This is a genomic window from Methylobacterium sp. B4 (assembly GCF_003201865.1).
Lineage (GTDB): Bacteria > Pseudomonadota > Alphaproteobacteria > Rhizobiales > Beijerinckiaceae > Methylobacterium.
The window spans coordinates 1-56,245 of record NZ_QJJJ01000026.1; the positions used below are offsets into that span (position 1 = coordinate 1).

The 56,245-nt window shown below is 69.7% G+C and carries 57 protein-coding genes and 2 riboswitches; of the genes, 37 read left to right on the forward strand and 20 right to left on the reverse strand.

Translation table 11 applies throughout. The annotated features are described in order from the left end of the window. Positions 1-544: 544 nt before the first annotated feature. The 5 genes from nikR (at position 545) to BY998_RS20750 (ending at position 4,906) form a co-directional block, all read left to right on the forward strand. Positions 545-1,018: a nickel-responsive transcriptional regulator NikR gene (gene nikR / locus BY998_RS20730; protein WP_110353594.1), complete on the forward strand. Its 474-nt coding sequence runs from the start codon at positions 545-547 to the stop codon at positions 1,016-1,018. A 170-nt stretch (positions 1,019-1,188) separates the two neighbouring features. Further along, the gene (locus BY998_RS20735) at positions 1,189-1,671 is read left to right on the forward strand and encodes a MarR family transcriptional regulator (protein ID WP_110353595.1); all 483 of its coding nucleotides are present in this window, start codon (positions 1,189-1,191) and stop codon (positions 1,669-1,671) included. Continuing rightward, a complete protein-coding gene (locus tag BY998_RS20740) occupies positions 1,668-3,707 on the forward strand; it encodes an FUSC family protein (protein ID WP_110353596.1) in 2,040 nt (679 codons plus the stop codon). The genes BY998_RS20735 and BY998_RS20740 overlap by 4 nt, the downstream gene beginning before the upstream one ends. Further along, positions 3,704-3,913, forward strand: a complete 210-nt coding sequence (locus BY998_RS20745) for a DUF1656 domain-containing protein (protein ID WP_110353597.1) — start codon at positions 3,704-3,706, stop codon at positions 3,911-3,913. The genes BY998_RS20740 and BY998_RS20745 overlap by 4 nt, the downstream gene beginning before the upstream one ends. A 48-nt stretch (positions 3,914-3,961) precedes the next feature. Continuing rightward, positions 3,962-4,906 carry an HlyD family secretion protein gene (locus BY998_RS20750; RefSeq protein WP_110353598.1) on the forward strand — a complete coding sequence of 315 codons (945 nt, stop codon included), beginning with the start codon at positions 3,962-3,964 and terminating at the stop codon, positions 4,904-4,906. Between the two features lie 152 nt (positions 4,907-5,058). Here the strand turns inward: BY998_RS20750 and BY998_RS20755 are convergent, their stop codons facing one another. From BY998_RS20755 to BY998_RS20765, 3 genes are all read right to left on the reverse strand, one after another. After that, positions 5,059-5,688 (reverse strand): trimeric intracellular cation channel family protein, encoded by a 630-nt coding sequence (locus tag BY998_RS20755; protein WP_110353599.1) that lies wholly within the window; start codon positions 5,686-5,688, stop codon positions 5,059-5,061. 12 nt (positions 5,689-5,700) lie between these two features. Continuing rightward, positions 5,701-6,435 carry a L,D-transpeptidase gene (locus tag BY998_RS20760; RefSeq protein ID WP_110353600.1) on the reverse strand — a complete coding sequence of 245 codons (735 nt, stop codon included), beginning with the start codon at positions 6,433-6,435 and terminating at the stop codon, positions 5,701-5,703. Positions 6,436-6,763: 328 nt separating this feature from the next. Next, a riboswitch (glycine riboswitch) is annotated at positions 6,764-6,853 on the reverse strand. Positions 6,854-7,128: 275 nt separating this feature from the next. Beyond that, positions 7,129-7,338: a hypothetical protein gene (locus BY998_RS20765; RefSeq protein ID WP_110353601.1), complete on the reverse strand. Its 210-nt coding sequence runs from the start codon at positions 7,336-7,338 to the stop codon at positions 7,129-7,131. Between the two features lie 214 nt (positions 7,339-7,552). On the opposite strand from BY998_RS20765, the gene BY998_RS20770 reads away from it, so the two are divergent. The 9 genes from BY998_RS20770 to BY998_RS20810 all read left to right on the forward strand — a co-directional run bounded on the left by BY998_RS20770 (position 7,553) and on the right by BY998_RS20810 (position 16,225). Then, complete coding sequence (locus BY998_RS20770; RefSeq protein ID WP_110353602.1) at positions 7,553-9,028, forward strand: helix-turn-helix transcriptional regulator; 1,476 nt, start codon at positions 7,553-7,555, stop codon at positions 9,026-9,028. A gap of 83 nt (positions 9,029-9,111) precedes the next feature. After that, positions 9,112-9,276, forward strand: coding sequence for a CsbD family protein (locus BY998_RS20775; RefSeq protein ID WP_110353603.1), 165 nt, complete (start codon positions 9,112-9,114; stop codon positions 9,274-9,276). Between the two features lie 64 nt (positions 9,277-9,340). Then, positions 9,341-9,688 (forward strand): CsbD family protein, encoded by a 348-nt coding sequence (locus tag BY998_RS20780; protein ID WP_110353604.1) that lies wholly within the window; start codon positions 9,341-9,343, stop codon positions 9,686-9,688. Between the two features lie 47 nt (positions 9,689-9,735). After that, a complete protein-coding gene (locus BY998_RS20785; RefSeq protein ID WP_110353605.1) occupies positions 9,736-10,656 on the forward strand; it encodes a PhnA-like protein in 921 nt (306 codons plus the stop codon). 101 nt (positions 10,657-10,757) lie between these two features. Continuing rightward, a complete protein-coding gene (locus tag BY998_RS20790; protein ID WP_110353606.1) occupies positions 10,758-10,961 on the forward strand; it encodes a CsbD family protein in 204 nt (67 codons plus the stop codon). 91 nt (positions 10,962-11,052) lie between these two features. Further along, positions 11,053-11,436 carry a CsbD family protein gene (locus BY998_RS20795; protein ID WP_110353607.1) on the forward strand — a complete coding sequence of 128 codons (384 nt, stop codon included), beginning with the start codon at positions 11,053-11,055 and terminating at the stop codon, positions 11,434-11,436. Between the two features lie 334 nt (positions 11,437-11,770). After that, a complete protein-coding gene (locus tag BY998_RS20800) occupies positions 11,771-14,041 on the forward strand; it encodes an ATP-binding protein (RefSeq protein WP_110353608.1) in 2,271 nt (756 codons plus the stop codon). Between the two features lies 1 nt (position 14,042). Next, positions 14,043-14,504, forward strand: a complete 462-nt coding sequence (locus tag BY998_RS20805) for a response regulator (protein WP_110353609.1) — start codon at positions 14,043-14,045, stop codon at positions 14,502-14,504. Further along, the gene (locus BY998_RS20810) at positions 14,501-16,225 is read left to right on the forward strand and encodes a hybrid sensor histidine kinase/response regulator (RefSeq protein WP_245421685.1); all 1,725 of its coding nucleotides are present in this window, start codon (positions 14,501-14,503) and stop codon (positions 16,223-16,225) included. Before BY998_RS20805 ends, BY998_RS20810 begins: the two co-directional genes overlap by 4 nt. A 24-nt stretch (positions 16,226-16,249) precedes the next feature. On the opposite strand, the gene BY998_RS20815 is transcribed toward BY998_RS20810, so the two are convergent. From BY998_RS20815 to BY998_RS20840, 6 genes are all read right to left on the reverse strand, one after another. Continuing rightward, positions 16,250-16,507, reverse strand: coding sequence for a hypothetical protein (locus BY998_RS20815; RefSeq protein ID WP_110353611.1), 258 nt, complete (start codon positions 16,505-16,507; stop codon positions 16,250-16,252). Between the two features lie 141 nt (positions 16,508-16,648). Beyond that, positions 16,649-17,125: a VOC family protein gene (locus BY998_RS20820; protein ID WP_110353612.1), complete on the reverse strand. Its 477-nt coding sequence runs from the start codon at positions 17,123-17,125 to the stop codon at positions 16,649-16,651. A gap of 42 nt (positions 17,126-17,167) precedes the next feature. After that, positions 17,168-17,632 carry an SRPBCC family protein gene (locus BY998_RS20825; protein ID WP_110353613.1) on the reverse strand — a complete coding sequence of 155 codons (465 nt, stop codon included), beginning with the start codon at positions 17,630-17,632 and terminating at the stop codon, positions 17,168-17,170. Positions 17,633-17,709: 77 nt separating this feature from the next. Then, the gene (locus tag BY998_RS20830) at positions 17,710-18,126 is read right to left on the reverse strand and encodes a glyoxalase/bleomycin resistance/extradiol dioxygenase family protein (protein WP_110353614.1); all 417 of its coding nucleotides are present in this window, start codon (positions 18,124-18,126) and stop codon (positions 17,710-17,712) included. Between the two features lie 84 nt (positions 18,127-18,210). Then, positions 18,211-19,473, reverse strand: a complete 1,263-nt coding sequence (locus BY998_RS20835) for an RNA polymerase sigma factor (protein WP_110353615.1) — start codon at positions 19,471-19,473, stop codon at positions 18,211-18,213. Continuing rightward, the gene (locus BY998_RS20840) at positions 19,470-19,844 is read right to left on the reverse strand and encodes a YciI family protein (RefSeq protein ID WP_110353616.1); all 375 of its coding nucleotides are present in this window, start codon (positions 19,842-19,844) and stop codon (positions 19,470-19,472) included. The genes BY998_RS20835 and BY998_RS20840 overlap by 4 nt, the downstream gene beginning before the upstream one ends. A 297-nt stretch (positions 19,845-20,141) precedes the next feature. On the opposite strand from BY998_RS20840, the gene BY998_RS20845 reads away from it, so the two are divergent. The 3 genes from BY998_RS20845 (at position 20,142) to BY998_RS20855 (ending at position 22,334) form a co-directional block, all read left to right on the forward strand. After that, a complete protein-coding gene (locus BY998_RS20845; RefSeq protein WP_110353617.1) occupies positions 20,142-21,263 on the forward strand; it encodes an NAD(P)-dependent alcohol dehydrogenase in 1,122 nt (373 codons plus the stop codon). Between the two features lie 124 nt (positions 21,264-21,387). Then, positions 21,388-22,098 carry a Crp/Fnr family transcriptional regulator gene (locus BY998_RS20850; protein WP_110353618.1) on the forward strand — a complete coding sequence of 237 codons (711 nt, stop codon included), beginning with the start codon at positions 21,388-21,390 and terminating at the stop codon, positions 22,096-22,098. Between the two features lie 38 nt (positions 22,099-22,136). Continuing rightward, the gene (locus BY998_RS20855; protein ID WP_110353619.1) at positions 22,137-22,334 is read left to right on the forward strand and encodes a hypothetical protein; all 198 of its coding nucleotides are present in this window, start codon (positions 22,137-22,139) and stop codon (positions 22,332-22,334) included. Between the two features lie 7 nt (positions 22,335-22,341). Here BY998_RS20855 and BY998_RS20860 read toward each other — a convergent pair whose 3' ends face one another. Continuing rightward, positions 22,342-23,058 (reverse strand): Crp/Fnr family transcriptional regulator, encoded by a 717-nt coding sequence (locus BY998_RS20860; protein ID WP_245421686.1) that lies wholly within the window; start codon positions 23,056-23,058, stop codon positions 22,342-22,344. Between the two features lie 538 nt (positions 23,059-23,596). Here BY998_RS20860 and BY998_RS20865 point away from each other — a divergent pair. From BY998_RS20865 to urtA, 8 genes are all read left to right on the forward strand, one after another. Beyond that, positions 23,597-24,643, forward strand: a complete 1,047-nt coding sequence (locus BY998_RS20865; RefSeq protein ID WP_110353620.1) for a DUF2778 domain-containing protein — start codon at positions 23,597-23,599, stop codon at positions 24,641-24,643. 204 nt (positions 24,644-24,847) lie between these two features. Beyond that, complete coding sequence (gene ureE / locus BY998_RS20870; protein WP_110353621.1) at positions 24,848-25,312, forward strand: urease accessory protein UreE; 465 nt, start codon at positions 24,848-24,850, stop codon at positions 25,310-25,312. Between the two features lie 4 nt (positions 25,313-25,316). Continuing rightward, positions 25,317-25,997: an urease accessory UreF family protein gene (locus BY998_RS20875; protein WP_110353622.1), complete on the forward strand. Its 681-nt coding sequence runs from the start codon at positions 25,317-25,319 to the stop codon at positions 25,995-25,997. A 13-nt stretch (positions 25,998-26,010) separates the two neighbouring features. Beyond that, positions 26,011-26,706 (forward strand): urease subunit gamma, encoded by a 696-nt coding sequence (locus tag BY998_RS20880; protein WP_110353623.1) that lies wholly within the window; start codon positions 26,011-26,013, stop codon positions 26,704-26,706. Between the two features lie 16 nt (positions 26,707-26,722). Beyond that, on the forward strand, positions 26,723-28,435 hold the full coding sequence (ureC, locus tag BY998_RS20885) for an urease subunit alpha (RefSeq protein WP_110353624.1): 1,713 nt from the start codon (positions 26,723-26,725) through the stop codon (positions 28,433-28,435). Beyond that, positions 28,432-29,076 (forward strand): urease accessory protein UreG, encoded by a 645-nt coding sequence (gene ureG / locus BY998_RS20890; RefSeq protein WP_110353625.1) that lies wholly within the window; start codon positions 28,432-28,434, stop codon positions 29,074-29,076. The genes ureC and ureG overlap by 4 nt, the downstream gene beginning before the upstream one ends. Further along, on the forward strand, positions 29,076-29,948 hold the full coding sequence (locus BY998_RS20895; RefSeq protein ID WP_110353626.1) for an urease accessory protein UreD: 873 nt from the start codon (positions 29,076-29,078) through the stop codon (positions 29,946-29,948). Before ureG ends, BY998_RS20895 begins: the two co-directional genes overlap by 1 nt. Positions 29,949-30,137: 189 nt before the next feature. Then, entirely contained in the window at positions 30,138-31,379 is a 1,242-nt protein-coding gene (gene urtA, locus BY998_RS20900; protein WP_110353627.1) for an urea ABC transporter substrate-binding protein, read from the forward strand. 15 nt (positions 31,380-31,394) lie between these two features. On the opposite strand, the gene BY998_RS20905 is transcribed toward urtA, so the two are convergent. After that, on the reverse strand, positions 31,395-32,549 hold the full coding sequence (locus BY998_RS20905; RefSeq protein WP_110353628.1) for a heparan-alpha-glucosaminide N-acetyltransferase domain-containing protein: 1,155 nt from the start codon (positions 32,547-32,549) through the stop codon (positions 31,395-31,397). A 2-nt stretch (positions 32,550-32,551) separates the two neighbouring features. Continuing rightward, positions 32,552-34,711: a TonB-dependent siderophore receptor gene (locus tag BY998_RS20910; protein WP_245421688.1), complete on the reverse strand. Its 2,160-nt coding sequence runs from the start codon at positions 34,709-34,711 to the stop codon at positions 32,552-32,554. A gap of 186 nt (positions 34,712-34,897) precedes the next feature. Then, positions 34,898-35,108, reverse strand: a riboswitch (cobalamin riboswitch). Positions 35,109-35,409: 301 nt separating this feature from the next. Here BY998_RS20910 and BY998_RS20915 point away from each other — a divergent pair. Further along, positions 35,410-36,552 carry a DUF2778 domain-containing protein gene (locus BY998_RS20915; protein WP_110353629.1) on the forward strand — a complete coding sequence of 381 codons (1,143 nt, stop codon included), beginning with the start codon at positions 35,410-35,412 and terminating at the stop codon, positions 36,550-36,552. A 134-nt stretch (positions 36,553-36,686) separates the two neighbouring features. On the opposite strand, the gene BY998_RS20920 is transcribed toward BY998_RS20915, so the two are convergent. Both BY998_RS20920 and BY998_RS20925 read right to left on the reverse strand, forming a co-directional pair. Then, positions 36,687-37,049 (reverse strand): nuclear transport factor 2 family protein, encoded by a 363-nt coding sequence (locus BY998_RS20920; protein WP_110353630.1) that lies wholly within the window; start codon positions 37,047-37,049, stop codon positions 36,687-36,689. A 42-nt stretch (positions 37,050-37,091) separates the two neighbouring features. Further along, complete coding sequence (locus BY998_RS20925; RefSeq protein ID WP_110353631.1) at positions 37,092-37,535, reverse strand: OsmC family protein; 444 nt, start codon at positions 37,533-37,535, stop codon at positions 37,092-37,094. Positions 37,536-37,694: 159 nt separating this feature from the next. Between BY998_RS20925 and BY998_RS20930 the strand changes: the two genes are divergently transcribed. Beyond that, positions 37,695-38,144, forward strand: a complete 450-nt coding sequence (locus BY998_RS20930; RefSeq protein WP_110353632.1) for a PAS domain S-box protein — start codon at positions 37,695-37,697, stop codon at positions 38,142-38,144. Positions 38,145-38,252: 108 nt separating this feature from the next. Beyond that, complete coding sequence (gene frc, locus BY998_RS20935) at positions 38,253-39,503, forward strand: formyl-CoA transferase (protein ID WP_110353633.1); 1,251 nt, start codon at positions 38,253-38,255, stop codon at positions 39,501-39,503. Positions 39,504-39,853: 350 nt separating this feature from the next. Here the strand turns inward: frc and BY998_RS20940 are convergent, their stop codons facing one another. Together BY998_RS20940 and oxc are read right to left on the reverse strand one after the other, a co-directional pair. Further along, positions 39,854-40,573, reverse strand: a complete 720-nt coding sequence (locus BY998_RS20940) for an esterase (protein WP_110353634.1) — start codon at positions 40,571-40,573, stop codon at positions 39,854-39,856. Positions 40,574-40,838: 265 nt separating this feature from the next. Then, positions 40,839-42,590 carry an oxalyl-CoA decarboxylase gene (gene oxc / locus BY998_RS20945; protein WP_110353635.1) on the reverse strand — a complete coding sequence of 584 codons (1,752 nt, stop codon included), beginning with the start codon at positions 42,588-42,590 and terminating at the stop codon, positions 40,839-40,841. A 1,054-nt stretch (positions 42,591-43,644) separates the two neighbouring features. Here oxc and BY998_RS20950 point away from each other — a divergent pair. Continuing rightward, the gene (locus BY998_RS20950; protein WP_110353636.1) at positions 43,645-44,685 is read left to right on the forward strand and encodes a P63C domain-containing protein; all 1,041 of its coding nucleotides are present in this window, start codon (positions 43,645-43,647) and stop codon (positions 44,683-44,685) included. Between the two features lie 104 nt (positions 44,686-44,789). Here the strand turns inward: BY998_RS20950 and BY998_RS20955 are convergent, their stop codons facing one another. Then, entirely contained in the window at positions 44,790-45,350 is a 561-nt protein-coding gene (locus BY998_RS20955) for an SCO family protein (protein WP_181425582.1), read from the reverse strand. Between the two features lie 55 nt (positions 45,351-45,405). Then, positions 45,406-46,524: an MBL fold metallo-hydrolase gene (locus tag BY998_RS20960; protein ID WP_110353637.1), complete on the reverse strand. Its 1,119-nt coding sequence runs from the start codon at positions 46,522-46,524 to the stop codon at positions 45,406-45,408. Between the two features lie 504 nt (positions 46,525-47,028). Between BY998_RS20960 and mdcA the strand changes: the two genes are divergently transcribed. From mdcA to BY998_RS20995, 7 genes are all read left to right on the forward strand, one after another. Beyond that, a complete protein-coding gene (mdcA, locus tag BY998_RS20965) occupies positions 47,029-48,675 on the forward strand; it encodes a malonate decarboxylase subunit alpha (RefSeq protein ID WP_110353638.1) in 1,647 nt (548 codons plus the stop codon). A 153-nt stretch (positions 48,676-48,828) separates the two neighbouring features. Further along, entirely contained in the window at positions 48,829-49,137 is a 309-nt protein-coding gene (mdcC, locus tag BY998_RS20970) for a malonate decarboxylase acyl carrier protein (protein ID WP_110353639.1), read from the forward strand. Position 49,138: 1 nt separating this feature from the next. Next, positions 49,139-50,071: a biotin-independent malonate decarboxylase subunit beta gene (locus tag BY998_RS20975; RefSeq protein ID WP_110353640.1), complete on the forward strand. Its 933-nt coding sequence runs from the start codon at positions 49,139-49,141 to the stop codon at positions 50,069-50,071. Beyond that, positions 50,058-50,789: a biotin-independent malonate decarboxylase subunit gamma gene (gene mdcE / locus BY998_RS20980; protein WP_110353641.1), complete on the forward strand. Its 732-nt coding sequence runs from the start codon at positions 50,058-50,060 to the stop codon at positions 50,787-50,789. Before BY998_RS20975 ends, mdcE begins: the two co-directional genes overlap by 14 nt. Beyond that, positions 50,782-51,453 carry a malonate decarboxylase holo-[acyl-carrier-protein] synthase gene (gene mdcG, locus BY998_RS20985; protein ID WP_110353642.1) on the forward strand — a complete coding sequence of 224 codons (672 nt, stop codon included), beginning with the start codon at positions 50,782-50,784 and terminating at the stop codon, positions 51,451-51,453. Before mdcE ends, mdcG begins: the two co-directional genes overlap by 8 nt. Further along, positions 51,450-52,325, forward strand: a complete 876-nt coding sequence (gene mdcB, locus BY998_RS20990) for a triphosphoribosyl-dephospho-CoA synthase MdcB (RefSeq protein WP_110353643.1) — start codon at positions 51,450-51,452, stop codon at positions 52,323-52,325. The genes mdcG and mdcB overlap by 4 nt, the downstream gene beginning before the upstream one ends. After that, positions 52,322-53,245 carry an acyltransferase domain-containing protein gene (locus BY998_RS20995; RefSeq protein WP_110353644.1) on the forward strand — a complete coding sequence of 308 codons (924 nt, stop codon included), beginning with the start codon at positions 52,322-52,324 and terminating at the stop codon, positions 53,243-53,245. Before mdcB ends, BY998_RS20995 begins: the two co-directional genes overlap by 4 nt. 252 nt (positions 53,246-53,497) lie before the next feature. Here BY998_RS20995 and BY998_RS21000 read toward each other — a convergent pair whose 3' ends face one another. Together BY998_RS21000 and BY998_RS21005 are read right to left on the reverse strand one after the other, a co-directional pair. Next, entirely contained in the window at positions 53,498-53,734 is a 237-nt protein-coding gene (locus tag BY998_RS21000) for a hypothetical protein (protein WP_110353645.1), read from the reverse strand. A 205-nt stretch (positions 53,735-53,939) separates the two neighbouring features. Next, positions 53,940-55,322: an SLC13 family permease gene (locus tag BY998_RS21005; RefSeq protein WP_110353646.1), complete on the reverse strand. Its 1,383-nt coding sequence runs from the start codon at positions 55,320-55,322 to the stop codon at positions 53,940-53,942. A 205-nt stretch (positions 55,323-55,527) separates the two neighbouring features. Between BY998_RS21005 and BY998_RS21010 the strand changes: the two genes are divergently transcribed. Next, positions 55,528-56,175, forward strand: coding sequence for a GntR family transcriptional regulator (locus BY998_RS21010; RefSeq protein WP_110353647.1), 648 nt, complete (start codon positions 55,528-55,530; stop codon positions 56,173-56,175). Positions 56,176-56,245: the final 70 nt, after the last annotated feature.

Sequence of the window (56,245 nt, forward strand, 5' to 3'; positions counted from 1 at the left end):
GTGGGCGGCGGCCGGCGCGGTCAGCGCGAGCAGGGCGGTGAGGAGGGCGGTCCGTCTCATCGAAAAGGTGCTCCTGTTGCAAAGCCGTAGGTGAGGCCGGCCTGCAGCGTCAGGCGCGGCTGCGGGCTGGTGAAGATCGCCGCGGCCGCGGCGGAGACCGACGAGCCGATGCCGGGAAGCAGGCCCTGGCAAGCCGCATCCGGCGCCGATGGAGGCGGGATCGGCCGGCAGGGTGGGCATGACGCCCGACGGCGCCCTGGGGCTCATCCGGACCTTCGAACAAGGAGTAGGCACAAGCTGCGCATTTTTCATACTCCTCGACGCCCCGACGCCGGCCGCCTGTCCCGTTTCACTGCAGATCCTCTCTCGGCCCGCGATGCCCGCGCGCCCGACCGATCGCGGCGTGTTCAAGATCCGTGCCGGTCAAGGACGGAGACCGGACTTGCAGCGGCGCCGGGCCGGACCGAGACTATCCGCAGGGATGCCGAGCGAAACCCCGGGACCACGCGCCCCGGCCGGAGCGCCGGCAGGGCCGGAGTTCTCCATGCAGCGCATCACCATCGCCATCGATGACGACTTGGCCGCCGCGCTGGACGCCTACATCGACGGAACGGGAGCGGCGAGTCGCTCCGAGGCCATCCGCGACCTGATGCGGCGCGGCCTGTCCGCCCGGCCCGAGGCGCCGGTCGAGGCGCCGTGCTTCGGCATCGTCAGTTATACGATCGACCAATCCGTGCGGACGCTTGCCACCCGGGTGCCGCAGGGCCGGCTCGACCGGCACGATCAGGCGGTCGCCTCCCTGTCCGTCCCGCTCGACCACACGACCTCGGTCGACGTGACCGTGATGCGCGGCCCTGCGGGCGATGTCTCGGCCTATGCCGAGAGGCTGTTCCTTGAACGCGGGGTCATGCACGGCACGCTCAACCTGATCCCCGTCGCCCACGACACGCATGTGCATGCGCACGAGGACGGCGCGGCCGGAACCCATACCCATCTGCGCGTCCGCAGCGGCTTCTGACGGCTCGCGCCCGACGGCCTTCCCAGCTCGAGTTATCGGCCGCGTCCCCCGCGGGTGCCGACAGGTTGCGGGCCCAGGCTTGTCCGACCATGTCAAAATAGATAGCATACTATCTTTATGGCCGTGTCGCCGTCGGAAACGTTCCTCATCATCGCTGCGGGAAGAATGCGTTGGCCGCCAAGGACCGGACCCGGCTGCATCGGGACTTCACCCAGACCCTCCTTCTCACGGGGCGTCAGTGGCGCCGCCTCGCCGACACGGCAACGGATGCGCACGGCATCTCCGACGCCGCCGCCCTGCCGCTGGTGATGATCCGGCGCATGGCGGGCGAGCCCCGCCAGAACGCCCTGGCCGAGGCGATCGGCATCGAGGGGCCGTCGCTGGTGCGCCTGCTCGACGGGCTTTGCGCGGCGGGGCTGGTCCAGCGGCAGGCGGATGCGACCGACCGGCGGGCCAAGGTGCTGAGCCTGACGCCGGCCGGAGAGGCGGTCGTCGCGAAGATCGAGGCCGATCTCGACCGGTTGCGGGAGCGCGTCTTCGCGGGGGTGAGCGAGGCCGACCTGGAGGCCGGCCTGCGGGTTTTCCAGGCCGTGCAGGATTTCGGCCGCGACGCGCCCGCGGCCGAGCCCTCGAACGGGGAGGCCCACGCGTGACGCTTCCCGGCTGGCGCGACTGGGTCTTCTCGATCAAGACCTTCGGGGCCGGGATGCTGGCCCTGTACCTCGCCTTCTGGATCGACCTACCCAAGCCCTATTGGGCGCTCGGCACCGTCTACATCACCAGCCAGGTGCTGGCGGGCGCCACCCGCTCCAAGGCGCTCTACCGGGTTCTCGGCACCCTGCTCGGCGCGGTGGTAACGGTCGTCCTCGTGCCCAACCTCGCGAATGCGCCGGAACTGCTGACCGTCGCCATCGCGCTCTGGGTCGCCGTCTGCCTGTACTTCTCGCTGCTCGACCGCACGCCGCGCAGCTACCTGATGATGCTCGGCGGCTACACGGCCGCGCTGATCGGCTTCCCGAGCGTCGGCGACCCCTCGGCGATGTTCGACACCGCCATGGCGCGGGCGGAGGAGATCACCCTCGGCATCCTCTGCGCCGGCCTCGTCAACACGATCGTACTGCCCCGCTCCGTCGCGCCGGTGATCGTGGGCCGGCTGGACGCTTGGCTGCGCGATGCGCGCGGCTGGGTCGTGGACGTCCTCGGCCGCGCCCGCACCACCGAGGACAGTCAGGCCAAGCGCCTGCGGCTGGCGTCGGATGCCGTCGCCTTCGACGCCCTGGCGACGCCCCTGCGCTACGACATGACCGGGGCGGAGCGCTCGGTCGAGGCCATGGCGACTTTGCGCCAGCACATGCTGATGTTCCTGCCCATCGCCTCGGCGATCGCCGACCGCATCGGCATGCTGGAGCGGACGGGAGCGCTGCCGCAGCGGCTGCGCAGCCTCCTCGACGACATGGCGGCGTGGCTCACCTCCGGCACCACCGATCCGGTCGAGGCCGCGCGCCTGAAGGCGCGGGCGAGCGAGACCGAGCCGGGCCTCGGAGAGCGGGCCTCCTGGGACGATCTCGTGCGCGCGAGCCTCCTGGCGCGCCTGCGCGACTTCATCGACCTGCGCCAGGACGCCCGCCTGCTCCAGCGCCACATCGCCGACGGTACGCCCGTCACCGAGACGCTCGCCTTCCGCTACACCGCGGCGGCGCGCACGATCCGCCATCGCGACCACGGCATGGCACTCCTGTCCGGGATCGGCGCGTTCCTTTCCATCCTGCTCACCTGCGCGATCTGGATCGCGACCGGCTGGCCCGACGGGGCCGGCGCGCCGATGATGGCGGCGGTCGGGTGCAGCTTCTTCGCCGCACAGGACGACCCGGCGCCTTTCATCGTCGGCTTCGCCAATTCGGCCATCGTCGGTGCGCTGGGCGCGGGCGCCTACCTGTTCGCGGTTCTGCCGCTCGCCACCACCTTCGAGATGCTGACCCTGGCGCTGGCACCCGGCCTGCTGCTCTGCGGGGTGTTCATGACCCAGTCGCGCACGGCGCCGATGGCCATGGGCGCGGCGGTCAACGGCTCGGCGATGATCGCGCTGCAGGGCAGCTACACGGGCGACTTCGCCGCCTTCACCAACTCCTCCATTGCCGTCATCCTCGGGATGTGGTCGGCCGCCCTGGTCACGCGCCTCGTCCGCTCGGTCGGGGCCGGCTGGTCGGCCCGGCGCCTGCGCGCCGTCAACCGCCGCAGCCTCGCCGAGGCCGCGGAGCGGCGCGGCGCGCAAGACGGTCTCGAGCTCGCCGCGCTCATGCTCGACCGCCTGGGCCTGATCGCGCCGCGCCTCACGGCCCTGCCGCCGGACGACGCGGAATGGACCGCCGACCTCCTCGCCGAGGTCCGCGTCGGCATCAATCTGGTCGAACTGCGCCGCGACCGGCGGCAGCTCTCAGGCCCGGCAAGGGCGGCGGTCGAGGCACTGCTGGCCGCCCTGGCGCGCCATTTCAGGAGCGCCGCCGCCCCGCCGCCCGACCTTCTGGACACCATCGATGCGAGCCTCGACGCGGTCTCGGCCGATGCCCGGGAGGCGCCCGGCCGAGCCGCGCTCATGGGCCTCGTCGGCATCCGCCGGGGCCTGTTCCCGGACGCCGCTCCCTACCGGGCCTCCACGCCCTCGATCCCCAACGCGGAGCTCGCGGCATGACGGGCGAGTTCGATCTCTACGGCGTCTTCGTGCCGAGCCTCGCGGCCTGGATGCTGCTCGCCCTCCTGATCAGCCTTCCCCTGCGGCGGCTCCTGGCCTGGAGCGGCTTCTACCGCTTGGTCTGGCACCGACCGCTCTTCGATCTCGCCCTCTACGTGGTGCTTCTCGGAGCCGTGGTTTCGGTCGCGGTTCCCCTCACCTCGTGAAGACCCGGCCCTTCCGCGCCCGCCGTCCCGTCGTTCGGACCTCTTCCCATGCCCCGGTTCCTCGCCCCCTCGTTCCGCCTTCTCGTCACGCTCGGGATGGTCGCGGCCGCCGTCGTCGTCGGCCTCGCGCTGTGGGACTACTACATGGACGCCCCCTGGACCCGGGACGGGCGCGTGCGGGCCGACGTGGTGCCGGTGGCCCCCGACGTCTCGGGCCTCGTCACGGAAGTCCTCGTCTCAGACAACCAAGTGGTGACGCGCGGCGACGTGCTGTTCCGGATCGACCCGGAGCGCTTCGCCCTGGCCCTGCGGCAGGCCGAGGCGATGCTGGAGGGCAAGCGGGCGAGCGCCGAGCAGGCCTCGGCCGATTACGCCCGCTATTCGAAGCTGAGCGACGCCGCCGTGTCGCAGCAGCGGGTCGAGGCGGCCCGGGCCACCGATCTGGAGGCCAAGGCGGCCTACGATCAGGCGGCGGCCGACCGGGATCTGGCGAGGCTCAACCTCGAACGCTCGGCGGTGAAGGCCTCGGTCAACGGGCGCATCACCAACATGGAGCTTCGGCCCGGCGCCTACGTCACCACCGGCCGCGGCGTGATGGCGCTCATCGACAGCGACACGCTCCGGGTCGAGGGCTATTTCGAGGAGACGAAGCTGCCGCGCATCCATGTCGGCGACCGGGCGCGCATCCGGCTGATGGGCGAGGACGCCACGCTGGAGGGCCATGTCGAGAGCATCGCCGGCGGCATCGAGGATCGGGAGCGCAGCGCCGGCTCCAACCTGCTGGCCAGCGTGAACCCGACCTTCGCCTGGGTGCGGCTGGCGCAGCGCATCCCCGTCCGGATCAAGCTGACGGCGGTCCCCGATCGCCTGCGGCTGGTCTCGGGCCGCACCGCGACGGTTGCGGTCGAGCCCGAGGGCGAGACGCCGCATTTCGACCTGTTCCGGTTCTGGCGCGGGGGCCCGTCCGCCGCTCCGAGCGGCAACGGGCGCTGAGGGTCGGGCGTCCTCGCGACGCCCGCGGCCGCCCGTCGATTTCGCGCGATCCTCGGCCGGGAGACCCACCCTGAGCCCCTCGACCAAGAACCCAACGACGGCCCGGGCAGCGTCCTCGCCCGCGGGCCGAGCGGGCACCGCCCTGCCGCCCGTCAGCCTTGCGGGAGACCGGACCGGGGGCGGTAGCGCGGCAGCGCCCAGCCGAAGCGGAGCGAGGCGGCACGCACGGCGAGGCACACCAGGAAGCCGAGACCGAGCGCGAGGTCCCGCTCCGCGCCCAGGGCCGTCAGCGCCACGAAGCTGCCCGCGCCGGCCCCTGCGGCCGAGGCGTAGATCTCGCGGCTGAGGATCACCGGGCTCTCGCCGCCGAGCAGGTCGCGGACCACGCCCCCGAAGGTGGCGGTGACGACGCCCATGACGACGGCCACCGTGGCGCTCGCCCCCGCCTGCAGCGCCCGCTCCGCGCCCGCCACCGCGAACAGCGCGAGGCCCAGGGCGTCGAGCCAGATCAAGAATCGGTAGCGGGATTGCGGGATGTGCGCCGCGAAGAAGACGAGGCACGAGACGAGCAGGCAGGCCAGCAGGTAGCTCGGCTCGCGGGTCCAGAACACCGGCGCGCCGAGCAGCAGGTCGCGGATCGTTCCGCCACCGATGCCCGTCGCCGTGCCCAGAACGGCAAAGCCGACGAAGTCCATCTCCTTGCGGGAAGCGACGAGGGCTCCCGTGACCGTGAAAACGATCACGCCGAGCCAGTCCAGGGTCGCTGTTGCGGTCTCGAACATCGCACGGATTCTTTATTGGAAGAGCAGGACTTGATTGTCGGCGCGGGGGCGCTCGTCCCACTCGCGCTGCACCATCACCTCGGGCTGGGAGGTCTTCACGACGACCGTCGTGCCGAGGGGCACACGCCCGTGGAGATCGAGGATATCCTCGTTGAGGAGCCGGATGCAGCCCGAGGAGTCCGTTCCGCCCACGGTCCAGGGCTCGTTGGTGCCGTGGATGCGATAGAGGGTGTCGCGCTCGCCCTGGTAGAGATAGAGGGCCCGGCAACCGAGCGGGTTGTTCACTCCCGGCTCGACGTAGCGGGGGAGATCGGGCCGGCGCTTCAGCATGGCCGGCGTGGGCCGCCAGCCCGGCCATTTCGCCTTGCGCCGAACCACCGCGATGCCCGACCATGTGAAGCCGGCCCGCCCGACCCCGATGCCGTAGCGGATCGCGGTCCTGCCCTCCCGCACGAGGTAGAGGAAGCGCTCGTGCGTATCGATGACCACGACCCCGGCTCGCTCCGGCCCGTCGTAATCGACGCGTTGCTTGCGGAACTCCGGCGGCACGAGCGCCAGATCGACCTTGGGGATGTTGAAGGGCTCGTCCGGGATCTCGCCGATATACCAATCCTCGCGGTTCGAAGCCGGAGCGACGGGCTCAGGCGCCTTCGGCGCTGCGGGCTCGGTGTCCCAGAAGAACGCCTGCGCGCGGCCGGGGGCCAGGACGGCCGCGGCGAGGAGAAGGGATCGACGGGTGGGCAACATCGGATGACATCCAGGCTGGTTTTGGGGGCAGGCTGCGTTCGTGGGGACGGCGCGCGCCGCCGCGCCGCGGCACGCCAAGGGCACGCATCGACGGGTCGGCTCGCGGCACGGGCCGGCGTTCGGGCAAGGTGAGGCGGACGCGAGCCGAGCGAGGCTCGCGGCGGGGCGGACGTTAAGAGGGTGTCATCGTGCAGACCTCCGAGGACGCATCGCGTGCGGCGTGCACGCAGAGCCCCCTCTGTCATCGGCCTGAGAGTTTCGCCTGAGCCTCGAAGGCTTGCGGCTTACACCATCGGCGGGAGCGCGCGCTCCGCTTTCCAGAGTGTCGAACGAACGAGCGGTCCGGGTGCCTGAGAGTTTCCGGGGCGGTTGCTCCTTCGGCGGCCGGTTCGCACCGGCTCTCTCCCGCTCGTCGATACCCCCAACTTGGCCGCTCGTTTGAGGCCGAATTGTGGGAACGGCCGTATTATTCGTTAGCTTGCGATCAAATAAGTGCGCCATCGCACGATGGCGCCCGACAGCCGGGCTTCGAACGCTTGTGCTCTGTCTTTCAGATCGCTTCCATCGGCACGGTCCGTTGGATCGAAGACTGACGGTCGGCCTTGGTAGGGGTCGGGAAGACCCGCCCTCGCACTGCCGCCCTCCCCAAGCGATCAGGGCCCTCTGCTCGCCGCCTCGCTCGACCTCGCGACCCTATGGGTGGCCGTCCCCGGCCATCTCGCCGGCAACGCGGTGGTCGCGGCGCTCGCCACTGCCGACGCGGGCGACGATGGCCGGCTGGGTCGATCCCGGCAGCGGCCCTCCCACCGAGCGCCACATCGCGCGCGGGCTGGTCGTGGTCTCGATGGTGGCCCTGAGTCTCGGGGGCGATGCGCGCAGCGTCGCGCGGACTAGATCCCGCATCGTCCTCGCGGTCGTGTCCTCGGAAGGTGTTCTAGGAGGCGCCGCGGAACCCCAAAACACCGCCCCTTCCGCTCGAAGCTGGTCGATAACGATCGCGTGTGTGGTGCAAGTATACCAGCGAAACTCGCACTTTGCCTGGAACTCGCTTGCGCACAGCCCGTTAGTGGCCCGCTGTCGCACCGGCAGTAACAAAGATTAAGGGCCGTTCCGAGCCGTGACCGCGGATGTCGACAGACATGAACTCCGGCAGATCATCGCCGGGTTGAGTGAGGGAGTGATCCTGGTCGAGCCCGACCAGACCATCGCCTACGCCAACGCGGCGGCCCTGGCGATGCACGGCGCCGAGAGCCTCGACGAGATCGGCGCGACCGTCGATGCCTATCGCGAGCGGTTCGCCCTGCGCTACCGCAACAACCGCCAGCCCGAGACCTACCCGATCGAGCGCGTCGTGGCCGGCGAACAGTTCCACGACGTCGTCGTCGAGGTCCGGCGCGCGGACAGGCCGGACATGGACTTCGTGCATTCGCTGCGAAGCCTCGTCGCCACCGACCGCCAGGGCAATCCGAGCTGCCTCGCGCTCATCCTCAAGGACGTGTCCGACCAGTTCGAGGCCGAGGAACGCTTCGAGCGCACCTTCAATGCCAACCCGGCCCCCGCGATCATCACGCGGCTGTCCGACCTGCGCCACGTCAAGGTGAATGCCGGCTTCCTGGAGATGAGCGGCTTCACCCGCGACGACGTAATCGGCCGCAGCGTCTACGAGGTCGACGTGCTGGCCAATGCCCGCAACCGCGACCTCGCCGTGGCCCGCCTGCACGAGGGCGGCACCATCCCGCAGATGGAGGCCTGCCTCGCCCTGCCCGGCGGGGGTAGCCGCTTCGTGATCGTAGCCGGGCAGCCCATCGAGATGGGCGACGAGCCCTGCATGCTCTTCACCTTCGCCGACCTCGAACTGCGCAAGAAGGCCGAGACGGCCCTGCGCCAGAGCGAGGAGCGCTTCGCCAAGGCGTTCCGCCTCACGCCGGTGCCGACCGTGCTGGTGCGGGCAGGCGACATGCACGTCACCGGCATCAACGAGGCCTTCAGCCGCGTCTTCGGCTTCGGCGAGGATGGGATCGTCGGACGCAGCGTCGCCGAGGCCGGCCTCTGGGTGACCGAGGCGCAGCGGGTCGCCTTCGACGCGGCCCTGGCCCGTCAGGGCCACGTGCTGGGGATCGAGGCCTGCCTGCGGCACGAGAGCGGGACCAACCTCGACTGCCTGATCTCCGCCGAGCGGGTCGCCATCAACGATACCGACTTCGTCCTCCTCGTCCTCCAGGACATCACCGACCGCAAGCACACGGAGCGCGAGCTGTTCGACGCCATCGAGACGGTGATGGCCGACACCTCGTGGTTCAGCCGCGGCCTGATCGAGAAGCTGGCCACCTTGCGCCGGCCCGGCCAGGAGAGCGCGGATGCCTCCGCGCCCAATCTGACGGTGCGGGAGCGCCAGATCCTGAACCTGATCTGCTCGGGGCTCGACGACGACGCCATCGCGCGCAAGCTCGGCCTGTCGCGCAACACCGTGCGCAATCACGGGGCCGCGCTCTACCGCAAGCTCGGCGTCCACCGACGCACCGAAGCCCTGGTCTGGGGCCGGGAGAACGGCTTCCCTTACTCGATATCTGGTAGTTATCACCTGCTCTACTAGTATTTTATTACCATTGATCTCGCGCGAAGTCCTCACATCTGAGGATCAGCCCCGGTTTCTCCTCGCACAGGACGCGGTGCCCCATGAGCGAACGAGAGACCGGGCGCGAGAACGAGACCTCCGCCGAGCGCCTGAAGACTTCGGTGAAGGACGCCATCGGCAAGCTGACCGGCGTGAGCCGGAACGAGGCCGAAGGCCGGCGCAGGGACCGCGCGCCGCCGGCAACGGCGAAGCCGCGCGGGCGCTGAGCGAACCCCATCCGCAGCTCCCTTCCGGGGCGCGGTCATCATCCACCAACGACAGGAGAACGACATGGTCGATATCGACAGGATCACGGGCGCGGCCAAGGAATTCGGCGGCAAGCTCCAGGGCGCGGCCGGCGACGCGGCCGGCTCCCGGAGCGACTCCCTCGAGGGCCGCGCCCGCGAGGCGGCCGGTCAGGCCGAGAACCTCTACGGCCAAGCCAAGGACGCGGTCCGGAACGCGGCGGACGAGGCCTACGACTACGCCGAGGACGCCTATGAGCGCGGCGGCCACTACCTGAGCCGGGGCCGGCGCGAAGTCAGCCATGGGGTCGCCGAATACCCGCTCACCTCGCTCCTGATCGCCGGCTTCGTCGGCTTCGGCTTGGGCCTGCTGCTCAACGCGAACCGCGACTGAGCCCCTCTTCAGACTTTCCGACGATCCGAACTGCCCGGAGTCAAAGCGTGACCATTCAAACCACCGTTCCCCCGCTCGCGGCCGACGCGCAAGCCGACACGCGCGCCGTCCTGCTCAACCAAGTGTCGTGGGGCGCCGTCTTCGCCGGCAGCGTCACCGCCCTGGTGACACAAGTCATCGTCAACCTCGTCGGCGTGGGGGTCGGCCTCGCTTCGGTCGGCACCACCGCCGCCGACAATCCGGAGGCCTCGACCGTCTCGCTCGGCGCCGGGCTGTGGTTCGTGGCCTCGGGCATCGTGGCCTCGCTCGCGGGCGGCGTCATCGCCGGCCGTCTCTCGGGCAAGCCCCTGCCCGGCACGGCCGCGCTGCACGGCCTCGTCTCCTGGGCCGTGACCACGCTCGTCGTGCTCTACCTGCTGACCTCGGCGGCCACCGGCCTCGTCGGCGGCACCCTGAGCACCGTCTCCGGTGCGCTGGGCGGCGCGGGCAACCTCGTCGGCGGCACGGTGCAGACGGCCGCGCAGGCCGCCGCCCCCTCGCTCTCGAAGATTTCGAACCCGCTCGACGGCATCGAGCAGCGGGTGAAGGAGCAGACGGCCGGCCAGGATCCGCAGGCCGCCCGCGACGCGGCGGTCGCCGCAATCCGCGCTCTCCTCTCGGGCGATGCGGCCGACAAGCAGCAGGCCGAGACGCGCGCGGCCGATGCGCTGGCCCGGGCGCAGAACATCCCGGTCGATCAGGCCCGCCAGCAGGTGCAGGACTACAAGAAGCAGTACGAGCAGGCCGTCGCCACGGCCAAGCAGAAGGCCGAGGCCGCCGCTCTGGCCACGAAGTCGGCCGCGACCCAGGGCGCCTTCTACGCCGCCCTCGCCCTGCTCCTCGGTGCGCTCGCCGCCTATTTCGGCGGCCGCCTCGGCGCCCCGAAGCCGGCGACCCTGGTCGGCGCCTACGACGCCCGCCGCGTCTGACGCCCCCGAACCCGTCTCCCGCCGCGCCGTCCCGGCCGGCGGGAGCCTCCACCGACCGGCCGCGCCGGTGACGATCACCCCTCGATGAAGCAGAGAATCCGATGAGCAGCACCACCGACAAGATCAAAGGTCTGGCCAACGAGGCCGCCGGCAACGTCAAGCAGGGCATCGGCCGGGCGACCGGCAACGACAAGCTGACGGCCGAGGGCAAGGCGCAGGAGTTGAAGGGCGAGGCGCAGCAGACCGTCGGCAAGGTCAAGGACGGCGCCAAGGGCCTCGCCGACAAGATCACCGGCAAGAACTGAGAAGACAAGAATTGAGCGGAACTGAGCCTGCACCGGCGGAGCCGGCCCGTCGGGCCCCTGCCGCTCCGAACCACAGCCGAAGGAGAACCGCATGAACCGCGACCAGATCCGTGGCGCCTCCCGCCACCTCAAGGGCCGTGCCCAGACCGCGCTCGGCGGCCTCGCGGGCGATCCCGTCCGCCAAGTGCGCGGCGCCGTGAACCAAGTGGCCGGCGGGGCGCAGTACACCTACGGTCGGGCCCGTGACCGCGCCGAGGATCTCGCCGAGGACGGCCGCCATCTCGCCCACGCCGCGCGCGAGCGCGCCGACGACCTGATCGACGACGGCCGTCATCTTGCCCGTGAGGCCCGCCGCCGCGGCGAGGCCTACGGCCGCCGGGCGGTCCGCTACGCCGACGATCATCGCACCAACACGCTCGTCGGCCTCGCGGCACTGGCTTTCGCCGCCGGCTGGCTCGCCCGCCGCACCCGCTGACGGAGATGTGAACCGTGTTCCGCAAGCTTCTGACGGTCTTCGTCCTGCCGAAGGTCATCGCCTATATCGGCCGCCGCTACGGCCGCCGCGGCAGACCCCACTGAAGCCCGCGATCCCATCGCGGCCGCCATGGTCGGCGCTCCGGGACGGCGCGAGCGTCCGAGCACTTCCCTCGCGCCCGGTCCGGCGCGAGGGCGCATCCGTCCCCCGCGAGCGAGGCTCGAACCGCCTCTTGCGGACACTCCGCCCGATCCTCCGGACCGCGCCCCGGGTCGCCTTGGCCGCATCGGCGCTGTATGATCGTCGTGCACGGAGGTGGAACGGGAGATCGGGATTGGGTTCTGGCGCACCGTCGCTGGCAGCGGCACATTTGACGGCCTGCGACCGGGAGCCGATCCACATCCTGGGGACCCTGCAACCGCACGGTTTCCTCGTGGCGCTCGACGGCCCGGACCTGCGCGTCGTCCAGGCGAGCGCCAACGTTCCCGGACGCCCGGCCGCCGAGATCCACGGCAGATCGCTCGCAAGCGCGTTTCCCGAGGCCGTCGAGGCGGTCGAGGCTTTCCGTCTCGCTCCGGCGGAGCGCGAGGGTGCGCGCTACCTCGCGAGCCTGACGCTCGACACGCCGGAGGGAGCCCGCTCCTACGATCTGGCGGCGCACCGCTCCGCCGATCTCATCGTCCTCGAATTCGAGGAGATCGCCAGCGAGGCGGCCTCCTACCAGAGCCTCGATGCGCTCTACCCTCGCTTGAGCGCGTTCGTGGAGGGCCTTCACGCCGCGGGCTCGGTCGCGGACCTGTGCCGTTTGCTCGCGGCCGACATCCGCCACATCACCGGCTTCGACCGCGCCCTCGTCTACCGGTTCGACCGGGACTGGCACGGCACCGTCGTAGCCGAGGCCGGCAACGGCGTGCTGCCCTCCTATCTCGACCTGCGCTTTCCCGCCTCCGACATCCCGGCCCAGGCGCGCGAACTCTACCGGCGCAACCGCCTGCGCATCATTCCCGATGCCGCCTACGAGCCCGTCCCGATCCTGCCGACGCTCACCCCCGGGACCGGCGCGCCGCTCGACCTCAGCCAGTCGGTCCTGCGCAGCGTCTCGCCCGTCCATGTCGAGTACATGCGCAACATGGGCACGCAGGCCTCGATGTCGGTCTCGATCGTCGTGGACGGCGCGCTCTGGGGCCTGATCTCCTGCCACAACAAGGCCGCCCACCGCGTGCCGCTCCAGGCCCGCAACGCCTGCGACTTCCTCACCCGTATCTTCGCCCTGCAACTCGCCGCCAAGGAGCGCGGATCGCTGGCCGAGCAGCGCATCCGCCTCGGCGCGATCCAGGCGCGCCTTCTCGGCTACATGGCTGAGGAGGAGCAGTTCATCGACGGCCTGCTGAACCACCCCGCGGACGTCCTCGCCCTGGCCGATGCCGCGGGTGCGGCCGTCGTCACGGCCGACAGCTGCCGCCTGCTCGGCGCCACGCCGTCCGTCGGCGAGGTGCGCGCCCTTCACGACTGGCTCTCGGGGCAGTCCATGGGCGACCAGGTCTACGTCACCGACGCCCTCGGCGAGGCGTACGCGCCGGGCCGCGCCTTCGCGGACCGGGCCAGCGGCCTCCTGGCGATCTCGATCTCGCAGAAATACGCGAGCTACGTCCTCTGGTTCAGGCCCGAGGTGGTGCAGACGGTGAAGTGGGGCGGCGACCCGACCAAGGCGGCGACTTCCGACCCGGCCGGCGGCCCCGAGCGCCTTCATCCGCGCAAGTCCTTCGAGACCTGGAAGGAGACCGTTCAGGGGCACTCGCTGCCCTGGTCGGCCCCCGAGATCGACGCCGCCAAGGATCTGCGCGCGGCCGTGCTCGGCATCGTGCTGCGCCGGGCCGAGGAGCTCGCGGCGCTGAGCGAGGAATTGCAGCGCTCGAACAAGGAGCTGGAAGCCTTCTCCTACTCGGTGAGCCACGACCTGCGGGCGCCCTTCCGCCACATCGTCGGCTATTCGGAGCTTCTGCGGGCGCGCGAGGCCGAGCGCCTCAGCGAGAAGGGGCGCCACTACGTCGACACCATCGCCGAGGCGGCCCTGTCCGCGGGCCGGCTCGTCGACAACCTGCTCAACTTCTCCCAGATGGGCCGCAACGCGCTGAACCGCGTCTCCGGCGACATGGGCCAGCTCGTCGAGGAGGTCCGCCGCCGCATCGCGCAGGACGTGCCCCCGGAGCGGGTCGTCCACTGGCGGATCGGCCCGCTGGGACGGGTCTACGCCGACCCGGTGATGCTGCGGCTCGTGGTCGAGAACCTTCTCTCGAACGCCGTGAAGTACACCCGCGACGTGCCCGAGGCGGTGATCGAGTTCGGCCGCGAGCCCGATCAGGACGGCGAGGCCGTGTTCTACGTGCGCGACAACGGCATCGGCTTCGACATGGCCTATGTCGGCAAGCTGTTCGGCGTGTTCCAGCGCCTGCACCGGGTCGAGGACTTCGAGGGCACCGGCATCGGGCTCGCCAACGTGCGCCGCATCGTCGAGCGCCACGGCGGCCGGACCTGGGCGAACGGCGCCCTCGGCCGCGGCGCGACCTTCCACTTCACACTCCCCTCGCGTGATGGGGCACGCTGACATGGCCGACCTGAAACCGATCCTTCTCGTCGAGGACAATCCCAACGACATCGAGTTGACGCTGGCCGCCCTGGAGCAGAGCCAGCTCGCGAACCAGATCGTGATCTGCCGCGACGGCGCCGAGGCGCTCGACTACCTGTACCGGCGCGGCGCCTACGACCGGCCCGACGTTCAGGACCCGGCCGTGGTCCTGCTCGACCTGAAGCTGCCGAAGGTCGACGGGCTCGAGGTTCTCGCCGCGGTCAAGCGCGATCCGGGCACGCGGGCGATTCCCGTGGTGATGCTGACCTCCTCGCGCGAGGAGAGCGACCTCGTCCGCTCCTACGAACTCGGGGTGAACGCTTTCGTGGTCAAACCCGTTGGCTTCAAGGAATTCTTCGACGCCATTCAGGATCTGGGTGTGTTCTGGGCCGTACTGAACGAACCGCCGCCGCACCGGGGAGGCTGGCCATCCAACGCGTGAGCGACGCTCTCCCCGACGGCGCCGAGGCGACGCTGCACATCCTGCTCCTCGAAGACAGCGACCTCGATGCGGAGCTGCTCGCAGTCGTTCTCGACGGTATCGGCAGGCCCTACCGGCTCGACCGGGTCATGACCCGCGAAGCGTTCATGGCCGGGATGAGCGGCTGCCACCACGACCTGATCCTGGCCGACTACGTCCTGCCGACCTTCGACGGCTTGAGCGCTCTCGCCATCGCGCGGACGCACTGCCCGGCGGTTCCCTTCGTCTTCGTCTCCGGGACGCTCGGCGAGGACGTCGCCGTCGAGGCGCTGAAGAACGGGGCGACCGACTACGTCACCAAGCAGCGGCTCGACCGGCTGCCGCGGGTCATCGTCCGCGCCCTCGGCGAGGCGCGCGCCCATGCCGAACGGCGGGCCGCCGAGCAGGCGCTGCGCGCCCTCAACGAGACGCTGGAGGCGCGGGTGGCCGAGCGCACCCGGGAGCTCGCCGAGGCCAACGTGGCGCTGCAGAGCCAGATCAGCGAGCGCGAGCGCGTCGAGGAAGCCCTGCGGCAGGCCCAGCGCCTCGAAGCGGTCGGCCAGCTCACCAGCGGCGTGGCCCACGATTTCAACAACCTGCTCACCGTCATCGCCGGCAACATCGAGTTCCTGGAGCGCTCGGTCTCGGACGAGCGCAACCGGCGCCGGCTCGACATGATGCGCGGCGCGGCCGAGCGCGGCGCCCGGCTGACGGCACAGCTGCTGGCCTTCTCCCGGCGCCAGCGGCTCGATCCGGTGCCGGTGCGGCTCAACGAGACGGTCGCCTCGATGCGCGACCTGCTCCAGAGCTCCATCGGCGGCGGCGTGCGAATCGAGATGACCCTGCAGCCGGACCTGTGGTCCGCCCTCGTCGACGCGACCCAGATCGAGCTGATCATCCTCAACCTCGCGATCAACGCCCGCGATGCCATGGCGGTGGGCGGCTGCCTCACCATCGAGACCGCGAACGTGCGCCTGACCGCCGAGCCGGCCCACCCGCACGAGCCGGTCCCGGGCGAGTACGCCATGGTGGCGGTCAGCGACACCGGGACGGGCATCGCCCCGGAGGTAATCGCGCGGGTGTTCGAGCCGTTCTTCACCACGAAGGAGATCGGCAAGGGCTCCGGCCTCGGTCTCGCGCAGGTCTACGGCTTTGCCAAGCAATCGGGCGGCGGGGTCCGCATCGACACCCGGCTCGGCGAGGGCACCACGGTGCGGGTCTACCTGCCGCGCGTCGCCGCCGCCTCGCCCGCCGACGCGGCCGAGCCCGTCGCGATCGATTGCGCCAGCGCGCGCGCACCCGGCGACCGGCCCGTGCTGCTCGTGGTGGACGACGACAGCGCCGTGCGGGAGATCACGGTCACCAAGCTGGCCGAGGGCGACTACGTCGTCCGCGAGGCCGGCTCCGGCCTCGCCGCCCTCAACATCCTCGAACACGATCCCTGCTTCGACCTCGTCGTCATGGACTTCGCCATGCCCGGCATGAACGGCGTGGAGGTCGCGGCCGAGATCCGGCGCCGCTGGCCGGCGATCCCGGTGCTGTTCGTGACGGGCTATGCCGACCAGAGCGCCCTCACCCGGGAGGGTGTCGGCCAGGATCGGATCGTGCAGAAGCCGTTCCTCGATGGCGAACTCGAACGCAAGGCCGCGGCCGTGCTGGCTGCGCGCCCAGCCCCGAACCTGAAGCTCGTGTCGAGCCGCTGAGGCGCGGCCGGGGCGATCCGCCGTTCAGCACTCCACCACGAAGCCGAGGCGCACCGTCGCGAGGACACTGTCGGGGGCATCGCGGATGGCGATGACGACCGCACCCCCTTCGTCGGCATGGCTCGGACGGCAGACGAAGCCGGCCGCGATCCGCATGGCCTCAACTTTTGCCGTCGCGATATCGGGAAAAGGCTGCCCGACATCGTCCAAGATCTGCACGCCGTCATGAACGTCGAAGAAGTAGTGAGGCATGGCGCACTCCATCACGAGGCGGAAGCGCACGCTTCATGCGGACATCGCTACCCGGAAACGTCGGCCCATGATGATGGAGGCTAACAGACCGTACGATACGGTACAATCTTACGGTTCAACTCTCAGCGAATATTTCGGACGACGCGCGATGCGCTCCGTCGGTCCGAACCGTCAGCCGGCAGCGGCGCGCTCCAGGGCGGCGACGTCGAGCCGGATCATCGCCTGCATGGCGGCGAAGATCCGGGCGGCGACGGCGGGGTCCGGATCGGCGAGAAGGCGCGGCAGGATCTCGGGCACGATCTGCCAGGGCACGCCCCAACGATCGCGCAGCCAGCCGCACATGATCTCCGTGCCGCCGTTGCCCGTCAGCGCCTCCCAGAGCCGGTCGACCTCGCCCTGATCCGCGCAGGAGACGGAGATCGAGGCCGCCGTGCCGTAATCGGCCGGCACGCCGCCGTTCAGGGCCTGGAAGCTCTGCCCGCCGAGGGTGAAGGTCATCAGGATGACCTCGCCCGCCGACCCGCCCGGCCAGGAACCGGGGGCGCGCTGGGTGATCCCCAGGCTGGAGCCGGGCACGAGCGAAACGTAGAAGCGAACCGCCTCCTCGGGACTTTGCGCGAACCACAGGCACGTGCTGACGGTCGACATCGGATCCTCTCCATCCTCGTTCCGGGCGGTGTCCTCGGCGGGCTACAGGCCGGCGGCCAGTTCCGCGAGCTGGTCGGCGCAGCGGCCCCAGCCCTCGTGAAAGCCCATCGCCTCGTGCGCGGCGCAATCCTCAGCCGACCAGTGCCGCGCGCGGGCCGTGTAGCGCGTGCCGCTCCCCTCCGGCTCGAAGGTGATGATGCCGGTGAAGAAGGGTTTGGCCGAGGGCTCCCAGGCGCGGGTATAGGCGTTCGTGAAGACGATGCGGGCGTTCGGGACGAGTTCGAGATAGACGCCGGAACTCGGGAATTCCGTGCCGTCCGGCCCGCGCATGACGATGCAGGTGCTGCCGCCCGGGCGCAGGTCCGTCTCGGCCCGGGCGACGCTGAAGGGCGCCGGAGCGAACCAGCGCATGATGAGGTCCGGTTCGGTCCAGGCCCGGTAGAGCGCGGCGGGCGAGGCCGGGATCAGGCGCGTCAGGACGAGTTCGTGCAGGTTCGTCTCGGTCATCGTCGCACTCGCGGTCGGGTGTCGGGGCGGGGGAGCGGCGCGGCGGCGCGCCGTTCGGGATGGCGGATCGGGCAGGATCAGCCCTTGGGCTGGTTCATCGCCCAGGTCACGCCGAAGGGATCGCGGAGCTGGCCGTAGCGGTCGCCCCAGAACATGTCGGAGGGCGGCATGAGTGCGGTCGCGCCCGCCTCGACGGCACGGGCGTAGCGGGCATCGATGTCATCGACCATCAGGGTCAGGCTGAAGGCCTGCGGCGCCTGGAACGGGTGGCCGTGCTCGGGATAGGCATCGCTCAGCATCAGCGACGAGCCGTTCACGTGGAGATGCACGTGGCAGGTCCGGCCCTGCTCGTCGACCGGCAGGGAGGCGACGGTCTCGGCGCCGAAAGCGCGGGCGTAGAACGCGGCCGCCTTCAGGGCGCCCTCAACCGTCAGATAGGTGACCAGACCGCCCTTCACCGGCGCGGCGGAGGTCTCGGGATTCGTCAGGCTCATGCAGGTGCTCCCCTCTCCGGCCGCCTCCCAGGCTCGGCGGCCTCGTCCCAAGGACGTGCAAGCTGAGCGGCATCCGACAGCCGTTCAGAGATTTTCTTTCATCCCCTCGCTCAGCCGGTCGAGCTGCATCCGGATATGCGCCGCCTCGGCCGGCGTGCCGGCCAGGGCGATGGCCCGCCCCATCGCCTCTCGCGCCTCCGCGCGCCGGCCGAGCTGCATCAGGAAGGCGCCGCGCAGGCCGTGGAAGTGAAAGTATCCGTCGAGCCGGTCGCCGAGCGGCTCGACGAGGGCGAGCCCGGCCTCGGCGCCCCCCACCTTCCCGACCGCCACCGCCCGGTTGAGACTCACCACCGGCGAGGGCTGCAGACGTTCCAGGGCGGCGTAGAGCGCCGCGATCCCCGCCCAGTCCGTCTCCGCGGGGCGCGCGGCGCGGGCATGGAGCGCGGCGATCGCCGCCTGGATCTGGTAGGGCCCGGGGGCGCGGTGGCGCATCGCCTTGTCCACCAGGGCCAAGCCCTCGGCGATCATGGACGCGCGCCAGAGCGCCCGGTCCTGATCGTCGAGCAGGACGATCGCACCCTCCGCATCGAACCGGGCCGGGGAGCGGGCGTGCTGGAGGAGCATGAGGGCCAGGAGCCCCATCACCTCCGCGTCGCTGCCGAACAGGCGCAGCAGCAGGCGCGCCAGACGGATCGCCTCGTCGCAGAGCTCCGCCCGCTCCGAGCCGGTCCCGGCCGAGTAGCCGGCGTTGAAGACGAGGTAGAGCATGGCCGAGACCGCCGCGAGGCGTGCGGCGCGCTCGGCCGGCCCCGGCGTCTCGTAGGGCACCTCGCTGCGGGCGATGCGCGCCTTGGCCCGGGTGATGCGCTGCTCCATGGCCGTGTCCGTGACGAGGAAGGCGCGGGCGATGCGCGCCGTGCTGAGACCCGAGACGATGCGCAGCGCCAGGGCGACCTGCTGCGTTTCCGGCAGATCGGGATGACAGCAGATGAACAGCAGCCGCAGGATGTCGTCGCGGTAGGACGCGTCGTCGAGATGTTCGGCCAGCGGCGCCTCGGCGTCGTCGCGGTCCGACAGGGCCTCCTCCGGCGGCAGCGGCGTCAGCCGGGCGAGGCGGCGCCGACCGTCGAGGGCGGCGTTGCGGCCGACCAGGATCAGCCAGGCCGCGACGGTGCGCGGCGGCCCCGTGCGCGGCCAAGTCCGCAGCGCCCGCAGGCACGCCTCCTGGAAGGCCTCCTCGGCCGTATCGAGATCGCGGAAGACCCGCAGCAGGGCGGCCAGAACCTGCGGCCGGGCCGCCGTGAGGGCGGCTGCGATCCAGGCGGCGTCGGGCTCGGCCTCGCTCATCCCGCGCGCCTCGGATCGGGATTGTAGAGCAGGACCGGACGCAGCTCGTAGGCGCCGCCGGGATTGGCCGTGGCAAGATCGCGGGCGATTTCCAGCGCCTCGTCGAGATCGGCCACGTCCACGACGTAGAAGCCGAGCAATTGCTCCTTGGTCTCGGCGAAGGGCCCGTCGATGATCAGCGGCGGCTCGCTCGACTTGCGCAGGGTCGTGGCGGCGGTCGTCGGCAGGAGCCGCAGCGAGGGCCCGAGCTTGCCCTGCGCCTCCAGCCGCTCGTGCACGCGGCCGAGCCGGGCCATGACCGCGGCGTCGTCCGCCTCGCTCCAGGCGGTCACGACGTCCTCGTCCTTGTAGCAGAGGATGGTGTAGAGCATGGCGTCTCCTTCTCGGGCCGAACGGTCTTCCCAGAGCGCTCTTGCCAATGGGATCTTGCCAAGGCGCTCTTGCCCAGGCGCTCTTGTCAGGACGCGCGGCGGCGCCCGAATCCGACAGCGCGGGGCAGAGATTATCCGCACCCGGTCGATCCGGCGCCCCGCATCGCCTGCCGGAGGCCGGCGGAGAGGCGGAAGATTTGCCCGCACGCACAATCAATCGTGGCATGCTAAGACGCTCGAACAACTTTTCGTCGTCTCGCGAGTTGAGGTTCGGGGGGCCCTGAATGGAGACAGGGCATGAACGGTCAGGCCGAAACCCGTATCACCGAGCGCAACCGAGCCCGCGCGGCGCGCATGAAGGCGGCGATCTTCGTCGAGCCGGGGCGCATCGTGCTGGATGAGAAGCCGGTCCCCGAGATCGGGCCGCTCGATGCCCTCATCCGCATCACCACGACGACGATCTGCGGCACCGACATCCATATCCTCAAGGGCGAGTACCCGGTGGCGCGCGGCCTGACGATCGGCCACGAGCCGGTCGGGATCATCGAGCGGCTCGGGAGCGCGGTCCGAGGGTTCCGAGAGGGCCGGCGGGTGGTGGCCGGCGCGATCACGCCGTCCGGGCACAGCGCCGCCTGCCTCTGCGGCTGCCTCTCGCAGGACGGTCCGGACACGAAGTACGGCTTCAAGCCCATGGGCGGCTGGCGCTTCGGCAACACCATCGATGGCTCCCAGGCCGAATACCTCCTCGTGCCCGATGCCATGACGAACCTCGCCCCCGTTCCGGACGGTTTGAGCGACGAGCAGGTCCTCATGTGTCCCGACATCATGTCGACGGGCTTCTCGGGGGCGGAGAGCGGCGGCGTGCGGATCGGCGACACGGTGGCGGTCTTCGCCCAGGGGCCGATCGGTCTTTGCGCCACGGCCGGCGCGCGGCTGATGGGCGCCACGCGGATCATCGCCGTGGAATGCGTGCCCGAGCGCCAGCAGGTCGCCCGCAGCATGGGTGCGGACGAGATCGTGGATTTCTCCAAGGAAGATCCGGTCGATGCGATCATGCGGATCACCGACGGCCGGGGCGTTGATGTCGCGATCGAGGCATTGGGGCGGCAATCGACCTTCGAGGCCGCCCTGCGGGTGCTGCGTCCGGGCGGAACGCTCGCCTCCCTCGGTGTCTATTCGGAGGATCTGCGCATCCCGCTCGGCCCCTTCGTGGCGGGGCTCGGCAACCACACCATCGTCACCACGCTCTGCCCCGGCGGGAAGGAGCGCATGCGCCGCCTGATGTCGGTCGTCGCCTCCGGGCGGATCGATGCCCGCGCGCTGGTCACGCACCGCTTCGGCCTGGAGGCGATCGAGGAGGCCTACGACCTCTTCGCGCATCAGCGCGACGGCGTGCTGAAGATCGCGATCACGCCCTGACTCGCTTTCGCGGCGGGCCGGTACAGGTCCGCGCGCGAGAACATGACAGGCAGGAGATCGGTTGCCGAGGGTTCGGGTGCACAGTCGAGAGACCGCGCGCCCTCACCCAGGCAGGAGCCGCATCGTGTCTGATCTTCAGCAATCCAGCGTCCGCAATCGCCTCCTGGCTGCGCTGAGACCGGACGATTTCGCCCGGCTCAGCCCGCATCTGGAGAGCGTGCCGGGCCATGTGCGGCAGATCCTGATCGCGGCCGACCAGCCGATCACCCACGCCTATTTCGCGCAGGACGGGTTCGTCTCCCTCGTCGCCGATACCCGGGAAGGCCGCGTCGAGATCGGGCTGGTCGGCTACGAGGGGATCATCGGAGTCTCGCTGGTCCTCGGCACCGATCGCACGCCGCACAACGCGATGGTGCAGGCGGAGGGCCCGATGCTGCGCATCGCGGCGTCGGAACTGCGTGCGGCACTCGATGACAGCCCGGCACTGCGGGGCATTCTCGGGCGTTACGTCCAGAGCTTGATCGTGCAGGTCGGGCAAACCGTCTACGCGACGGCCGACTACAACATCGAGGCGCGGCTGGCTCGCTGGATTCTGATGATACAGGACCGCCTGTGCAGGGACGAATTGCCGATCACGCACGACTTCATGGCGATGATGCTCGGCGTGCGCCGGCCCGGCGTGACCACGGCGATGCACATCCTTGAGGGCGCCCGGATGATCCGGGCCAAGCGCGGGCGCATCACCGTGCTCGACCGGGAGCGATTGATGGAGTTCGCCGGCGACACCGACGGGCCGGCGGAGACGGAATACGAACGCTCGCTGGCGGAGGCCTGATCCTGCCGCGCTATTTCCTCAACATCCGCCGCAACGGCGTGCTCATCCGCGACGGGGAAGGCGACGCGCTGCCCGACCTTGCGGCCGCCCGCGCCCTCGTCCTCGACACGCTGCGCGAGATGCGGCGCCTGCCCCACATCTACGGCCCGCCGCGTGCGTGGCAGCGCGACGTCTTCGTCATCACCGACGAGGCGGGCGGGGTGCTGACCGAGATTCCCTGCGACACGCCGGCCTGACGCGCGGCTACGCGGTTCGGCGCAGGACCCCGATCAGGCGCTCGTACTCCGCCTCGGCCGGCCCGTAGGCCTCGCCCGCGGCCGCGACGAGGCCGGCGCGGTCGAGAACGAGGACGCGCCCGCGGCGCGCCTTGATCAGGCCGGCCCCCTCCAGCATCTGCAGGGCGACCGTGACGGTCGGACGGCGCACGCCGAGCATGATGGACAGGAACTCGTGGGTGACCGAAAGGTCGTCGCCGTCCTGGCGGTCGTGATACATGACGAGCCAGCGGGCGAGCCGCTCCTCGGCCGGAGCCCGGGCATTGGCCAGGGCCGTCTGGCTGACCTGAAGCAGGAAGGCCTGCACGTAGAGCAGGAGCAGCCGGCGCAGCGAGGCACTGGCCTCGATCGCCCGCGTGAGCGCGTCGGCACGGATGCGGTGGCCACGCCCGCTCACCTGCATGAAGATCTGGTGCGGAATGCGGTCGACCCCGAGGGCCAGGACGACGCCGGCGAGTCCGTCGCGGCCGAACAGGCCGATCTCGATGTGGTTCTCACCCTGCGAGGCGACGACGGAGCAGAGCCCGACCTCCGGAAAGTAGGCGTAGGCGATCGGCTCGGAGGGTGCGACGAGCACCATGCCCAGCGGCATGTCGACCGGTTCGAGATCCGGCCGCAGCAGCGCGAGATCCCCCTCCCCGAGGCGGGCCAGCAGATGATTCTTGTAGGTTGGGGAAGCAGACAAGGCCGCGGATCAGGAGTGGAGCAAGAGAAGGCTCCTGTCGCATACCGGATTACCTGTCGAAGGCGACTAGATTGTGCATGCGTGCGGGGTAGGGTCTGGAATCAGACATTTCGCGGCGGATGAGAAATGTGCATATGTTGTCGCCGCAGCTCTTGGTCCACGGCCCGCGCGGCGCAACGAGTACGACGCCGCGCAGATTGAACACATTTCATTACTTCAGGTCGGGCGTGCAGCTTCCTACCGTCCTTCTTCCAACGCGGCGAAGGACGGGATTTCGCCCATCGAGGCGGCGGTCGGGGCTGCGGGCGAACCCTTGCGGATACGCTGCGCGGGCGCCGCGAAAGCTTGAATTGCGGCATCGCTGAGCCCGCGGCCCGAAGGTCGCTCAAGTTTTACCCCGACCCGACCATGATCTCGCCCCGAAATCGCCGAGCGCCCCCGGCCACTCTGCCGCCGATCGGCGAGTCGGCCCTCGAGGCCCGTCTCGCATCGCATCCGCAGCGGCCGGCAAGGCCGCGCGGGACCGGGGCGGCGCGACATGGCACATCCACTTCTCTCGCGGGCTCTTCCCGCCGCCGGCTTCCTGGCCGCGGCGCTGACCCTGCACGCCTCCGCGCCGCTCGCGCCCCCGATCGCACGGCCAGACGACACGGCCGAGGTGAAACCCGCGGCTTCGCCCGAGCCCACCACCTTCGCTGCCATCACCGAGCGGGACATCGATCCTGCGAAGGAGGAGGCTCGTCCTTCCCCCGACGAGGCAACCGAGCCCCCGGCCGCGCCGCTGGCGGAGTGGACGCCGCGGACCCTGTCCGCCCCGGCCGAGGCCCGGTTCGGCCTGGCGGACCCGTTCTGGCTGCCGGACGCCGCGCAGGAGACGGTGCTCCTCGCCCAGATCGTGCCTCTGCCCCTACGGCGCCCGCCGGAGCTGACGAGCCTCGGGGCGGCGACGGCCCTGCGGCGGGCGGAGCGGCTGGCCGCGCGCCGGGTGCCGGCGGTGGTCACGCCGGCCGAGGTGGAGGACACGCGCACCTTCTTCGAGAAGTTGCTCGGCGTGGAGAAGCCCGCCACCCCGGCCCCCGCCCTCGCCTACGCCGCCCTGGAGAACGGCGCCGCCGAGTCGGCCGCCCGCAGGCGCCTCGCCGCGCCGGTTCCGCCGGCCGCTCCCGCCGTCGAGGGCGGCATCGCCGTCTACGATATCAGCGCGCAGAGCGTGGTCCTACCGAGCGGAGAGCGGCTGGAGGCCCATTCCGGCCTCGGCGAGAGCATGGACGACCCGCGCTACGTCCACCTCAAGATGCGCGGCTCCACCCCGCCGGGCACCTACGACCTGACCGAGCGCGAGGCCCCGTTCCACGGCGTGCGGGCGCTGCGCCTCACGCCGCTCGGCGGCAGCGAGGCGATTCACGGCCGCGTCGGCCTGCTTGCCCACACCTACCTGCTCGGTCCGAACGGCGCCTCGAACGGCTGCATCTCGTTTAGGGATTACGACAAGTTCCTGCAGGCCTACCTGCGCGGCGAGATCCGCCGCGTGGTCGTCGTCCCGGGCCGCGGACGCGACGCGGCACCGATGGTCGCCTCGCGCTGAGGCGCCGCGCATGCAACTCATGATTTCTTTTTGAGAAAATTAAATTCTCCACACGCTAAGACTTGGCCTGATTCTGGCATAACCCGAAGCGCTTCCGAAGGCCGTCCGGCTCTCGGTGGCCCGGGGGATCTCCCCGGCGCGTCGCACCGCCGCCCGAGACCGGGCCCGGTGCGCCCTTCGAGTCTGGTGTCGGAGTCGTGGCGTATGCGTGTGATCCAACGCGTTCTGGGCAGCCGGTCGGAAGCGGGGCTCGCCGGACGCCTGCATCACCTCGAACATCACGGCGCGGTGGACATCCTGCGGGTGCCGAGCGCCGACGTGGCCCGGCGGCGCCTGCGGGCGACGACGGTCGGAGGCGAGGAGATCGCGCTGGCCCTGCCGCGGGATCAGGCCCTGTTCGACGGGGCCGTGCTCGTCCTCGAAGATGGTCACGCCCTCGTCGCCCGCGTCGGCGCCGAGAGTTGGCTGCGGCTCGTACCGCGTTCCACCGCCGACGCGCTCGAACTCGGCTACCATGCCGGCAACCTGCACTGGCGGGTCCGCTTCGATCACGGCGCGATCCTCGTCGCGCTGGAAGGGCCGGTCGAGGATTACCTCGTCCGCCTCGGCGCCCTGGTCGAGGAGGGCCGCGTCACCCACTCGATCGACGCGGCGGTCGAGGAGGCCTGAGGCCTTGCTCGCCGCCCTCACCGCGCTCCAGCAAGCCGACACGGCCTTCCCGAGCGGCAGCTTCGCTTTCTCCAACGGCCTCGAAGGCTTGGTGGCCGAGAATCCGGCCTTCGACGAGGCGGCGCTCGCCCGCATCGTGGCGGCGGCCCTACGCTTCCGCTGGGCCGAGACCGACCGGGTCGCGCTGATCCTGGCCCACCGCGCGGGCGGCGCCATCGCCCCCCTCGCGGCCATCGACGCGGCGCTCGAGGCCGCCTCGCTCTCCGAGCCGATGCGGGTCGGCAGCCGCCGCAACGGCGCCTCGCTGCTGGCCTCGCATGCCCGCCTCGGCACGCCGGGCGCCGCCGACCTGCGCGCGGCCGTGCGGGCGGGCCGGCTGCTCGGGCACCTTCCCACGGTCCAGGGCGCGCTCTGGCCGGCGCTCGGCCTCGACGAGCGCGGAGCGGCGTCGGTCTCGGGCTACCTGTTCGCCAGCGGGCTCACCTCGGCCGCGGTGCGGCTCGGCGCCGTCGGGGCGATCGAGGCGCAGCGGACTTTAGGCGGCGCGCTGCCGCTGATCGCCGAACTTCTGGAGCGGCCCGTGCCCGAGCCGGCGGGTGCCATCGAACTCACCGGCTTCACTCCGCTGATCGAGATCGCCGCCATGCGCCAAGCCCAGGCCGAACTCCGCCTGTTCGCGAATTGAAGGAGCCGCGCCGATGCTGCTGACGCCGACCGAGATGGAACGGCTCACGATCTTCACCGCCGCCGAACTCGCCCGCAAGCGGCGGGCGCGGGGGCTGAAGCTCAACTACCCGGAGGCGGTGGCGATCATCACCGACGCGATCCTGGAGGGTGCCCGCGACGGGCGCTCCGTGGCCGACCTCATCGGCTGGGGCTCGACCATCCTGACGACCGGCGACGTGATGCCGGGGGTGGCCGCGATGATGCCGATCCTGCAGGTCGAGTGCGTCTTCCCCGACGGCACCAAGCTCGTCACCGTGCACGAGCCGATCCGGCCGGCGGAAGGGGCGGAGCCCGACACGCTGGAACCCGGCGCCATCCTGCCGGCGGAGGGCGAGATCGAGCTTGCCGCCGGGCGACCGCGGGTGAGCCTCGATGTCGTCAACACCGGCGACCGGCCAGTGCAGATCGGCTCGCACTACCACTTCTTCGAGGTCAACCGGGCGCTCGATTTCGACCGCGCCCGGGCGCTGGGCTTCCGCCTCGACATCCCGGCGGGCACGGCGGTGCGGTTCGAGCCGGGCCAGCGCAAGACGGTGACGCTCACGGGCTTCGGCGGCGACCGGGAACTCACCGGCCTCAACAACCTGACGCAGGGCAAACTCGATTCTGAGGCCGCCCGCGCCGACGCGCTGGCCCGCGCCAAGGCCCGCGGCTTCAAGGGCGCCTGAGGGAGACGCGGAAAACATGGTCACGATCCCCCGGCGCGACTACGCCGCCCTCTACGGTCCCACCACCGGCGACGGGGTGCGGCTCGCCGACACCTCGCTCATCGCCGTGGTCGAGCACGATCACGCGGTCTACGGCGACGAGTGCCTGCACGGCGGCGGCAAGACGCTTCGGGATGGCATCGGGCTCGCGCCCGGCGTCACGGCGGCGGAAGGAGCCCTCGACTTCCTCCTGTGCAACGTCCTCGTCATCGATCCCGTGATCGGTATCGTGAAGGGCGATCTCGGCATCAAGGACGGGCGCATCGTCGGTCTCGGCAAGGCCGGCAACCCGGCGATCATGGACGGGGTCGATCCGCGCCTGATCGTGTCGGCCGGCACCACGGTGCGCGACTGCGAGGGGCTGATCGCGACGCCGGGCGCCATCGACGTGCACGTGCACTTCGATTCCGCGGGGCTGCCCGACCACGCCATCGCGTCGGGCATCACGACGCTGCTCGGCGGCTCGCTCGGGCCGATCACGGTGGGCATCGATTCCGGCGGGCCGTTCAACACGGGAAAAATGCTTCAGGCGGCGGAAGCCTGGCCCGTCAATTTCGGTTTTTTGGGAAGGGGCAACACCCACAAGCCGGCGGCCTTGAAGGAACAGCTTGAGACCGGCGTGCTCGGCCTCAAGATCCATGAGGATTGGGGGGCGATGCCGGCGGCGATCGATGCCTGCCTCGGCTTTGCCGACGAATACGACTTCCAGGTCCAGCTCCACACCGACACGCTCAACGAGTCGGGCTTCGTGGAGGACACGTTGGCGGCGATCGGCGGACGCACGATCCACATGTACCACACGGAAGGCGCCGGCGGCGGGCACGCGCCGGACATCATCCGCGTGGCGGGGCTGCCCCACTGTCTGCCCTCCTCGACGAACCCGACCAATCCCTACACGGTCAACACGTTCGACGAGCACCTCGACATGACGATGGTGTGCCACCACCTCAATCCGGCTTTGCCCGAGGACGTGGCGTTTGCCGAAAGCCGCATCCGCGCGCAGACCATCGCGGCCGAGGACGTGCTGCACGATATCGGCGCGATCTCGATGCTCGGCTCCGACAGTCAGGGCATGGGCCGCATCCACGAGGTGATCTGCCGGACATGGCAGCTCGCCTCCAAGATGAAGGACCAGCGCGGGAGCCTGCCGGAGGAACGGCCGGGCTTCGGCGACAACGCCCGGATCAAGCGCTACATCGCTAAATACACCATCAACGCCGCGCGCACCTTCGGCATCCAAGAGCACATCGGCTCGCTGGAGCCCGGCAAGATGGCCGATATCGTGATCTGGCGCCCGGCCTTCTTCGGCATCAAGCCGGAACTCGTGATCAAGGGCGGCTTCATCGCCTGGGGTGCCATGGGCGATTCCGCGGCCTCGCTGATGACCTGCGAGCCGATGCTGATGCGCCCGCAATGGGGCGCGTTCGGGCTCGCCAAGCAGGGGCTGTCGGCCTGTTTCGTCCACCCGCTGGCGATCGAGGGCGGGCTTCGCGAGAGCCTGGGCCTGCGAAAGAACCTGCTGCCGGCCCGCGGCACCCGCCGGCTCACCAAGGCCGACATGCTCTGGAACGACGCCTGCCCGGAGATCCGGGTCGATCCGCAGACCTTCGAGGTCTTCGTGGACGGGCAGCTCGCCACCTGCGAGCCCGCGACCGTCCTGCCGCTGGCTCAACGGTACATGCTGCGATGAGTGCGTCTCCCTCCCCCGCCCCGCCCGAATCCGTCACCGCCGCCCGCATCGGCATCGGCGGCCCCGTCGGCTCCGGCAAGACCGCGCTGATCGAGCGGCTGATCCCGGCGCTCCAGGCGCGCGGCGTCGATCTCGCGGTCGTCACCAACGACCTCGTCACCAAGGAGGATGCCGAGCGCCTGCGCCGCTCCGGGCTGATCGACCCGGCCCGGGTCGAGGCGGTGGAGGCCGGCGCCTGCCCGCACACCGTCATCCGCGAGGACCCGACCCTCAACATCGCCGCGGGCGACGATCTGGAGGCGAAGTTTCCAGGGCTCCAGCTCCTGATCTTCGAGTCGGGGGGCGACAACCTCGCCTCGACCTTCTCCCTCGATCTCGTCGATTGGTGGATCTTCGTGATCGACGTGGCGGGTGGCGACGACATCCCGCGCAAACGCGGCCCCGGCGTGCTGCGCTGCGACCTCCTCGTCATCAACAAGACCGATCTCGCGCCCCATGTCGGCGTCGATCTGCCCGGCATGCTGGCGGAGGCCGCGCGGGTGCGGGGCACCAAGCCCGTGGCCGCCACGAATGCCCGCTCCGGCGAGGGCGTGGAGGCGGTGGCCGACGCGATCTGCCGCGCCGTGCTGTTCGCGCCCTGATGGCCCTGTCGCTGGACGGCCTTCCCGAGACGCCTCCCCCAACCGCGCCGGTCGGGCGCCGGGTGCAGGCGTCCCTCGTCTTCGCCCGTGGCGGGGGCACCACCGTGCTGTCGCGGCAGGTCGTGCCCTACCCGTTCCACATCACCCGCGCCTTCCGGATGCATCCGGCAAGTCCGGATCTCGCGACCCTCTACCTGCAATCGGCCTCCGGCGGCCTCTACGCCGCCGACCACCTCACCCTCGCGGTCGAGGCGCGAACCGGCGCGCGGGCGCATGTCACCACGCAGGCCGGCACGGTCGTGCATCGCGGCAGCCCCGAACCCTCGCGCCAGGAGACGCGGCTCACCATCGCCGCGGATGCTTTCCTCGCGCTCAATCCCGATCCGCTGATCCTGTTTCCGGGTGCACACCTCGCCGTCTCCACCGCGATCACCGCCGAGCCCGGCGCCCGCGCCATCGTCACCGAGAGCATCGCCTGTCACGACCCCGCGGGCGAGGGCCGTCCGTTCGACCGGCTCGACCTCGGCCTGACGATCCGCACCCCTGAAGGGCGCGCCCTGGTGCGGGAGCGCAGCCGCATCGACGGGACGGCGTTCGCGGCGCCGGATTCACCGATGGGGCCTCACCGCGCCTACGGCACGATGGTCGTGCTCGGCGCGCCGGACGACGCGCGCCTGGCCGGCCTCCGCCTGAGGCAGGCGGCCGACGCAGTCGGCTGCCTGACCGGCGTGAGCCCGCTGCCGAACGGCGCGGGACTCGGCCTGCGCCTGCTCGCCCCGGACGGCGGTGCGCTGTCAGCGGGCATGGATGCGGTGTTCCGGATCGTGTTCGAGGTCCTGAGCGGATGCGCGCCGGGGCGGCGCCGAAAGTAAAGACCGGCCATCGACGCTCAGGCAGGCAGCATATCGCAAGAAATATGGGCAGACCGCACAGCAATTCTCCTTGATGCAATTTGGCTTCTTCAGAAGAAATATGGACGGGGGCACTGGCATCATCTGGCGGCCTAACGGCCGTCATTCGAGCCGATCTGCCGGATGACGTTCGAAGGACTTCGAAGACACATGCGCTCGCGTGACCGAAACGACGCTCACTTCCATCTCCGCCGCCGGCTCATGCTGGGCCTTGCCGCCTCCCCGCTGCTGAGTGCCCTGCCCGGTCGCGCCTTCGCGCAGGCCGGCGCAGGGGCGCTCGCCGTGACCGACACGGAGGTGACCGTCGGCATCCTGCATTCGCTGACCGGCACCATGGCGATCTCCGAGACCGGAACGACGCAAGGGGAAAAACTCGCCATCGAGCAGATCAACGCGGCCGGCGGCGTGCTCGGCCGTCAGATCAAGATCATCCAGGAGGACGGCGCCTCCGATTGGCCGACATTCGCCGAGAAGGCGCGCAAGCTCGTCGTCAACGACCATTGCGCGGCGGTATTCGGCTGCATGACCTCGGCCTCGCGCAAGGCGGTCCTGCCGGTCTTCGAGCAGTATAATGGCCTGCTTTATTATCCGACCTACTACGAGGGCCTGGAGCAGTCGAAGAACGTCATCTACACCGGCCAGGAGGCGACCCAGCAGACATTGGCGGGCCTCGACTGGGTCGGCAAGGAGAAGGGCGCCAAGACGTTCTTCATGGTCGGCTCGGACTACATCTGGCCGCGCACCACCAACAAGATCGCAACCAAGCACATTACCAGCGTGCTGAAGGGCACGGTCGCGGGCGAAGAATACTTCCCGCTCGGCCACACGCAGTTCAACTCGGTCATCAATAAGATCAAGCTCAAGAAGCCCGACGTGATCTTCTCGACCGTCGTCGGCGGCTCGAACGTGGCCTTCTACAAGCAGCTCAAGGCCGCCGGCATCGACCTCAAGAAGCAGACCCTCGTCACGGTCTCCGTCACCGAGGACGAGGTGGACGGCATCGGCGGCGACAACATCGCCGACGCCTATACCTGCATGAAGTACTTCCAGTCGCTCAAGAACCCGGCCAACGAGAAGTTCGTCGCCGACTTCCGGAAGCGCTGGGGCGAGAAGACCGTCATCGGTGACGCCACACAGGCGGCCTACTTGAGCCCGTTCCTGTGGAAGGCGGCGGTCGAGAAGGCCGGCACCTTCGAGATCGACCGGGTCATCGAGGCTTCCCCCGGCATCGAGATGAAGGACGCGCCGGAGGGCTCCGTGAAGATCCACGAGAACCATCACCTCTGGTCGAAGACGCGGGTCGCCCGCGCACGGGCGGACGGCCAGTTCGACGTGGTCTACGAGAGCCCCGAGCTGATCGAGCCGAACCCGTTCCCAAAGGGCTATCAGTAGGCGGCTCGGGCGGGGTCAGAGGTAGCTCAGACCCCGCCACCGGCTGCGCCGCTTCAGCCGCACCATCCCGAGACAGGCGGGGTAGAGCGCCAGCGCAAGCGCCGCCGCGATCAGCCAGATCTGGACCGGCGCCCCCACCTCGACCCGGCCCGAGGGACCGGCCAGCCCGAGGGCGGCGAGGCCGTCGTGGATCCCGCGCAGGGCCCAGAGATGGGCGAGGTAGAAGAACAGCGGCGCTCCGCCGAAGACGGTGAGCACCCCGCGGAGGCGAGCCGGCAGGTGCTCGAACCCAGCGAGCAGCAGCAGGCCGGGACCGAGCGTCGCGAGCAGGAAGTCGGCCGAGGGCGGGTACTTGGTGAGGTTGATGAAGGACAGGGCGCTCGCCCCCCAGTCCTTGCCCGCCTGCCACGGGTGGGGATCGCCGTAGCCGTTGAGGCCGCGCAGGGTCAGGAAGGCGGCAAGGCACGTCAGGCCGAGGGCGACGAGGCGTCGGCGGCGCATGGCCGGATCGATTCCCGCTCCGAAGAGCGGTCCCAGCACGTAGCCCGCCGCAATCACGCCGATCCAGGGCAGCACCGGGTAAGAGGTGCGCGCCGCGCCCCAGGGCAGCGAGATCATTCCCCGCTGGTGCAGGATCGCCCAGAGCGCGTAGCCCGGCTGGTCGGGGGTCAGCACGATTCCGTCGAGCGCGTTGTGCCCGAGCATGATCGCCAGCGCGAGGGCGATCAGCACCGCCCGCGGCAGCCAGAGCAGGGCGGCGAGCGCCACCATGCTGAGCCCGATCGCCCAGATCACCTGCAGGTAGAGAATCGGCGGTAGCAGGCTGCGGGTCCAGGCAAGGTTCACCAGCGTCACTTCGAGGACGATCAGGAAGAGCCCGCGGGTGAGCAGGAAGCGGGCGGTGGCGGCCCGGCCGCCGTGCTTCTGCCCGTAGAGGTGCGCCGAGAGGCCGGTGAGCAGCAGGAAGACCGGCGCGCAGAGATGCGAGGCGGCCCGCGTCAGGAACAGGCCCGGCGGCGTCGCCGCGAGATTGACCGGGTCGCTCACCTGGGCCTGGAGATAGAAGAACTCGCGCACGTGATCGACGAGCATCAAGAGCATCACCAGCCCGCGCAGGGCGTCGATGCTGCCGATGCGCGCGCGCGAAACGGCGTCCTCCTGCCGAGTCATGCTCAGAACCGCACCGTCATCGTACCGGTGAAGCGGCGCGGCGCGCCGGGATAGACCCGGAAGCGGTTGAGCGAGCTCTCGTAATACTCCGTGTCGAAGAGGTTCTCGACATTCAGCCCGAAGCGGAAGTTCTCGTAGCGGTAATAGGCCAGCGCATCGACGGCGATGTAAGCCGGCAGGACGAAGCTGTCGGCGGCATCGGCCGCCCGCTCACCGACGCCGCGCACGCCGCCCCCGATCCCGAGGCCCTTCCAGGGACCGGCCTGCACCTCGTGGACCGCGAGTAGGCTGCCCGAATGGCGCGGCACGTTGATGAGCGGCGTGCCCACCGGCAGCACGTTGTCCCGCGTCACCACTGCGTCGGCATAGACGTAGCCGGCCAGCAGCTTGATCTCCGGCGTGATCTGGCCGGCGGCGGTCAGCTCGAAGCCCTGGCTGCGCACCGCGCCCGCGGCGAGCGAGAAGGCCGAGTTGTTGGGATCGGGCGTCAGCACGTTCTCCCGGTCGACCCGGAAGGCGGTGGCGGTGAGCGCCAGCGCGCCGCCGAACAGGTCGAACTTGCTGCCGACCTCGTAGCCGATGCCCGTCTCCGGCGCGAACGGACCGGAGACCGCCACGGCGGCGGCATCGGGGCCGATATTGGGCCGGAAGCTGGTGCCGACATTGGCGAAGAGCGCGAGTTCCGGAATCGGCTGGTAGACGAGGCCCGCGCGCGGAGTGGCCGCGAAATAGGTCTGATCGACCTGGGAACGCGGGATGCGCTCGCGGAAGGACTGCTCGAAGAAGTCGAAGCGCACGCCCAGCAACGCCTTCCATTCCGGGCTGAGGCTGATCTGGTCCTGCGCGTAGAGCGCCGTGTTGGTGATCCGCTCGAGATTGTTGCGCGGGATGGTGATCGGCGGCAGCGGCTGGCCGTAGCGCGGATCGTAGATGTCGATGGCGTAGGGGCTCGTGCGGAAGTTCGAGCGCAGATAGAGCACGCGGCTGTCGGTGCTCTCGCGCTCGAAGCCCAGCAGCACCGTGTGGCCGATGCCGGCGGTGTCGAAGCGCCCGACCACCTCGGCCTGGCCGATCGCCGTGTCCCAGCGGTAGTCGCGCACGTTGCGGTCGCGGGAGACGGTGCGGTTGTCGGCGGCGATGGCGCGGATTTCGGCGGATTCACCCTCCAGCGTGCCGGTGTTGAAGTGGGTGGCGAGCCGCATCTGCCAATCGGCGTTGAAGCGGTGATCGACCCGCACCTGCATGGTATTGTTGGTCTGGTAGGTGCTCTGGCCCGGCTCGCCGAGGAAGCGCGAGATCGGCAGCAGGCCGAGCCGGCCATTGATGGCGATGACGCCGCGGTCGAACACGATACGGTTGCGCAGGAACTCGGTCTCGACGGTGATCCGCGTGTCCGGGGTGATCTGCCAGCTCAGGACGGGCGCCACGAGCAGCCGGTCGCCGTCCACGAAATCGCGAAAGCTGCCCTGGCGGCCGGCGGCGAGGTTGAAGCGGTAGAGAAGCGTGCCGTCCTCGTTGAGCGCGCCGCCGGAATCCACCGTGCCGCGGAACTGTTCGAACGAGCCCCACAGCCCGCCCATCTCGAGGAAGCGCTCACGCGTGGGCTGCTTGGTGACGATGTTGACGAGCCCGCCCGGATCGCTGCGCCCGAACAGCCCGCCGCCGGGGCCTTTCAGCACCTCGACGCGCTCGACGTTCTGCGTGTCCGGCGGGGGCGGCGTGCCGCGGTTCAAGGGGAAGCCGTTCTTGTAGATCTCGGAGGTCGTGACCCCGCGGATGGCGTAGCTGAACACCGACAGGCCGCCGAAATTGTTCTGCTGCGCCACGCCCGGCGTGTAGTTGAAGACGCGGTCGACGCGGGTGGCGGCGAGATCCGTGATGACTTCGCGCGGCGCCACCGTCACGATCTGCGGCACGTCGCGCTGGGGCGTGTCGGTCTTCGTGCTGCTCACCGCGCGGTCGGCGCGGTAGCCCGGCGTCGGACCGATCAGGCCGATCGCGCCGCCCGCCGCCGTCCCGCCGGTCGGCGCCCCGTTGCCGACGCCGCGGCCGGAGGCCTCCCCCTCGACCGCGAGTTCCTCCAGCGTCACCGATTCCTGCGCGAGCGCGCCGGAGCCCGGCAGCAGCGCAGCGAGCAGAATTGCCGGCCAGCCACGGCGGATTGCGGCGCGGTCCGGCTGCGCGGGCGGGCGTGCCTGCGAGCCTTCCTCTCCGCCAATCAGGTTCGTCCGGACTCTCACGATGCGCGCTCGGGGCTGTTCGGAGGCGAGCCGCGGCGCGTGCCCGGTCGACGGCGCGCACAGAGATGCGCTCGCCGCTCGGACACACCGCCGGAACACCCCGTCCGGGGGACATGGTCGCGCCGAGGCAGGTCTCCTGGCTCACGGGTCGACACCCCCCTCGGCCTTCCCGGTGCACGGGGCACCAGTGACCTTTTACGACGGGGACTTACCGCTCACAGTTGCGGGGGCAGCTCCGGCTTTGCCCCGAAGGACGGACCGAATTCCCTCTTAGCCCGCGGGCGACGAGTCCGCAGGAACCTTGGCCGCATTACCTTCGCTGCAATGCGGCACCCGGTCAACGACCGGAGGAGCGAAACGTAACAACATAACACTCCCTGTGTCCGGCCGGCCACGGCGTCCCCTCCCGTCTGCCGCCCGGAGGCAAGGCCGAGGGCAGCGACGACCGGCGATTTCGCGGCACGCTTTTAGGCAAGATTAACCAAGATCCCGTTCAATGACGAAGGCTTAAGGTTGATCCTTCCCTAACCGGCGAAGCCATCCCGCGCGCCATTTCCGTGCATCCGCATCGGGAATGACGGTGGGAGCCGTGCGGGATCCGCGTACCGAGTACCGCCTCCATGGACATCGCCGAGCTCGTCCAGAACCGTTCCGCCCGGCCTGTCCGCCGTCGGCGCCGGCTGCCGGTCGCGGCGCTCGCGCTGACCGCCCTCGGGGGTCTGGCGCTCGCCGGCATGCTGCAGCCGCAGGATGCGGCGGCGCCGGCCGCGATGGACGGCGCGCAGGCATCGGGCGGCACCGAGCGGGCAGAGACCGATCAGGCGGCCGCCCTGGCCTGGATGCTCGATCCCGCGCCCGTTCTCCAGACGGCCAGCCGCGGCTTCACGCAGGCAGCGCCGCGCACCGTGGTCCCGGTGCCGGCAGCCGCGGAGCCCGCCGCGGCCCTGGCCGCCCTCCCCACGGCCGAAGTAGCCGCCGCGGCCCCGGCCTTGGCCGCCCGCCCCGCCCCGCCCACCGCGGCCCGCATCGCACTCACCGTTCCGCTGCCCGTGCGCCGGCCCGAGGGGTTCCGCCTCGAGCCGCCGATGCAGACGGCGCGCCTCGGCAGCGCCCGCGTCGCGGCGGCGTCCTCGCCGCGCGCGGCCGAGTCGACCCGCAGCGTGTTCAGCGCCGCGGTCACCGACGACCGCTCGTTCTTCGAGAAGATGTTCGATCTGCCCGCCGCCCCGTCCCAGGAGAAGGCCATGGCCTACGCGGCGCTGGACAGCGGCGCCGTCGATTCGGCGGCCCGGCGGCGGCTCGTCCCGGGTCCGGTCGCGGAGCCCGGCGTGGCCGTCTACGACATCAGCGCCGCGACCGTGACGCTGCCGAGCGGTGAGGTGCTGGAAGCCCATTCGGGTCTCGGCGTCGCCCAGGACAATCCGGACTACGTCCACGTGCGGATGCGCGGCGCCACCCCGCCCGGCGTCTACGACCTGAGGGAGCGCGAGGCGTTGTTCCACGGCGTGCGGGCGATCCGCCTCAACCCGGTGGGCGGCTCGCGCGCGATCCACGGGCGCGACGGCATCCTGGCCCACACCTACATGCTCGGCCCGAGCGGCGCCTCCAACGGCTGCGTGGTGTTCAAGAACTACACCCGCTTCCTGCAGGCCTATCTGCGCGGCGAGGTCCGGCGCATGGTCGTCGTGCCGGGCGCCGCCCCGGGCGTCTTCGCCAACCGTCGCGGCACCGCGACGCGCCGTTCGGCCTCGGCCTCGGATTGAGCGATCCCAAAAGATCACCCCTCTGGCGGGGCGCCGGAGCAGTGCCCCGGCTCCCTTTCAACCCAGGCTCTGCCCTGGACCCGCGAAAGGGCTTGCCCTTTCGGAAACCCTGATTTCGGCCGCCGCGGGGCCCGTCAGCCCTTGGAGACGGGTTTGATCTTGAGCTGGTCGATCGCCCATCGCCAAGTGCCGTCGTTCTGGCGGCGCGCCGCCTCGACGGAGATCGAGCCGTTCGGAAGACGGGCGAACGTGAGCGCGAGATCGCCCTGGCGGATGGCCGGCAGCGTCTCGGGCTCGGGAAAGTCGGACTTGCGCGCCAGCAGGTCCGTGTAGAAGCGGCGGATCTCCTCCGTACCCGTCGCCACGACATCACCCGCGGCCAGCACCGCCTGCGGCTCGTAGAGGGCTACGAGGCCTTCCGCGTCGCCCGCATTGGCCCGGGCATGGAACAGTCGAGCCAGATCCTCCGGCTCCCTCGCAGGTTCCCGATCACTCATCGCTCGTCTCCTCCCATTCGCGTGGCAGTCACTTCAGGCGCTTCACTTGAGGCGCTCGCCCCGTCCGTCCCGCACCGCGACGGTGACCGGGATGCCGGCCTTGACGCTCTCGGAGACGGTGCAGAACCGTTCGAACTGTTCGAGCACCCGGTCGAGCCGGTCCATCGACCCGGCCTCCGCCCCGACGGCGATGTCGACCTCGATGCCGACGAGGCGCAGCCGCCCCTCGTCGTTGCGGGCGACGCGCCCGATCGCCTCGGCGCTGACGCCGCCGCCCTCCTGCCGGTACTTCCCGAGCGCGAAGACGAGACTCGCGCACAGACAGTTGCTCACCGCGGCGATCAGCACCTGTTCCGGCGAGGGGCCGGTCCCGCCGCCGATCGGCACGGGTTCGTCCGTCAGCAGCGGCGCGAAGGCTTCGCCGAATTCGACCCGGAAGGCATAGGCCTCGACCTGCCGGATGCGGATGCTGTGCTTGTCCGACATGCTGGGCTTCCTCCCCCTCCCTAACGATCGAGGCCGGATCTCGTTCGCGGCGTCGCGCCTGCCTTGACCTTCTAATCGTATTTGGTATACCAGATGCCAATCGATGGGCCACCGTAAAGAGCGGCCTCGACCGGGGAAGCCAAGGAGGCAGCCGCCGATATGGAACAGGCCCAGGCCTTTGACATATCCGGCCTCGTCGCGGCGATCGGCGACGCGGTCGTGATTTCCGATGCGGACGGACGGATCGTCACTTGGAATCCGGCCGCCGAGCGAATCTTCGGTTTCACGCAATCCGAGGCTCTCGGCGAGAGTCTCGACCTGATCACCCCGGAGCGTCATCGCCGACGCCATTGGGACGGCTACGCCAAGACGATGCGTACGGGTGAGACCCGCTACGGCACGTCGCTGCTCAAGGTCCCGGCCCTGCACAAGGACGGTCGGTCCCTCTCCATCGCCTTCACCGTCGCGCTGCTGCACGACGCGGAGGGCGCGGTCATCGGCATCGCCGCGATCATCCGCGACGAGACCGAGCGCTTTCAGGAAGAGCGCAATCTCCGCCGCCGCGTGGCGGAACTGGAGGAGGCCCTGGGCACACTCGTCTGCGCCTGAGGCCAAACGAAGTTTCAGCCATTCATTCAGGCCATATTTCGCAAGTCATATTTTTCGATCTTCACAAACGAAGACCCGAAACAAAGTCTCAATAGGGAGAAAACCGAGATGACTCAGCCGCTCGACGGGATCAAGATCATCGATTTCACGCACGTCCAGGCGGGTCCCGCCTGCACCCAGCTCCTCGCGTGGTTCGGAGCCGACGTGATCAAGGTCGAGCGCCCGGGCTCCGGCGACGTGACGCGTAACCAGCTTCGCCACGTCGAAGATGCCGACGCCCTCTACTTCACGATGCTGAACTCCAACAAGCGCTCGCTGACGCTGGACACCAAGACCGCGCAGGGCAAGGAAGTCCTGGAGAAGCTGATCCGCGATTCCGACGTCATGGTCGAGAATTTCGGCCCCGGCGCGCTCGACCGCATGGGCTTCACCTGGGCCCGCATCCAGGAGCTCAACCCGGGCATGATCCTCGCCTCGGTGAAGGGCTTCTCCGACGGCCACCACTACGAGGACCTGAAGGTCTACGAGAACGTGGCGCAGTGCGCGGGCGGTGCCGCCTCCACCACCGGCTTCTGGGACGGCCCCCCCACCGTGTCGGCCGCCGCGCTCGGTGACTCCAACACCGGCATGCACCTGGCCATCGGCATCCTCACCGCGCTGCACGCCAAGACCAAGACCGGCAAGGGCCAGAAGGTCGCCGTGTCGATGCAGGACTCGGTGATCAACCTCTGCCGCGTGAAGCTGCGCGACCAGCAGCGCCTCGACGCCATCGGCTACCTCGAGGAATACCCGCAGTACCCGCACGGCGAGTTCACGGACGTGGTGCCGCGCGGCGGCAACGCGGGCGGTGGCGGCCAGCCGGGCTGGGTGCTCAAGTGCAAGGGCTGGCAGACCGACCCGAACGCCTACATCTACTTCACCATCCAGGGTCACGCCTGGGCCCCGATCTGCAAGGCCCTCAACAAGCCCGAGTGGATCGAGGATCCGGCCTACAACACCCCCCGCGCCCGCCAGGACAAGATCTTCGAGATCTTCGCCTTCATCGAGGATTGGCTGGCCGACAAGACCAAGTTCGAGGCGGTGGACGTCCTGCGCAAGTTCGACATCCCCTGCTCGCCGGTTCTCTCCATGAAGGAGATCGCCGCCGATCCGTCGCTGCGCGCCAGCGGCACCATCGTCGAGGTGCCGCACCCGAAGCTCGGCTCGTACCTGACCGTCGGCTCGCCGATCAAGTTCTCGGACACGAAGGTCGACATCAAGGCCTCGCCGCTGCTCGGCGAGCACACCGATGAGGTCCTGAAGGATCTCGGCTACTCCCCCGAGCAGATCGCCGCGATGCACGAGTCCCGCGCGGTCTGACGGGTGAAGAGCGGCGGCCCCGGCTTCCGGGACTGCCGCGCATGATGGTCCGACCCGTTCGGCCATAGACCTTCCCGGGACGAGGCATCGCCCCGGGACGCTTGACCGGGCAAGGCGCCCGGAGTTCTTTTCCTCCTCCGATGACTTGACCGGGCCGATCTTTCGGCCCGGTTTTTTGTGTTTTTTCCGAGCATGCTCCGCGCGAGCGCGAACGTCCGGCACGGCGGAAGCGCCGCCGGCGCGATCAAGGACCCCCGCTCGGATCGACGGCGCACCGGTCACGCGCCGCGGAAACCTTGGCGCGTGACGGTCAATCGCGTGGCCAGACCCTCCGCGGACGGCCGGAACCGCTATCCGAAGAAATCGCCGAGGAAGAAATCGACGGCCTGGGCCACCACGTCCGGGTTGTAGGCGTGCGGCCCGTCATACTCGACATAGGTCAGGTCGTAGCCGGCTTCGCGCAGCAGCCGAGCGTGCTTGCGGGCGCTGCGGTCGATCGGAATCTGCTCGTCGCGCGTGCCGTGCGACAGGAAGATCTTCGGGGCGCCCGCCTGGACCTGCACCGACATGAAGCCGGCCGAGGACACGATCAGGTGGCTGACCCGGTCGCCGTTGGTGAGGCCGAGCGAGAGCGCGTAGCTGCCCCCGTCGGAATGGCCCGCGAAGGCGAGATGGCGCGGATCGATCAGGAAGCGGTCGGCGACCTCGGCCAGCGCCCGGTCGAGCCGCTCGCGGTCCGGCCCGTTGCCGACGATCACGAGATCCCAGGTCGGGTGCAGGGATTGGGGCACCAGCAGCAGGAAGCCGCGCTTCTGCGCGTGCTCCTCCAGCATCGGCAGGATCTTTTCCGCGTAGCCCCCGCCGCCGTGGAACAGCACGACGAGCGGCGTCGGCAGGCGCGGGTCGATATGCTCGGGCACGCGGATCAGCGCGTCGCGGGTCTCGAACAGACCGAGCGCGTGGCGCCCCGGCGGCAGCGGCTCCTTGCTCGGCAGGCGCGGCAGGAAGGCGAGCCGGCCGGCGAGCCGGGGATCGAGGGCGACCGAAGGATCGAACGGGGACGAGGCCATGGAGCGTCTCGCTGAGGAAGCGCAACCCGAGCCCCTGATGCCGAGATGCCCGCGACGGCGGACCTCGAAGCAGCCCGGAACCACGATCCCCCCGGTGTCCGGAAAGGCGGTCCCGGGGCTTTCGTCGCGCGTGCTTCGAGGCGTCGCTTCGCTCCGCACCCCAGCAGGAGGGACGAAAGTGCGTGCCGGACAAAAAAGGACCGCGGCGCCCATTTGGGGCACCGCGGTCCGGCTCAGTCGAAGTGGTAGGCGGGCAGTGCCCGCCTCACTTCTTCTTCAGGGTGCTCTGCGGGTTGAGGCTGCCGATGTTGCCGCTCTCGCTGCCGGCGGCCGGGTCGATCTCAGCATTGATGAGGGTCGGCTTGCCGGAATTCATCGCCTCGTCCACGGCCCGCTTCAGCTCGTCCGGCGTGGTGACGTTCACGCCAACGCCGCCGAAGGCCTCCATCATCTTGTCGTAGCGGGAATTCTTGACGAAGACGGTGGTGCCCGGATCGCGGCCGGTCGGATCGGTGTCGGTGCCGCGATAGATGCCGTTGTTGTTGAAGATCACGATGCAGACCGGCAGCTCGTAGCGGCAGATGGTCTCCACCTCCATGCCGGAGAAGCCGAAGGCCGAGTCGCCCTCGACCGCCAGAACCGGCTTGCCGGTCTCGACGGCCGCCGCGACGGCAAAGCCCATGCCGATGCCCATCACGCCCCAGGTGCCGACGTCCAGGCGCTTGCGCGGCTGGTACATGTCGATGATGCCGCGGGCGAGATCGAGGGTGTTGGCGCCCTCGTTGACGAGGATCGCGTCGGGCCGCTCCTTGATGACGGTCCGGAGCGCTCCGAGTGCCGAGTGGAAGCACATCGGCGAGGAGTTCTTCATCAGCTTCGGGGCCATCTTGGCGATGTTGGCCTCGCGCTTGGAACGCAGCGTCTCCAGCCAGCTGGAGGGCGCGCCCTTCCAATCCTTGCGGATGCCCTCGAGCAGCGCCTCGACGCAGGAGCCGATATCGCCCACCACCGGCGCGACGATCTCGACGTTCGAGTCCATCTCGCGCGGCTCGATGTCGATCTGGATGAAGCGCTTCGAGCCGGGCTCGCCCCAGCTCTTGCCCTTGCCGTGCGAGAGCAGCCAGTTGAGGCGGGCGCCCACCAGCAGCACCACGTCGGAATCCTTGAGCGCGGTGGAGCGCGCCGCACCGGCCGAGAGCGGGTGGGTGTCGGGCAGGAGGCCCTTGGCCATGCTCATCGGCACGTAGGGGATGCCGCTCTCCTCGACGAGCGCGCGCACCGCCTCGTCGGCCTGGGCGTAGGCCGCGCCCTTGCCGAGGATGATGAGCGGACGCTCGGCCGACTTCAGCACGTCGAGCGCCCGGGCGATGGCGGACGGGGCCGGGAGCTGGGCCGGGGCCGCGTCGATCACCTTGACGAGCGACTTGGCGCCGAGGCTCGCGTCGATGACCTGCGAGAACAGCTTGGCGGGCAGGTCGAGATAGACGCCGCCCGGACGGCCGGAGACGGCGGCGCGGATCGCGCGGGCGACGCCGATGCCGATATCGGCGGCGTGCAGCACGCGGAAGGCGGCCTTGCAGAGCGGCTTGGCGATGGCGAGCTGGTCCATCTCCTCGTAGTCGCCCTGCTGCAGATCGACGATCTCGCGCTCGGAAGAGCCGGAGATCAGGATCATCGGGAAGCAGTTGGTGGTGGCGTTGGCCAGCGCGGTCAGGCCGTTGAGGAAGCCCGGCGCCGAAACCGTGAGGCAGATGCCCGGCTTCTTGGTGAGGAAGCCGGCGATCGCGGCGGCGTTGCCGGCGTTCTGCTCGTGGCGGAAGGAGATGACCCGCAGACCCTCGGCCTGGGCCAGACGGCCGAGATCGGTGATCGGGATGCCGGGCACGTTGTAGATCGTCTCGATGCCGTTGAGCTTGAGCGCGTCGATGACGAGGTGGAAGCCGTCCGTCAGCTCCGGCTCCTCGTGGGGCATCGCGCCCGCGGTGATCGCGTCGATGTTCTGGGCCTGGACGGTCATGCGGCGTTCTCCCTCTTGTCTGGCTGTCGTGTCCCCGCGCGGGGCCCGATGGCGTCGGGCCGATGCGGTGCGATGGCGTGCGCGGAGCCTTTGCGCGATACCTTGGCGCTCGGCGCGCGGACCGTGCGTCGGACGGCCGGTCTTGTTGCGACAGATCTGGCATACCAAATACCAAATGGTCGGTCAAACGAAACGCATGCCTTTGTTCCCGCACGCCTTGGGCGCCGGGATGAGACAAGGGACGCGGGGCGCCGTGGGTTCCGGGATTTTGCTTGACGCGTCGGGAGTGGATCCCCCGGCGCCCCGCGGCCGACGCGCCCGAATCGGGAGCCGGCGGCCGATTTGTCGTCAGCGGTTTCGGGTTACGCTCGGCACGGTCCTGAAGCGCGACCCGGCCTCGTAGTGGGCCGGCGGCCAGAGCGGCATCGAGCCCCTGCCCTCGACCGGATCAACCGGCGCGGACAAAGGCTCTTGCCCGTGCGCGACGCCCGGGGCACGGCGACCGACCGTGACGCGGGAACCGCCTCCTCCGCCCGTGAGCCCCTCGCGGCCGGTCACCTCCGCGAAAAGCCCCCTGTCGTGGACACCGGCCCGGCTCCTTGCGGAAGCCGAACCCGTGCCGGCGGCGAGCCCGCGCCGGCGGCGAGCCCGCGAGAACTAGGAATTTTTTACTAGATTGTCAAGTCTTTTCCCACGCCCGGATCCCGAGCGCCTGCCCGATGCGGCGTCCGTTCGACGGCCCGGGTCGTCATCGCGAGCGGATGCGAAGCGATCCAGGGGCGCGACCCCTACGAATCGTGCGGAGCGCTGGATGGCTTCGGCTCCGCCTCGCCACGACAATCCGAAGCGATCACGGGGCAACGGGTCGTGTCTCAGTGCGATTTGCGGCGATGACACATGAGCATCGGCCTGAGATCGCGCGAAAGGCGGCAATGAAGCGGTGGTCAAAGATCAAGCACGCATTCGCTTTCGAATTTAAACCTGAATGCGTGCTTGATAGCGATATCAGCACGCATATAATCACCCATACGCAGCACGCATGGAGTGATTCGGCATGGCTCGTAAAGCGACGCCCCAAAGCCAGGGCGGAATTGCCCGATCTCAAAAATTAACTCCGGAAGAGCGGAGTCGCAGCGCTCGCGAGGCGGCAAAGGCTCGTTGGGCCAAAATCGCAGATCCAAATCGCCTGCCAATCGCTACTCACGAAGCGCCATTGAAAATCGGCGCTGTCACCGTTGATGCTTATCGATTGGATGATGGCCGGCGGATGATTTCCAAAGCAGCAATGGCTGCTGCTCTGGGACTCAAATCAACCGGCGGCAGTGCGTTTCTGCGTTCGATGACCCGGCCGGCAATTAGGTCGAGAATCAGCGATGATCTGTGGCATGTCATTGATAATCCGCACCATTTCCGCCCGGTCCCCAACGACTTGACGCCACAAGGTCTCGTCATTGATGGGTATGAAGGCGAAGTATTGATTGATGCATGTTCCGTATTAATCGACGCCGGAAGAGCAGGAACGCTCAATAAATCTCAGGAATTTCTTGCGAAAAATGCTGAAATTATTCAGAGATCAGCGGCAAAACTCGGGATAATTGGACTAATCGATGAGGCGGTCGGCTTCACAGATCGGGCAAAAGACGAGTATAGAGAGCTGTTCCAGCAGTTTGTAGTCAATGAGTGGTCTAAATGGGAAAAAGAATTTCCAGACCAATTTCCTGACATGCTGTACAGGCTATATGGCATGAAGCGCTTTGACTCCACGTCATCAAAGCACCCTCGTTTTTTCGCAAAGTTCACCAGAAAATTTATCTATCATCCACTCGCAAACAGCAAAGGAAAGATATTAGAGATGTTAGATGAAAAAAATCCCGTAGTTTATGCAAATGGCGGACGGAAATACAAATTATTCCAGTTCCTTTCAGAAGAGGTTGGCATGCCAGCGATACGCGCTCATCTGTGGCAAGTAGTCGGCATAGGCAATTCATCGAAGAACATAAAGCAATTTGAACGTGGGTTTTTTCGAGCATTTCCAGAAGCAACGCCGATCGGGCATCAGTGGGGTCTTCTAGACGATATCGATGACGATACTTGAAGCCAAGCATGAAATCCAAGCACTAGGGTCGTGAACAAGCTGCCCCTCGCGAAGCTCGTCCAAATCCTAAGTATTTTCTGCGAGGACTGCGGCGCCGACGCCGGTCAGGGCGCGGCGAGATGCGGCCGCAGGATCGTCAGCATCCGCTCAGCCGAGGTGCCGGGCGGAAAGAAGCCGAGATAGGCGCCCGAGCGGTCCATCAGGTAGACGAACGCCGAGTGCTCGATCGTGTCCTCGCCATCCGAGCGCGGCACCCGCTGGTAGAAGACCTTGTAGGCGTCGGCGGCCTGCCGGATCGCCGCCTCGCTGCCCGTCAGGCCGATCAGCCGCGGATGGAAGCTCGGCACGAACTCCTTGAGCAAGTCGGGCGTGTCGCGCGCGGGGTCGAGGGTGACAAAGACGGGCTGGATCGCCTCGCCCGCCGCGCCGAGCAGGGTCAGCGCTCGGGCGATCTCCATGAGATCCGTCGGGCACACGTCGGGGCAATGGGTGAAGCCGAAGGTGAGGATTACGAGGCGCCCACGGAAATCCGCCTCGGTGCGGGGGCGCCCGTCCTGATCGATCAGCGCGAACGGCCCGCCGACCGGCTCGCGGTTCCACATCAGCACGTCCATCAGCTCCGCGGCCGAGCGGCGCGGAGGCGCCTCGGCCGGGGCTGAGCCGATCGCCGAGAGCCCGAACTCGAGCCCGAGCCCGAGCAGCAGCGCGATCCGCCCGGCTCTACGCACCGAAGGTGAGCCGGCTGCCGGTGGTCGGGACGATGACGTTCTCGGGCATCTGCGCCCGGGCCTCGAGGGCGAAGTTCAGGCCGCTGCAATGCATCGGGATCACCACGTCGGGCTTGAGCGCGCGGATCTCGGCCACGACCTGGGTCAGATACGCCTTCGGCGCCGGGCCGAGATGGAAGCCGCCGACGATGGCATGGACCCGTTCGACGCCGGAGACCTCCTGCGCCTGCCGCACCGAGTTGACGATGCCGACATGGCCGCAGGACGAGATCACCACGAGCCCCTTGCCGGCCACGTTGAAGCAGGTGGCGTGCTCGTGGACATGCTCGTCCGCGATGATCTTCCCCTGGCGTTCGGCCGGCGAATAGTGGGTCGCGTCGCAGCCGAGCCCGTCCTTGATCCCGCGCTCGACGAAGGTGTTGGGCAGGATGCGCTCGGACGAGGTGCGCTTGATCTGGCCGGTGGTGAAGGCGTGGCCGGCCACCACGGTCGGCGCCTCGCACAGCACCGTCGCGATCCGGCGCGCGGTCAGTTCGCGCCGGTCGAGCTGGCCGAAATCGGTGAACTGGCCCTGCACGCCGCTCGGGCTGAGGCGGTGGCAGAAATTGTCCTCGCCGCCGGCATAGAGCTTCAGGTCGGGCGAGAGCCCGTCGCGGTAGCGGTCGAGGAAGCCGGTCAGGCCGCCGTAATGGTCGTGATGGCCGTGGCTGACGATCAGCGCGTCGAGTTGGGTCGGATCGACCTTCAGGATCTCGATGTTGTTGAGCAAAGCCTCGGGGCTGTAGCCGAAATCGAGCAGGATCGTGCGGGCCTCCCCCGCCGCCTTCGATTCCGCGAAGAGCGACAGGCCCCACTGGTTGTGCAGCACCTTGCGGTAATCGGCGCCGCGCCCGTTGCCGGGCGGCTGGTGCCGCACGCCCTGAACGGTCTCGGGCTTCAGGAACTGGTCGTGCGCGGAATCGATCAGCACGCGCAGGCTCAAACTGTCCACGCTCGGCACGGCGAGGGGTGCGGCGCGCGCAACCTCGACGCAGGAAAAGCCGGCCGCCGAGCCTGCGGCGAGCGCTGCGGACAGCTTCAGGAAGCCGCGCCTGTCGATGGCTTCGACCATGTCACCCACTCCGCCCTGCATCTTGCATGCATTCTATAGCAAAGCTTGTCCGAAAATATTTTCTTTCTTCAGGGCTATGATCGGAAAGATCTTATGTCGATGTGCTCGAAACATGAAAGATCTACGCACGGGCGCCGAGAGCATCCGATCGAAGGGCGAGAGCCCTGCGCATCCTCCCTCACGTCGGCCCGCCGGCCGGACGCTAGGCGCTCACATGCACCACGACGGAGCGGCCGAATGCGCCCGGCGGTTCCGGGTTGCGGCGCGTCCTTCACCCTCGCCCGTCGGATTCACCGCCGCGACGGCGGCCCGGGACGGCTGTCGCCATAAGGCGTGGGGCTTTCCATGGCCGGCATGATACGAGACGGCTACGATCGTATACAAAAACTTGACTTACACATACGCCGAGATACAAAAAGCCGATCGTCCCACCGCAGCGAAGACGGCGACGGTTGGATCCCCGCCCGCCGCGGACGCAGCGGGGCCACCACAGGGAGCGGACCGATGAGCGGCTGGCGTCAGGAGCGGGCAGTCCGCGACGCGCGGATCGAGGCGGGCCGGGCGCATGCCTCGGGCAAGGTCGTGGCGGCCGAGCACGCCGTCGCCCTGCTGGAAGCGATCCTGCGGCCCGGCGACCGGGTCTGCCTCGAGGGCGACAACCAGAAGCAGGCGGATTGCCTCGCACGGGCCTTGAGCGGTTGCGACCCGTCGCGCATCCACGACCTGCACATGGTCCAGTCCGGCATCGTGCTGCCCGAGCATCTCGACATCTTCGAGCAGGGGATCGCGCGGCGCCTCGACTATTCCTATTCGGGGCCGCAGGGCGGGCGCATCGCCCGCATGCTCTACGGCGGACAGATCGAGCTCGGGGCGGTTCACACCTATCTGGAGCTGTTCGCCCGCTACTTCGTCGACCTCACCCCGAACGTGGCGCTGATCGCCGGCGTCTCGGCCGACCGGGAGGGCAACCTCTATACCGGGCCCAACACCGAGGACACGCCGACCGTGGTGGAGGCCACCGCCTTCAAGAACGGCGTCGTGGTGGCGCAGGTCAACGAGATCGTCGAGCGCGTGCCGCGCGTCGACATCCCCGGCGACCGGATCGACTTCGTGGTCGAGGCCGACCAGCCCTTCTACGTCGAGCCGCTCTTCACCCGCGATCCGGCGGCCATGACCGAGACGCAGATCCTGATGGCCATGATGGCGATCAAGGGGATCTACGCCGAGTACGGCATCCGCCGCCTCAACCACGGCATCGGCTTCGGCACGGCGGCGATCGAATTGCTGCTGCCGACCTACGCCGAACGGCTCGGCCTGAAGGGGCAGATCGCCACCCACTGGGCGCTCAACCCGCACCCGACCCTGATCCCGGCGATCGAATCGGGCTGGGTGAAGCAGGTTCACTGCTTCGGCTCCGAAGTGGGCATGGACCGCTACATCCGCGAGCGCTCCGACATCTTCTTTACCGGCGTGGACGGTTCGCTCCGCTCCAACCGGGCCTTCTGCCAGACCGCCGGGCTCTACGCCTGCGACCTGTTCATCGGCTCGACCCTGCAGATCGACCTGAACGGCCATTCCTCGACGGTGACGCAGAACCGGGTGGCGGGTTTCGGCGGCGCGCCCAACATGGGCTCGGACCCGCACGGGCGGCGCCACCCCTCCGACACCTGGATGAAGGCGGGGCGCGAGGCGCAGGTGACCGGCGATCCGGCCCTGATGCGCGGGCGCAAGCTCGTGGTGCAGATCGTCGAGACGTTTGGCGAGGGGCTGGCGCCGGCCTTCGTGGAGCGGCTCGACGCCCTGGAGCTCGCCAGGAAGATCGGCTTGGAGCTCGCGCCGGTGATGGTCTACGCCGACGACGTCACCCACATCGTCACCGAGGAAGGCATCGCCAACCTCCTCCTGTGCCGCACCGCCGACGAGCGCGAGCAGGCGATCCGCGGCGTGGCCGGCTACACCGAGATCGGGCGCGGACGCGACCGGGCCATGGTCGAGTCGTTGCGCCAGCGCGGCATCGTGCGCCGGCCGGAGGATCTCGGCATCGAACCCCTCGACGCCGACCGCTCGCTCCTCGCCGCGCGCTCGATCAAGGATCTCGTGCACTGGTCGGGCGGGCTCTACGAGCCGCCGGCGAAGTTCCGGAACTGGTGAGGCCGCGATGCCGCCCCGTCCTTGCGAGCGGAGCGAAGCAATCCCGTGCGCCGCTCGATCCGGAAAGGTCGCGCCGCTGGGTTGCTTCGGCCTCGCCTCGCAAGGACGACTGAAGTCGATCCGCGAAATGGACGCCCGAACGGAGCCGTCGCCATGGAATCCCTGACCTTCCGACACACCACGCAGAAAGCCCTGCCCGGCGCGAAGGCGCAGGCCATCACCGGCGTCGTCGCCTCCGGCAACCTCGAGGTGCTCCTGGAGCGCGCGCTGCCCGCGAGCGAGTGCACGGTCGAGATCGAGACGCCGATCCGCGGCTACGGCGAGGTCTGGGCCGCGGTGGTGGCCGACTTCGTCGCCCGCGCCCAGCCCGGGGGCCTGCGCATCACGGTCAACGACGGCGGCGCCCGCCCCGACACCGTGTCCCTGCGCCTGCTCCAGGGCGCCCGGCTGATGGAGGTCTGACATGGGCGAACGGATCATCGATCCCGCCACCGAGGGCTGGGCCGCGAGCTGGTACGAGGCGAGCGCCCGCGCACGGCTCGACGGGCTGCTCGATGCGGGGAGCTTCCGCGAGGTGATCGGCCCCGAGCAGCGCCGGATGAGCCCGCACCTGCCGCTGTTCGACCTGCCGCGCGCCTTCGACGACGGCATGATCGTCGGCTCGGGCCGCCTCGACGGCAAGCCGGTGCTCGTCGCCGCGCAGGAGGGCCGCTTCATGGGCGGCGCCTTCGGCGAGGTGCACGGCGCCAAGCTCGTCGGCCTCCTGCGCGCCGCCCTGGCGCTGAAGCCCGACGCGGTGCTGATCCTGTTCGACACCGGCGGCGTGCGGCTCCAGGAGGCCAATGCCGGCGAGACCGCCATCGCCGAGGTGATGCGGGCGATCACGCAGGTCCGCGCGGCCGGCGTGCCGGTGATCGGCCTGATCGGCGGCCGGGCCGGCGCCTATGGCGGCGGCGGGCTGATCGCGGGCACCTGCTCGCGGCTCGTCGTCTCCGAGGGCGGGCGCATCTCGGTCTCGGGGCCGGAGGTGATCGAGACCAACCGGGGTGCGGAGGAATTCGATTCCCGCGACCGCGCCCTGGTCTGGCGCACCATGGGCGGCAAGCATCGCCGGCTCACCGGCGGCGCCGACGCCTATGCCGACGACACGGTCCGGGCCTTCCGGCAGGCGGCTCTCGACGCGATCGCACGGGCGCCGGCCTTCGATCTCGCCACCCTGGAAGCAGAGCAGAAGCGGCTGGAAGAACGCCTCGCCCGCTTCGGGGATTGCCGCGACGCGACCGAGATCTGGGGCCGGCTCGGCGTGAACGATCCGGCGGCGGTGCCGGCGCTGACCACGGCCGAGTTCGACGCCCTGCTCGCCGGTCTCGGGGAGACGACCCATGACGCGCGCTAAGACCACGCTTTCCGAGATCCTGTCCTCGCTCTTCCCCGAGGGCCATGCGGTCACCGTCACGAATGGCCTCGTCAGCGGCGAGGGTCCGTTCCGGGGCGGGCGGCTCGCGGTGATCGGCATCGACGGCGACGTGCCGCTCGGCGTCGAGGGCGCCTGCCGGCTCGCGGCCGACGTGCTCGACGTGGTGCGCCGGGGGAATCGCACGCCGATCCTCGTGGCGATCGATTCCGACAGCCAGCGCATGAGCCGGCGCGACGAGTTGCTCGGCCTCAACGAGTATCTCGCCCATCTCGCCAAGACGCTGCTGCTCGCCGATGCCCAGGGCCACCCCACCGTCGGGCTGATCTACGGGCACTCGGCGGCGGGCGCCTTCATCGCCACGGCGCTCGCGACCCGCATCCTCGTCGGCCTGCCGGGAGCCAATCCGAGCGTGATGGACCTACCGTCCGTGGCGCGCGTGACGAAGCTGCCGCTCGAACGGCTGGAGGCGATGGCCAAGGACATGCCGGTCTTCGCGCCGGGCCTCGACAACATGGTGCGCACCGGCGCGGTGCAGGCGGTGCTCGACCCCGCGCGTCCGCTGGCGGAGCAGATCGCCGCCGTGATCGACGCGCTGCCCGCGGAGGATACCCGCGACCGGGCCGGGCGCGAGCGCGGCGGCCGGCCGGTGGCGGAGGCCATCGCCGCGCAGGTGGTGCGGGACGCGAGTCTTGGCTGAGGCCTACCGCCGCCACGATCTCCTCGACGTGGAGCCGGGCACTTGGCGGGCGGTGACGGCGGATCGCGCGGACCTCGCGGGCGTGCCGCACGTCGCGGCCTGGATCGAGAACGGGCACCCGCTCATCCTGCGCCGCTCGCATCCGGGGGAGGAGCCGGGCCGCGTGCCGGTCGGGCTGCCCCTGCCGCCCCGCGACGGCAAGCGCCGCATCGGCCTCGCGCTGCCGCCCGAGGCGGTCCGGCCGCGCCGCCCCGTCCATCTTTCGGACGCGCGGGGCGCCTGCCCGCCGGCCTGGGCCGGGACGGTGGAGGCGGTGCTCGCGCTCGGTGAGCGTCACGGCCTCGCGCCGCGCCCGTTCGGAAGCCTGCTCTGGCAAAGCCTCACCGGCCTGCCCTACCTCTCGGAAAGCTCGGACCTCGACCTGCTCTGGCCGACCGTCGGCGCGGTGCCCTCCGGCCTGCTCGACGCGCTCGCGGCGATCGAGGCCGGCGCGCCGATGCGCCTCGACGGCGAGATCCTGCTGCCCGACGGCGGCGGGGTGAACTGGCGCGAGCTGCACGCCGCCGGCCCGAGCGACGACGTTCTGATCAAGTACCGCGACCGCCTCGTCCTGCGCGGCGCCGCCGCGGTACTCGCGGGTGAACCGGCGGGGGCAGCGGCGTGAGCGCAAGTCCGGCCCCGTTCGCTCCGGCGCCCGAAGACCGGCGCGACCTCGCCGCCGAGAGCATCGCGCGGGCGGCGGCGCAGGCCCTGCGGCTCGAACTGGAGACCTATCCGAAGCCGGGCCTCGTCAGCCACGTCGATTCCGGCAGCCATGCCGACATGGACGCGGGCACCTTCCGGGCCAGCACCGGGGCGATCGCACCCTTCTTCCAGAGCCTCGCCCGCGCCGGGGCGGCGGGCGCGTCGATGCCGGCCCTGCGCCGCATCGGCCTGGAGGCGGAGGCGGCCATGCGGGCGGCGACCGGCGGCGTGAACACCCATCGCGGCGCCATCTTCGGGGTCGGCCTCCTCTGCGCCGCCGCCGGAGCCCTGCCGCGGGCCGGCGCGGGGGCGCTCGGCAGGCTCGTGCAGGAGCGCTACGGCGCCGCCATCCTCGACGGTCCCGTGCTGCTCCACGCACCGGGCGCGCGGGCGCGGCGCCGGCACGGCGTCGGCGGCGCCCCTGCCGAGGCCGTCGCGGGTTTCCCGAGCCTCTACCGCGTCGGATTGCCGGCCCTGCGCCGGGGCCGGCAGGCCCGCCCGGGCGACGCCGAGGCCGCCCGGGTGGAGGCCTGCCTCGCCCTGGTCGCGCATGTCGAGGACACGAACCTGCTGCACCGGGGCGGGCCTGCGGGTTTCGCTTTCGCGCGCGCGGAAGCGGCACGGTTCATCGCCGAAGGCGGCGTGGCGCAGCCCGATTGGCGCGAGCGCGCCGAGGCCCTGCACCGCGCCTTCGTCGCCCGCAATCTCAGCCCCGGCGGCGCGGCCGACCTGCTCGCCATGACGTTGTTCGTGGACGGCATCGAGCGGGGCGGCATGGAGGGGAGGCCGTGACGCTCGCGGTGCTCCTCTCAGGTCAGGGCGGTCAGCATCCCGGGATGTTCGATCTCACCGCGGACTGGCCCGCCGCCGCACCGGTCTTCGCAGCGGCCGAGCGCGTGCTCGGTCGCGACCCGCGGGACCTCGTCCGCGCGCCGGGCGCGGACCTGCACGGCAACCGCACGGGGCAGATCCTCTGCTGCGTCGCGGCGCTGGCGGGCTGGACCGTAGTGGAGGCGGCGCGCCCGGCCCGTATCGTGGTCGCGGGCTACAGCATCGGCGATCTCGCCGCCTGGGGCTGCGCCGGCCGCTTCGACGTGGAGACGATCCTGCGCCTCGCCGCCGCCCGGGCCGAAGCCATGGATGCGGCGAGTGGCGAGGGCTTCGGGCTCGCGGGTCTGCGCGGCCTGCCGCTGGCGCGGATCGAGAGGCTGGCCGAGCGGCACGGCTGTCATCTGGCCATCCGAAACGCGGCCGACAGCGCCGTCGTCGGCGGCGCCGAGGCGGCGCTCGAGGCTCTGTGCACCGAGGCGCGGGCGGCCGGCGCGCTGCGCGCCGTCGTCCTGGCCGTCCGGACGCCCTCGCACACGCCGCTCCTGGCGGAGGCGAGCCGGCGTTTCGATGACATCCTGAGGCGCGAGACGCCGCAGCGTCCAAAACCCGGTGCCCCCCGGCTGATCAGCGGACTCGACGGCGCCCCCGTCTTCAACATCGAAGCCGGTCTCGCCAAGCTGACGCGCCAGATCGCGCACACGATCGACTGGGCGGCCTGCCTGGAGGCCTGCCGGGAATACGGAAGCGACACGGTGCTGGAACTCGGCCCCGGCCACGCGCTGGCGACCATGGCCCGGGATCTCACGCCGCAATGGCGGGTGCATGCCCTCGACGAATTCCGCTCCGCCGCCGGAGCCGCCGCGTGGATCGGGAGCGCCTGACGAGAAGAGGCTCCGCGGGTGCGGCCCCGGTCGCGGCCATCGATCCGGATAGGGCCGCCGGACGGCGACCGACGGCATGAGACCGTGACCGGTCGATCACGTCCGGATTTTGCCGAACTTCGTCATCGCGAGCGGATGCGAAGCGATCCAGGTCGCGACGTCTCCGGAACGTGCGGAGGCCTGGATTGCCACGGCTTCGCCTCGCAATGACGGCGACGTACATCGTGCAGAGGCCGCATGAGGCGACAACCCTCAGCGATGGAACGACCAGCCGTTCAGGCCCCAGCCGTCGCCGCCGAAGGGGAGGTCGGCCGGGCGCCGGCGGTAGTGACGGACCAGAAGCTCCGCCTCCTGGGCGCGGCTGGCCAGCAGGGTGGCCGCGAGGCCGGGGCGGCCCTTGGCGCGGGAGAGAGCCTTCCGCCGCGCCAGGCGATCCGACCGGCGCTGAAGGCCCGCGAGCGAGCGATCGAGAAGAGCGGTGATGGTCAAGGACAGGATTCCTTTGCGGAACGTGGCGATCCTTGAGCGTTTCCTTCCCGATAGATGGCCCCCTGCTTGGCCTTTCAGAATGGCCGAGACTGCATGTTCGACATGCGGCGCTTACATGTGAATCGCCCGGCACCCGCTCGGACGAGACGGGGGCGAGGGTCTGCACCCCCGCCCCCTCCTCGCTCCGGCCCGCCCCGGTCGCGCTCTAGAGCACGACGAACAGGGCCCAGACCACGATCGGCGCCAGCAGCGTGACGATCGCGCCGTAGGCCATCAGCTTGCGGAAGAAGGCTTCGCGGTCGACGCCCTGGGCGTTGGCGAGAACGAGGGCGCCGTTGGTCGAGAACGGGCTGACATCGACGATGGTCGAGGCGACCGCCATCGCGGCGATGAAGCCGACCGCGCTGACGCCGGTCCCGGCCTGCAGGAACGGGACGGCGAGCGGGATGAGCGATCCCAGCACCGCCGTGGAGGAGGCGAAGGCCGAGACCACGGCGCCGATGAAGCAGAGCAGCAGCGCGGCGAGCATCGGCGAGGCGAGGCCGGCCACGCTGTCGCCGACGAAGGTGATGGTGCCCATCTTCTCCAGCACGACGACGTAGGTGCTCACACCGGTGATCAGCATGATCTCGGGCCAGGCCACCTGCCCCATCGCCCGCTTCTGAAGGTTCGGCGCGATCAGGGACAGGATCAGGCCGATCGTGATCGCCACGAAGCCGATATCGAGGTTGAAGGCGAGGACGAGAACCGCGAGCGCGACGAGGCCGAGCAGCGTGACGATCTGGTACCAGTTGCCGTCCTCGGCCATCGGCGCGTCGGTCGGCCGATCGGCCACCGAGCGCCCCGGCTTCTGCCCGGTCTCGAGCGCGATTTCCTCGCTCAGCGCCTCGGCCTCGGCATCGCCGTAGACCTGCGGGCCGGATTGCGGCGACGCGATCTCGGCATGGGGAACGGTGAGAGCCGGCGCGGGCGCGGCCTTCGCCTGCAGGAGCTTCCGGCCGCCCAGCGCGAAGAACAGCAGCACCGCGACGGCGAAGTTGACGCTCAGGCTCGCCAGGAAGGTCGTCATCTCGCTCAAGGGAAGGCCGGCCTTGGCGACCACCCGGTTGGTGATGCCGCCGTAGATGCTGATCGGCGAGAAGCCGCCCGCCTGCGCCCCGTGGACCACCATGAGGCCCATGAGCAGGGGGGAGATGCTGTATTTGAACGCGAAGCCCAGCGCGATCGGCGCGATGATCGCGACGGCGCCCGGGCTCACGGCCCCGACCGAGGTCAGGACGGCGGAGATCGCGAACATGATCCACGGAATCGCGGCGATCCTGCCCCGCACGGCCCTCACCGCGAGTCGCACCAGCCAGTCGATCGTGCCGTTGTTCTGCGCGATGGCGAAGAGGAAGGTGATGCCGACCAGCGTCAGGAACAGCCCGCCGGGAAAGCCGGCGATGATGGCGTTCGTGGTCTGGCCGGCGACCAGGGTGCCGACCAGAAATGCGCCGACGAAGGCCAGGACACCCATGTTGACGGGCAGGATCGTGGCGACGACGAACATCGCGACGAGGGCGTAGATCGAGATCAGCTGTGGTGACACGGCACCCGCTCCTCAGTTTCCTCCCTGCGTCGTGCGGACGAGCGGCGTCGCGCCGGTCGCCGGGGATTGCGCAGGCGAATCCCTCGTTTTCTTTCGTTCACGAAATACCGACCGGCGCATCCACGGTCAATAATCTTGTATACAATAATCGGCTTGAAAAATCATGGCCCGGCGTTTTAGGATGCGTGCAGATGAGGCGTAGGCCATGAGACGAGCTCAGACTCTTCGAGACACGCTCGAGCAGGAGATCATCACCGGCAAGTTCCGGCCGGGGGACCGGCTCGACGAACAGAAGCTGGCGACCCGATTCGAAGTGTCCCGCACCCCGATCAGGGAAGCGCTCATGCAACTCGCCTCGACCGGACTGGTCGAATTGCAGGCGCGGCGCGGCGCGTTCGTGGCGATGCTCAGCTTCAAGGACGTGATCGAACGCTTCGAGGTGATGGCCGCGCTGGAGGGCATGTGCGGCGCCCTGGCCGCGCGCCGGATCACCACATCGAAGCAGCTCGAACTCGAACAGGCGCACGAGGCCTGCATCCAGGAGGCGTCCGAGGAGAACGCGGACGCCTATTACTACGCGAACGAGCGCTTTCATCACCTCATCTACGAGGCCTGCCAGAACACGTTCCTGACCGAACAGGCGTCGCAGCTCCATGCTCGCCTGAAGCCGTACCGCCGCCTGCAGCTGCGGGCGCGAAGCCGGGTGGCGAACTCCCTGGCGGAGCATCAGAGCATCGTCGATGCGCTTCGAGACGGCGACAGCGAGCGGACCGAACATGTGCTGCGCGAGCACATCCTGATCCAGGGGGAACGCCTGGCGGATTTCATCGCGACGTTCGAGCGTGCGGCCTAGAGCATCATCCCGAAAGGCGGCCTCCGGCTTTCGGAAAAAGATGATGCTGAAACAAATGCATAGAGCATCG

Coding starts and splice junctions, on each gene's coding strand:
- nikR (WP_110353594.1), top strand. CDS start 545: ATGCAGCGCATCACCATCGCCATCGATGACGACTTGGCCGCCGCGCTG.
- BY998_RS20745 (WP_110353597.1), top strand. CDS start 3,704: ATGACGGGCGAGTTCGATCTCTACGGCGTCTTCGTGCCGAGCCTCGCG.
- BY998_RS20750 (WP_110353598.1), top strand. CDS start 3,962: ATGCCCCGGTTCCTCGCCCCCTCGTTCCGCCTTCTCGTCACGCTCGGG.
- BY998_RS20755 (WP_110353599.1), bottom strand. CDS start 5,688: ATGTTCGAGACCGCAACAGCGACCCTGGACTGGCTCGGCGTGATCGTT.
- BY998_RS20760 (WP_110353600.1), bottom strand. CDS start 6,435: ATGTTGCCCACCCGTCGATCCCTTCTCCTCGCCGCGGCCGTCCTGGCC.
- BY998_RS20765 (WP_110353601.1), bottom strand. CDS start 7,338: ATGCGGGATCTAGTCCGCGCGACGCTGCGCGCATCGCCCCCGAGACTC.
- BY998_RS20775 (WP_110353603.1), top strand. CDS start 9,112: ATGAGCGAACGAGAGACCGGGCGCGAGAACGAGACCTCCGCCGAGCGC.
- BY998_RS20780 (WP_110353604.1), top strand. CDS start 9,341: ATGGTCGATATCGACAGGATCACGGGCGCGGCCAAGGAATTCGGCGGC.
- BY998_RS20790 (WP_110353606.1), top strand. CDS start 10,758: ATGAGCAGCACCACCGACAAGATCAAAGGTCTGGCCAACGAGGCCGCC.
- BY998_RS20795 (WP_110353607.1), top strand. CDS start 11,053: ATGAACCGCGACCAGATCCGTGGCGCCTCCCGCCACCTCAAGGGCCGT.
- BY998_RS20805 (WP_110353609.1), top strand. CDS start 14,043: ATGGCCGACCTGAAACCGATCCTTCTCGTCGAGGACAATCCCAACGAC.
- BY998_RS20820 (WP_110353612.1), bottom strand. CDS start 17,125: ATGTCGACCGTCAGCACGTGCCTGTGGTTCGCGCAAAGTCCCGAGGAG.
- BY998_RS20825 (WP_110353613.1), bottom strand. CDS start 17,632: ATGACCGAGACGAACCTGCACGAACTCGTCCTGACGCGCCTGATCCCG.
- BY998_RS20830 (WP_110353614.1), bottom strand. CDS start 18,126: ATGAGCCTGACGAATCCCGAGACCTCCGCCGCGCCGGTGAAGGGCGGT.
- BY998_RS20835 (WP_110353615.1), bottom strand. CDS start 19,473: ATGAGCGAGGCCGAGCCCGACGCCGCCTGGATCGCAGCCGCCCTCACG.
- BY998_RS20840 (WP_110353616.1), bottom strand. CDS start 19,844: ATGCTCTACACCATCCTCTGCTACAAGGACGAGGACGTCGTGACCGCC.
- BY998_RS20845 (WP_110353617.1), top strand. CDS start 20,142: ATGAACGGTCAGGCCGAAACCCGTATCACCGAGCGCAACCGAGCCCGC.
- BY998_RS20865 (WP_110353620.1), top strand. CDS start 23,597: ATGGCACATCCACTTCTCTCGCGGGCTCTTCCCGCCGCCGGCTTCCTG.
- ureE (WP_110353621.1), top strand. CDS start 24,848: ATGCGTGTGATCCAACGCGTTCTGGGCAGCCGGTCGGAAGCGGGGCTC.
- BY998_RS20880 (WP_110353623.1), top strand. CDS start 26,011: ATGCTGCTGACGCCGACCGAGATGGAACGGCTCACGATCTTCACCGCC.
- ureC (WP_110353624.1), top strand. CDS start 26,723: ATGGTCACGATCCCCCGGCGCGACTACGCCGCCCTCTACGGTCCCACC.
- ureG (WP_110353625.1), top strand. CDS start 28,432: ATGAGTGCGTCTCCCTCCCCCGCCCCGCCCGAATCCGTCACCGCCGCC.
- BY998_RS20895 (WP_110353626.1), top strand. CDS start 29,076: ATGGCCCTGTCGCTGGACGGCCTTCCCGAGACGCCTCCCCCAACCGCG.
- urtA (WP_110353627.1), top strand. CDS start 30,138: ATGCGCTCGCGTGACCGAAACGACGCTCACTTCCATCTCCGCCGCCGG.
- BY998_RS20905 (WP_110353628.1), bottom strand. CDS start 32,549: ATGACTCGGCAGGAGGACGCCGTTTCGCGCGCGCGCATCGGCAGCATC.
- BY998_RS20915 (WP_110353629.1), top strand. CDS start 35,410: ATGGACATCGCCGAGCTCGTCCAGAACCGTTCCGCCCGGCCTGTCCGC.
- BY998_RS20920 (WP_110353630.1), bottom strand. CDS start 37,049: ATGAGTGATCGGGAACCTGCGAGGGAGCCGGAGGATCTGGCTCGACTG.
- BY998_RS20925 (WP_110353631.1), bottom strand. CDS start 37,535: ATGTCGGACAAGCACAGCATCCGCATCCGGCAGGTCGAGGCCTATGCC.
- BY998_RS20930 (WP_110353632.1), top strand. CDS start 37,695: ATGGAACAGGCCCAGGCCTTTGACATATCCGGCCTCGTCGCGGCGATC.
- frc (WP_110353633.1), top strand. CDS start 38,253: ATGACTCAGCCGCTCGACGGGATCAAGATCATCGATTTCACGCACGTC.
- BY998_RS20940 (WP_110353634.1), bottom strand. CDS start 40,573: ATGGCCTCGTCCCCGTTCGATCCTTCGGTCGCCCTCGATCCCCGGCTC.
- oxc (WP_110353635.1), bottom strand. CDS start 42,590: ATGACCGTCCAGGCCCAGAACATCGACGCGATCACCGCGGGCGCGATG.
- BY998_RS20950 (WP_110353636.1), top strand. CDS start 43,645: ATGGCTCGTAAAGCGACGCCCCAAAGCCAGGGCGGAATTGCCCGATCT.
- BY998_RS20960 (WP_110353637.1), bottom strand. CDS start 46,524: ATGGTCGAAGCCATCGACAGGCGCGGCTTCCTGAAGCTGTCCGCAGCG.
- mdcA (WP_110353638.1), top strand. CDS start 47,029: ATGAGCGGCTGGCGTCAGGAGCGGGCAGTCCGCGACGCGCGGATCGAG.
- mdcC (WP_110353639.1), top strand. CDS start 48,829: ATGGAATCCCTGACCTTCCGACACACCACGCAGAAAGCCCTGCCCGGC.
- BY998_RS20975 (WP_110353640.1), top strand. CDS start 49,139: ATGGGCGAACGGATCATCGATCCCGCCACCGAGGGCTGGGCCGCGAGC.
- mdcE (WP_110353641.1), top strand. CDS start 50,058: ATGACGCGCGCTAAGACCACGCTTTCCGAGATCCTGTCCTCGCTCTTC.
- BY998_RS21010 (WP_110353647.1), top strand. CDS start 55,528: ATGAGACGAGCTCAGACTCTTCGAGACACGCTCGAGCAGGAGATCATC.